The organism is Lysinibacillus sp. NPDC097231, from assembly GCF_044761885.1.
Lineage (GTDB): Bacteria > Bacillota > Bacilli > Bacillales_A > Planococcaceae > Lysinibacillus.
The window spans coordinates 1-57,671 of record NZ_JBIWDH010000014.1 but is presented as its reverse complement, the minus strand read 5'-3'; the positions used below and the strand labels follow the sequence as shown (position 1 = coordinate 57,671).

Genomic DNA, 57,671 nt, shown 5'->3' with positions numbered 1-57,671 from the left:
GTGAACAACAAAATAGCCCGTATTATAGAGGCTCTGAAACAGATGTATTGGCAAGATATTATGAAGCAGCAGTTGAATTTCACGCAGACGCTATTGTAAGAATTACATCTGATTGTCCTATCATTGATGTACATGTAGTTGATAAAGTAATTGGTTTTTTTCTAGAATTTGGTTATTTCGATTACGTCTCTAATACACTGGAGCGTACATATCCGCGAGGGTTAGATACTGAAATTTTTACGTTTGCAGCTTTAGAAAAAGCTTATAATGAAGCAACATTAGAAAGAGATCGTGAGCATGTAACTGCGTTTTTTTATACAAATCCTGATATTTTTAAAATTGCTAATGTGATTAATGATTTTGATTATAGCAATTTTCGCTGGACAGTAGATACAATAGAGGATTTAGATCTGATTAAAAATATAATCCAAGCATTATACGTTAAAAATCCTCGATTCACTTTACAAGACACAGTAAATGTGATGAAAGAAAATCCTGATTGGTTTCATATTAATGCTCATATTGAACAAAAGAAATTATAGGTGATAGTATGAACGTATTTATACGAGTAGATGCTTCATTCGAAATAGGCACAGGACATGTAATGCGTTGTTTAACTTTAGCTCATAGACTTGAAAAAGAAGGAAATACTATTGCATTTATTTGTAGAAGCGCAGAGGGTGACTGTATAGATTTAATAGAACAGCAAGGCTTCCATGTATTTAAATTGCCTATTAATGAAGGTTCTTTATGGACATATGTATCGGAACAATGGGAAATAGATGCTAAGGAAACTATTGACATAATACGAAAAAATTCTGTGGAAAAGTTAATTATCGACCACTACTCAATTGACATTAAATGGGAATTGATGGTACAGCCTTTTACAAAAAAAATAATGGTTATTGATGATTTGGCAAATCGCGAGCACGACTGCGATATTTTACTTGATCAAAATTTTTATATAAATATGGATAATAGGTATAAAGGTTTGGTCCCTTCTTCAACAAGAATGTTATTAGGGCCAAGATATGCTTTGTTACGAGAAGAATTTATCGAAGCTAAAAAGAATTTAAAAACATTTAATAGTAAGATAGAAAGATTATTTATTTTCTTTGGTGGTAGTGACCCAACAAATGAAACAGAGAAAATATTATATTCAATAATGCCCCTAATAGAAAAATATAATTTTGAGGTTGATGTTGTTGTAGGCAATTCAAATCAGAATAAAAAACGTATAAAAGATATTTCTTTTACACATAAAAATATTAATTTTTATTGTCAAATTAATAATATTGCTGAAATAATGGCTAAAGCTGATTTAGCTATTGGTGCAGGTGGAGCTACTACTTGGGAAAGAGTTTTTTTAGGACTACCTTCAATTGTCATTGCTGTTGCTAAGAATCAAGTAGAAGTTGCAAAAGCAGTGGCAAATAAGGGGGCGATTATTTATCTAGGTGTCTCTAATGAAGTAAATGGTAAGCAAGTTCTTAATAATCTTGAACTATTATATAGAGATTCTGATGAATTGTCTCGTATTAGAAAAAGTTGTATTAATTTAATATCATGAAGGGATGTAATACAGTGCTAAATGCATCACTTAGGGATATAGTTATAGATGATTTAGAAAAAATTTTAGCATGGCGCAACCAAGAACATATTAGATCTGTAATGTTTAACGATAACATTATTTTATGGCAACAACATATGAATTGGTTCAATGAATTAAAGAATAACAATAATAAACTTTCTAAAATCTTTAGTATTAAGAATGATGATTATGGTGTGATAAATATTAATAATATAGATGAATATTCCGATAGGTGTTATTGGGGTTTTTATATAGGAGAAAAAAAAGCACCAAAAAGTACAGGTTTATTATTAGGCTATACTTCTCTTGAATTTATTTTTAAAGAATTAAAATTTAGAAAACTTTGTGCGGAAGTTATTGAATCAAATAAAATCAGTTGTAATTTTCATGAAAAATTAGGGTTTAAATTAGATGGTACATTACGTAAACAAATAAAGCGAAATGAAAACTACGAAGATATTTATATTTATAGTTTATTTGCCGAAGAATGGGAAGAAAAGAGAATAGAATTGAACTTAGAGCTAGAGGAGCGATTTAAATGAAACAAATTGAGATAGAGAGTTTTGAAATTGGCTCACTTTCTAAACCATTCATTATTGCTGAAATGTCAGGGAATCATAATCAATCCCTAAATCGAGCTTTAGAAATAGTAGACGCTGCTGCTGCTTCAGGAGCTAACGCATTAAAGATTCAAACGTATACAGCAGATACGATGACCTTAAATCTAGATAATCCAGATTTCCAAATAAATGATAGTACAAGTCTATGGGATGGGCAAAATTTGTATAAATTATATCAGCAAGCTTACACTCCATGGGAATGGCATAAGCCAATTTTTGATCGTGCTAAAGAACTAGGTATGATTGCTTTTAGTACGCCGTTTGATGAAACAGCGGTTGATTTTTTGGAGGAGTTAGACGTACCACTCTATAAAATTGCCTCTTTTGAAAATACAGATTTACCACTTATAAAAAAAGTTGCGTCTACAGGAAAACCAATGATTGTATCGACTGGAATGGCGACATTGGCCGAATTAGATGAGCTGGTCCGTACGGCTAAGGAAGCAGGATGTAAAGACCTAGTGTTGTTAAAATGTACAAGTACGTATCCGGCAACACCTGAAAACACTAATATCTTAACAATACCACATATGAAGCAGTTGTTTGAAGATGTTCAAATCGGATTATCTGACCATACGTTGGGGATTGGGGTGGCTGTAGCAAGTGTTGCATTAGGTGCAACAGTCATTGAAAAACATTTTACATTAGATCGAGCTGATGGTGGAGTTGATGCAGCTTTTTCCATGGAGCCAAATGAAATGAAGAAACTTGTAGAAGAAACAGAGCGAGCTTGGTTGGCAATGGGGAAAGTTACTTATGGTCCTACAGAAAGGGAAAAAGCATCATTAAAATTCCGTCGCTCTATTTATGTATCTAATGATATAAAAAAAGGTGAAGAATTTACTAAAGATAATATTAAAATTGTTCGACCAGGTTACGGTCTGGAGCCAAAATTTTATAATCATCTTCTAAATAAAAAAGCTCAAAAAGACTTTTTTGCAGGTGAGCCTATAAAATTTGAAGATTTATAAATAGAGGAAGGAGTTTTAATAAAATTACTGAGCGTGTTGAATAGGGATATTGTATTATATTTCTGTTAATGGAGCATTTCGATGTGAGAATAATAATATTTAATTATTCTATATACTTTTTTTGATGGAGGAAAGATACTAGACTCTCTTAAAAGGTGAACTACACCCAAAATATTGAAAATCTAATAAAGAGGTGTAGCTTGTGATTTCCGATGAACAAAAATTAGCAGCTATTATAATGTTAAAATGCTTAATATTATTTGAAAAAGGTCGAGGGACTATATTATGGAAACTATTCAAAGTATAAAGATACCAGCACATTATAATATTTATACTGGTGCAAATGATCGCGATTTAAGAATTGATTTTGTTATCCCTACTCAAGGAGTGAACGAGAATACTGGCTTATTTATACTAGTTCCAGGTTTTGGAGCAAGCATTGAGTCAAAGGTATATAAAAAAATGCTTATAAATTTTGCGGATTTATATAACGTTGTAACACTCCAATGTGATTATTTCGGTCATCGTTTTATGCAAGGCGGTGAAAATTTAATTTTAAAGACACCTTTTTCAGAAATTGCACATCTCTTTTTAGAAGAAGAGATGCAACAAATTAAAGATGAACCTCAAAGACTGCTATCAATCTTATCGACAAAACAAGTAAATGTGTACGCACAAGAAAATTTAGATGAATCATTGGATGAATTTGCGGATCTATCATACATGCAAGCGATTGATATTATTACCGCAATAGAGGCAGTAAAAGTTTTATTAAAGGGAAATAAATTGACATTCAATGAAAAAAGGGTAATTGGATGGGGACAATCGCAAGGAGCATATTTACTGCATTTAGTGAATCGTCTAACACCACATTTACTGAGTTTAATTATAGATAACGCTGCTTGGATTCAACCGAGTTATTTAAATGATAAAAGAGTACTTGCTATGAAAATAAATAATTGTACTTTTAATGTAAGTTTCGAATATCTAGTTAGTAAACTAGCAATTGATCAGGAAGCTCTTTCATTAAAAACACTTTATAAGGAATTTGAAAATAATTCTTATATTAAATCTTTTATAGGGACTACAGATAATTTAGTATCTGAAAAAGAAAAAGAAGAAATTTTCCGATTTGTACCATATTGTGATTTTCACATTATTGATGAGACAAAAGTTGATGGTGAAATTTTTAAGTCAACGAATCATGGATTAGATGCAGATTTTATAAAGTTAGTTGGTTATATAATGTCAGAGGATATTTATCATATTAATAAAAAAGAGAAAGAAAGTAATTATCAGGTGAAACTTTCTCAGACTGTCATAACTGTAGACTATACAAATGAGCTTCCAATATTTAATTTTAAATGGTAATTTAATGGTAAATAATATAGTTGTTATTGTAAATATGAGGGATTTAAAATACCCATTCATTTTTTAAATCTCCCATATTTACAAAAAAGGTTCGAGCATTCTTTGCGAAGACTATTAAAAAGAAAAACAAAAGAGGATTGATATAAACGGACTTCCTTCAATTAATAAACAAGGCAAATGTAGTATTTAAAATTCGTATTAGAGTATGGGAGATATAAATTTGTTTATGACAAGAGTTTGTATAACGAAGCTAGATTAAGGTTTTCTATACTAAGGTTAATTTGATCAGACATATTTATTTTTTAATATATTTGATCACTAAGTACCTCATAAATTTACCTTTTCAATTTATTTCATCATGTCTCTCTTCTCTTTATAAAACTTAAAAAGACTAAGTCATTTTGTTTATCCAAAAACGTGAAACTTCACAAAATACTTCCGATAATACATATAAGAAATTCAAATGTTTAGGAGGTTAAAGATAATGCGTATTGTTACTCAGGGGCAATCAATCGATGCAATGAATGCTTCAAATAATGCGAAGACTGCGAATGTACAAGGTAATGTGGAGCTTAATAGTACAACTGAATCTATCCCACAAACGGTAACTGCTGTTGGGGAAGAGAGAGATATATCACCAGAAAAGCTGCAACAAGCAGTTGATGCAATTAATGACTTTCTAAAAACTAATTATAGTTCTTCAAAGTTTGTATATCATGAAGGTCTTGGAAAGTATTATGTAACTGTAGTGAATGAAAATACTAATGAAGTTGTTAAAGAGATCCCACCGAAGAAATTATTAGATGCTTTCTATGAGATGCAAAAAATGGTAGGAATGATTGTAGACGAAAAAATTTAAGAAATTTAGGAGGAAATAAAATGGTAACTAGAATTGGCGGTTTAGCTTCGGGTATGGACATTGATGGTATAGTTGCAAAATTAATGTCTGCAGAACGAGTACCACTATACAAATTACAACAAAAAAAGACAACATATGAATGGCAACGAGATGCTTATCGTAGCGTAAATACAAAAATAGATACATTTAGTAAATACTTATTCGATAATTTTTTAGTATCTAGTAATTTTGTAAAAAAATCTACTACAATATCTGGTGCTAATGCGGATAAAGTATCCATTACTGCTGGTACAGGTGCTTCAAGTTCTCTAAATATTCAAGGAGTTAAAGAACTTGCTACTGCAGCGACATCCGGTGCAAAAACAGTAGAACAGACAACTTATAGAAATGCTACAGCTACTGATAATGTAACGGATCTTGGAATTGCACAAGGAACAATCAAATTGATTGTTGATGGGGAAGAGAAATTCATTAATATTGATTCTAATACAAAAGTATCGACTAAAGGAGAGGCTTCTCCTAGTCAGCCAGGTTTAGTCGACCAACTAGTAGCGGCAGGTTTTGAAAAAGCGAGCTATGATGAAAAAACAGGGAGATTTTCACTAGGCTCTTTAGAGGGGAAAAAAGTAGATGTAGCCGATGTAGATAGCGCGGCATTTTTGAGAGACCAGTTAGGTTTCGCAACATCGTATACGTCTTCTGCCATAAAAATACAAGATCCTAATGATGCAAATAAAGAAATTTTAGCGAAATCTTCGACGACTTTAGGTGAATTAGGAGTTACTGGATCTAGTTTGACATTTTCTATTGGTGGAGAAGCATCTAAAACAGTAAACATTGATCCTGATAAAACTATAGCGGATTTAGTAGCTGATTTAAAAGCTGAAGGCTTAGATGCTTCATTTGATGCCAAAACAGGAAAATTAAATATTAAGGCAAAAGATGGTAAGACATTACAATTTGATAATGGAAGCCAAACAGATTTAGCTAAACTTGGTGTATCCCAAACTGTAGGTGGCTCCTCAAAAGCTTTTTCTCAAGTAGAGATTGCTACACATGGCGGAACTTCAGAAACACCTACATCGAGTACCTCACTACAACATTTAGGTTTATTAAATGATGGGAAATTTAAGATAAGTGCAGTGCAAGCTGATGGTACAATGAAGGATACTATTATTGAATTTAAAGCAACTGATACTATTGATTCTCTTATGAAAAGAATTAATTCTTCTGGTGCAGGCGTAACAGCTTTATTTTCCAACGGACAAATGTCTATCTCAGCTAATAATACAGGGACTAATAAAGCGAATGCGGATGCTGATATTCAATTGAAAAGTGTGAAAACGGTTAATGACGATCAATCTGAAAGTATCGATAATTCGGCCTTTACATTATTCAATAAACTTGGATTTGTTAGTAACACAGATGCTAATCCATCTGGAGAAGCAACAGTTAACTTATCTGGAACAGGAACAAATGCTAAATACAAAATTAATGATTTAGAAATGGAAAGTCAAACCAACACCTTAAATATCCAGGGCTATTCTATCAAGTTGACTGGTACATTTAATACTGATTATAGCTCTACTACAGCCGGTGTTTCAGTGTCAGCATCCCATGACATTGATTCGATGATGACAAAAATCAAAGAGTTTGTGACAACTTACAATGGATTAGTAACCGATTTAAATAACTCTTTAAAAGAGACTAAATATCGTGACTATGCTCCGCTAACAAGTGAGCAAAGAGAAGGAATGTCTGAAAGTGACATTAAGTTATGGGAAGAGAAAGCAAGAAGTGGTTTACTAAGAAATGATTCAATTTTAAGAGAAGGCTTATCTAAAATGCGAGCAAACTTCATGGGCGAAATAGGGGGATTAAGTGATAGTACAATTGACTCGTTATCAGAAATTGGGATAACAACGTCCTCCAAAGTTACTGATGGAGGTACATTAGTAATTGATGAGACTAAATTACGTGCCGCATTAGAAAAAGATCCAGAGCAAGTTGCGAAAATGTTTACGCAGATAGGTAAGGCCGAAGATACTGTCATTGATCCCGTTACTGGCCAATCAAAAACTGTTGATTCACGTGGAATAGTAAAACGTTTAAGAGATTCAATTGATAGTTTTAAATTACAGATTGAGAAAAAAGCTGGTCGTTCGACAATGACTGACAACCAATTTAATATTGGTAAAAGTATGATTGACTTAGATACTCGTATAAGTAGTATGCAAAAACGTTTGGTAAGTGTAGAACAACGTTATTGGAAACAATTCACAGCTATGGAGCAAGCGATCAATAAGGCTAATTCACAATCTAGTATGTTCATGCAAGGTTAAGGTTCTGGGTGGCTTCGAAATAGCAAGGTAGGAGAATGTTATGCAACTATTAGATCAACTTTTGCAGTTATCAGCTAATTTATTTAAGCATTTAGGTGATATTCCAAAAAGTGAAGAGCGCGACGAATATATCGACAATATTAATGATATGTTGGACAAGCGGGGGAAAATCATTGAAAACTTGATTAAGGAAGATTTTCATTTCGATGAACAAAACCGTATTCATCGTACATTGCTCGAATTAGATAATGGGATTAAAGAACGATTGGCTGCTGTCATGAACGCTGTAAAGCAGGATATGGCAAACCTCCAAAAAACGAAAAAAAGTGAAGAGCAATACTTCAATCCCTATGCGGATGTTCGTGTTATGGATGGGATGTATTACGACAAAAAGAATTAACAATTCCCTATTAGCTTTTCTTCGTAAAATGGTTTAAACTAGTAAAAAAGTAACCTTTCAAAGGAGTTGTCCTTTATTGGCAGCAAATTTAACAGCACAAAACGCGTACAAACAAAATAGTGTTACCACTGCTTCCCCTGGCGAGCTGACATTAATGCTTTATAATGGGTGTTTAAAATTCTTGCATAAGGCAAAAAATGCCGTGCAAGAAAAAAATGTAGAAGAAAAAAATACGAATCTTATAAAAGCACAGGCGATTATTAGTGAGCTTATGGCAACACTGAACATGGACATCGAAGTGTCAAAAAATATGTTTGCTCTCTATGAATATATGAATCATCGTTTAGTCGAGGCGAACATTAAAAACGATATTGCTAGCATTGAAGAAGTTGAGGGATTAGTGACGGAATTCCGTGATACATGGAAGGAAGTTATTCGCATTAATCGACAACAACAATTCGGTAACGGAAACAACGGGCAAATTTAGACAAATTAGAGGCCATCTATTAATGATGGTCTCTTTTCTTATATGCTTTGAACCTCTCATCTGTGTAGGTGGTTCTGGAAAGCTTTTAGCTATGGACAATAAAAAACTCCATTGAGAAAATGTTGTAGCGGTTAGAGTTGCCCTTGTTGACGTGGTTGGGGATGTCCTTGTTTGTCGAATGATCTTTGATGAGTTCCAGTGAAATTTTCGATGAATAGCTGTCGCATGCTAGGTTCGTATTTGAAAACTTCCATCCAAATTGAAAAATGACCAGTTGCAGCTGCTGTTTTGGCAATCTGCCTTTTTAAGGTAGCACTGCTAGGTGATTCTTTCAAATCAGTTAGTGATTCATAGGCTATATTCCATACATCATTTCTAGAAATCCAGCGTGTATCAGCAGGTGTAGGAGGGGGATTAGTACCAGGCTCCCTATCTAGCCCGAAAAGCCTAATTGTACTAATCGCCATATTTTTTAAAATAGCATTACTTGTTAGTTTCGAATGATAGGTAATTGCTGTACCGTATTGATAATGAAAAGCTAAAAATGTATTATCCGTATCTGGCCAAAGATAGCCACTTCTAGAAGCGTTATGATTACTTTTAACAGTATTGCAATATTTACAGGAAAGTAAAAAATTACGCCAGCTTATTTCTTTCCCCCCTCTATTTACAGGGATAACGTGCTCAATCTCTATCATGTTTTTTACAGGCATTTCACAATAAGAGCAGTACCATCCAATAGATGTAGATAAATCATTTCTAGCAGCGCGATAGTCGGTATAAGTTCGAGTATTTCTATTTCTATTTCTATTTACTGGTCTCATCTTTTTAATCCTTTCGTTTTTCTTCGACAATTAGTCTTTTTTGTTGAAGGAAAGCATAATAGGCAATATTGTCAGTATAAGGAAGACTTAGTTCATCAAGCTTTTGTTTGAGCAATTGTACTTGTTCGTTTGAGATGTTTGGTTTTTCTAATGTAGAAAGTACATGGAAGTATTCATTTGCTGCATCATACATCTCTTTTTTTCTCTTACTCCATTGGGGAAGAGGAATGCCTATTTGCTTTTCAAGAATAAAGATAACTGGTGAATACTTTCCTTAGTATCGCACCTCAAAGCTGAATAGGTAAAATTGGTGTAATAATGAAATAAAATTATTAGTCAAACGAGGCGTTGTAAATAACATTCTCCATATATTTGATGAATCTGGGAAACTAGATTAAAAACAATCCTATTCTTATAATGGTGCTTTTGGTATGCCATAAAGTAAAATGTATTGAATAATGGTTTTAAAAATTGATGAACACTTTAAATTTATTAAGAGGAGATAACATATGTCGAAAAAACAGATCAATCCAAAATTAATTTCTGCTTTAACAGGAAGAGAACTGGAATCTATTTCTCCGTCACCAATAAACAAAGATTTAGGCGGGAAATATGTAAAAACGATTATAGATCGGAAATCAAAGATTGAACCTATCTTTCAGAAAAATGAGATGATGATGCAATGTAAACGTTGCGGTCGAAAAGGAAAGTATGATATCGGCCCTGTTTTTATTGATATTCCTGAAAAAAGGGAAGATATAGATAATACGGTACGCCAAATGCCTGGCTATTTCAGGTGCACTCATTGTAATGCTGGGGGAGAATGGGAAGATTCTAACGAAGTACTCATGCTATCTATCATGACTTTACTGAATCCTGATGAGTTTAGTGATCTTTGTCAAATAGGAAAAATACAGCTCTTCGATGGCACATCTCATCAATATGCTACAGATGCAGAAGAACATTTGTTGCAAAAAATTGCGAAAGATCCGAATGATGGATTTATTTGGAATCGCTTAGGAAACCTTTATCAAAAAGGGGGGCGACCTGAATTAGCAATGGCTGCTTTTGAAAAATCAATCGAGGTTGACCCTAAACAAATGGAGTCTCACTTTTCGATTGGTACTCTTCTCGCTGAAGTTAAAGACAATCAACATGCTATGCATCATTTTCATCTGGTGATGTTAACCGCTGAAGATTATACGCAGATGGATGCTGAAAATTTAAGAGATTTACTATCAAATGGTCTCCTTGTAGCGTTTGATATTTTTATTCATTCTAATGGGAAAATTCCATTATTACCAACTAAGGATGTTTTACTCTCATCTGGAAAAGAGGTAGACGGAGAGACTTATACATTGGATTTCGAAATTTATCCTGATGACGTAACTTCATTTTATCCAATTGCAGAGTCATTTATGGGAAAACGAGTAAAAGAAATTCCAAAAAAGAAACGAGCAAAAACAGCAGAGTCACTTTTAAAGGGAAAATCGAAGTAATAAGTGCCAAGCACCTTATCTAAATATTCTAGAATGGCTTGCTTTCCTTTGATGAACTTGCAAAAAAAGGATTATGATGAAGCGCCAAACCTGTGCGGACTCATGTGGAACGTTCATACGGCATGCTAGGTGCGAATGTCCACCGTATTACATATTCGCTCGAATCTTTAGTTCAGTATAGATAGTCATAAATTAGGTCTTTCAACGGTAAAATATGTTACTTATTCCCTCTAGATGTAAAACATGCATCGTGTCATAATCAAGCTAACTACATGTTTAAAAAATACTGAGGTGGGAATATGATATTTAAGCGCCAAGAAGGTTTTCGATTTAAATTCGAAGAGCCAATAAAAATAACTTTTGCAATCTATGAGGATGGACGGGTTAATCATGCACAAACGGCAATGGCTGACTTGCTTGATATTAGTCCGCGCGGTTTGAAGATGTTTACTGAGGTGGATTTAGGTGTCAATCCTCCTCCTCTTGATTTACGTTTTGTACTTGATACTCATGAGGTACGAGCCTATGGGGAAATCATTTGGAGTCGCCCTTTTGGTAAAGGCAAGCACTACGGCGTGAATTTCAATAATCAAGAAGCTGTTGAAGATTTGATTGTCGAAGAGTTGAAATTGCGACGAAAAAAAGAAGCAGCAGAGGCGAAAAATACAGTGAAACTTAATCAGTGAGGTTTTTTTATCCCCACTGATTATTAGTCATCACCAATAGGGTTTTTACGGGCAGTTCATCTCCCAGTTAACTTCTTTGCTTTCGCTGCCGGTTAATGAGGGATAAAAATAATTCGTAAAATTTTTGTTAAAAAAAGAATTAATTTAGAGGAATTCCACACACTTGTGTAGAATAATAAAGTATAGCAGTTATAAAGGAGGAGTTTACATGTTAAACTTTAACATTCGTGGTGAAAATATTGAGGTAACTCCAGCTATTCGAGAGTATGTTGAGAACAAAGTCGAGAAAGTTGAACGTTATTTTAACGAAGATGTTAACGCCAACGCTAACGTAAATTTAAAGGTTTATAATGACAAGCAAACTAAAGTGGAAGTTACTATTCCAATGAAAAACTTAACTCTTCGTGCAGAAGAGCGTCATAATGATATGTATGCTGCGGTTGACCTAATCGTTGATAAATTAGAGCGTCAAATTCGCAAGCATAAAACAAAAGTAAACCGTAAATTCCGTGAGCGCGAAGGCACAGGCCTTTATTTTGCTACTACTCAAGCAGCTGTTGATGTTGCGACAGAGGAAGAGGAATATTCTATTGTTCGCACAAAGCAATTTGATTTAAAACCAATGGATCAAGAAGAAGCTGTCTTACAAATGAATATGCTAGGGCATGATTTCTATGTCTTTACAGACGCAGAATCAAACGGCACTAATATTGTCTACAAACGTAAAGATGGTAAATACGGCTTGATCGAAACAACTTAAACTTCATATGTACCAAAGGCTCTCGCATAGCGGGAGCCTTTTTTGTGGACATACTTAAGGAACTCCGACTATAAACGCACGTCCTCTAGTAATAATGCAACATGTTATGGCCTCATTAAAGCCTTTTTTCCTTGCTAGGGACTCTGTTTGCATGAAACTGTTATACAATGGTAAAATGAAAGTTGAGACTATATAGGAAGTGAAAAAATTCATGGCAAACCTATTAAATAAATTATTTGATTTCAATAAACGTGAGCTAAAAAAATTAGAAAAAATCGCTGACCAGGTTGAGGGATTCGCTTCTCAAATGGAACAGCTTTCAGATGATCAATTACAAGCGAAAACAGAAGAATTTAAAAAACGTTATGCCGACGGAGAGCAATTAGAGTCGATTCGTGCGGAAGCTTTTGCCGTTTGTCGGGAAGCGTCGAAGCGTGTGTTAGAGATGTACCCATTCCGCGTACAAATTATGGGTGCTGCTGCCTTAGATGAAGGTAATATTTCGGAAATGAAAACGGGTGAAGGTAAAACGTTAACGGCTACCATGTCTGTTTACCTGAATGCTATTACTGGTAAAGGTGTACATGTTGTGACAGTCAATGAATATTTAGCGAGTCGTGATGCTGAGGAAATGGGCTATTTGTATAATTTCTTAGGCTTAACGGTTGGTTTAAACTTGAACAGTCTGTCAAAAGAAGAAAAACGTGCTGCCTATGAGGCGGATATTACGTATAGTACAAACAATGAGCTAGGCTTTGACTATTTACGTGATAATATGGTGCTTTATAAAGAGGAACGTGTACAACGCCCATTGCATTATGCGGTTATCGATGAGGTGGACTCGATTTTAATTGATGAAGCGCGTACGCCATTAATTATTTCGGGTCAGGCTGGGAAATCAGCACAGCTTTATAAACAATCTAATGCATTTGTTCGTATGTTAAATGCAGAAACGGATTACACGTATGAAGAGTCAACAAAAGGTGTAACTTTAACAGATGCTGGTGTTGAAAAAGCGGAGAAGGCGTTCGGTGTTGATAACCTATTTGATTTAACGCATGTACGTTTAAACCATGCTATTAATCAATCGTTAAAGGCACATGTCAGTATGCATAATGATGTTGATTATGTTGTACAAGAGGGCGAAATTATTATTGTTGACGGCTTTACTGGTCGTTTAATGAAAGGTCGTCGCTACTCGGATGGTCTTCATCAGGCGATTGAGGCCAAAGAGGGCGTAGAGATTCAAAATGAATCGATGACGATGGCGACAATTACATTCCAAAACTACTTCCGTATGTATCAGAAGCTGGCAGGGATGACAGGTACAGCGAAAACAGAGGAAGAAGAATTCCGTAATATTTACAATATGAATGTTGTGGCGATTCCTACGAATAAGCCGATTGCTCGTGATGACCGTCCAGACTTAATTTTTGCTTCGATGGAAGGCAAATACAAAGCGGTAGCGGCAGATATTGCAGAGCGCCATAAAGCAGGACAACCTGTTCTTGTTGGTACTGTTGCCATTGAAACGTCAGAAATCATTTCGAATTTATTGGATAAACATAAAATTCCACATAATGTCTTAAATGCGAAAAACCATGAACGTGAAGCAGAAATTATTGCGAATGCTGGTATGAAGGGTGCAGTCACAATTGCCACGAACATGGCTGGTCGTGGTACGGACATTAAACCTGGTGAAGGTGTAATGGAACTTGGCGGTTTAGCAGTAATTGGTACGGAGCGTCATGAGTCTCGTCGTATCGATAATCAGCTTCGTGGTCGTTCTGGTCGTCAGGGGAATCCAGGGGTTACGCAATTCTATCTATCATTAGAAGATGAATTAATGCGTCGTTTTGGTTCTGATAATATGAAATCCATGATGATGCGACTAGGGATGGATGATTCACAACCGTTGCAATCAAAAGTTGTGTCGAGAGCAGTCGAATCAGCTCAAAAACGTGTAGAAGGAAATAACTTCGATGCACGTAAACGTTTATTACAATACGATGATGTGCTACGTCAGCAACGTGAGATTATTTATAAAGAGCGTTATGATGTACTTGAAACAGAAAATATGCGTGTGCTTGTTGAGTCTATGATTCAAGAAACAATCGATAATGTTGTTGGAATGTATACGCAAGGCGAGCGGAAGGATTGGCACCTAAAAGCAATTGAAGACTTTGTCTCTGCAAACCTGCTAGAAGAAGGTGCCCTGAAGGTAGCAGATTTCGAAGGTAAATCTGAAGAAGAAATTAACCAGTTGATTTCAGACGCTGTGCATACACGTTATGATGAAAAAGAGGCAGAGCTTACACCAGAGCGTATGCGTGAATTTGAAAAGGTTATTTTATTGCGTTCAATTGATACGAAGTGGATTGATCATATTGATGCAATGGATCAACTACGTCAAGGTATCCATCTTCGTGCGTATGGTCAAAATGACCCGCTTCGTGAATATCAACAAGAAGGCTTTGCTATGTTCGAGGATATGGTCGCTTCTATCCGTGAAGATGTAGCGAAATATGCGATGAAGGCAGAAATTCGTAGTAACCTAGAACGTGAGGAAGTTGCCAAGGGTCAAGCTGTTAATCCGAAAGAGGATGGTTCGCCAGCACCGAAAAAGCAACCAGTACGTAAGGCTGAAAATGTCGGACGTAATGATTTATGCCCATGTGGAAGCGGTAAGAAATTTAAAAACTGCCATGGCGCAGCTCAATAAAATACTATGAAAAAGATCATTTTAACCATAGCGTTAAATGGTCTTTTTTCTATTTCTGGAAAAGAAAAAGAAATAGAAAAAGTCTGAATTTATGGACAGTTGAAAATTATGGGTATACAATGTCTGTAAAGAATTAGGGAAATAACTCAAATAATAACTCTTTTTATCTTCATTCAGTAGGTGTCTAACGCTTACTGAAATAGAGGAACTCAATCTAAGAACGCCACGTCCTGTGGCAACGATTGAGTGACCAACATCTTGCTGTTGCTGTCGCTACGCTTTCGCACAGACAAAACCATTTTGCTGTCGCTACGCTTTCGCGCAAAAAACATCTGTTGGCCCAAAGCGTATGTCACGGATTTTCAAAGGAGGCCTGCACGAGGGCCGACACGATGTCGGTCATTTCGGTAAAGCCACAGGACGTGGCGTTTTTACCGATGTAGGTCAGTTAACCGTTGTCACAGTAAGTGACGGTTTTAGGTTAGCTTCCTACAAATGGCACAATCCAAAATCCGGACGCAATTACGCCAAGGCGAAATTTTTTTGTAAGTAGAAGTGATTATTTAATTCTATTAGATGGCTGTTAAATGCTACAGAGAATGTTTCACTCTAGATGCAATTAATATAACTGATCAATTTAAAGAAAAAGGGGGTATTCATGTTGAGATATAAAATTCCTTGAGCAAAAATACGTTGGAAGACACCTGTTTAGAATATACCGTTTATTTTTTAAGTATATTCCTTGTCGCTGCTGAAAAGAATCGAAAAATTCACAAGGAGGAATAGGGATGCATAAAAATGACATTATGAGTACTGAAACGATGCTGTATATGCCAGTGTATGATGCCTTTGGAAACTTGTGTACACGTGTAATAGAAAGGGATTGTCAATATATTTCAAGATTAGCGCCGACAAAATTAATGGACTTTAATCTACGTTATTTTGGTTCTAGTTTAAGAGGAGCCTTCGATGGATCAAAGATGATACTGGGGAAACTGAATAAAAATCCAATAGTTGTTCATGAGCAATGTGATATCGTATGGTTCCCAAGTAAGTCCCCGCTGCACCCAGCATGTATCTGGTTCGCTGTTCACCATATTGAGGACTATCAAGCTGTAGATAAACAGAGGACAATCCTCACATTTATGAATGGTAAGAAAATCATTGTGGATGTAAGTGTGAAAGCATTGGACTATCGAATTCAAAGTGCTTTTTTATTAAAGTATAAAATGGAAAAACGGACGAAGCATTTACTAGTTCAATATGATCGCGTTAGAGTGGCAAGCCGTTGTTCCATGTTTGAGGATGAAGCTTAAGGTAAATAATTGACACACTAATTCGTTATGTGATTTGTTAAAAAAGTATGTTTTCCGACATAAAAACGTTATAATAAAAAGATACGGGGCTTACAAAAAGTAGAGATTTAGGCATTCTGATTTCATATATTGATTTTGAACTTATAAAGGAATGTGTGAAGCTTACAGTTATTTTCAAGTTTGCCCCATTAATAATGTTCGGAGGATTAACCATGATTGAATTAGCAGATGTACGTAACGCGTTAGACACTTCAGCCAAAAAATTGGCGGATTTTAGGAGGTCTCTTTGACTTAGAAAACAAAGAGGCACGCATACAGGAATTAGATGAAATGATGCTGGAGCCAGGCTTCTGGGATGATCAACAAGGTGCACAAGTTGTCATCAATGAAGGTAACGGCTTAAAGGCAATTGTAAATGAATATAAAGATTTATTAGAAACACACGAGAACTTAGATATGACACTTGAGCTTTTGCGAGAAGAGCCCGATGAGGAATTACAAGGAGAACTAGGCAAAGAGCTAGTAGAATTTCAGCAAAAAATGGGTGATTTTGAGCTACAATTACTATTGAGTGGTCCATATGATCAAAACAATGCAATATTAGAGCTTCACCCAGGAGCAGGTGGTACGGAATCTCAGGATTGGGGGTCAATGCTCCTTCGTATGTACACACGTTGGGCAGAGAAACGTGGCTTTAAAGTGGAAACGGTTGACTATTTACCAGGCGATGAAGCTGGTATTAAATCAGTAACATTGTCCATCAAGGGTCATAATGCTTACGGTTATTTACAGGCAGAAAAAGGTGTTCACCGTTTAGTCCGTATTTCTCCATTTGACTCTTCTGGTCGCCGTCATACTTCATTCGTTTCTTGTGATGTTATGCCTGAATTCGATGACAATATCGAAATTGATATTCGTACAGAGGATTTAAAAATTGATACGTATCGTGCGACAGGTGCGGGTGGTCAGCATATTAATACAACAGATTCGGCTGTTCGTATTACGCATACTCCAACAGGGACTGTTGTGCAATGTCAGGCAGAGCGTTCGCAAATTAAAAACCGTGAAAAAGCAATGACGATGTTAAAAGGGAAATTATATCAATTGGAGCTTGATAAGCAGCAGGCTCAGCTAAATGAAATTCGTGGTGAACAGAAGGAAATTGGCTGGGGATCACAAATTCGCTCCTATGTCTTCCATCCATATTCAATGGTGAAGGATCATCGTACAAATGAAGAAACAGGTAATGTAGGAGCAGTGATGGATGGCGACTTAGATCCATTTATTAATGCATACTTACGTTCAAAAATTGGGTAAATGAAATGACCCCCTTAGAGGCACAATGAATTTGTGCTTCTGAGGGGGGTTTTTTAGTGCTAGCAATCTACATCAAAATGGTGGATGATACGGGGCGTCTTGACTAATCTGCTTACGTTCATTCATGTAATGCTTATATAGCATCGATGCATTGACAAATTGCTTACTAATCGAAGCATATTGAATGGGTAGTTCAATTTGTTTATCGTTTTTCAGCGTAACGACACAGCCCATTTCACTCGGAACAATATTGGAAATGGCATGAAGCCCAATCCAAATATTATGGATGGAGTTTGGCGAATAAGTTGGTAGAAAAATGCAAGGGAAACCATAATCATAAGCGACAACGATTGGAAGTTTGTGTTGATTGCCAAAAAAGCGTTTGGCGGAGTGTTTAGCTGCTTCATAGGTTGTTCCTAGTGATATACAAGATTTACGTAGAACATGCATAGGCTTGCGAGTCACGATAAGCTCATTATGTTTGTCGATAACCCGCGTGAAAACTTTGGAACCGTCCTGAATTGGCTGAAGTAAATAGGTGTTGAAAGACATTAAATATCCGTTTACATAGTTTGCTGACATATAAGTAGGGCCTCCTTTTTCTATTTATCATTTGCATTGTAAAACATAAAATTAAAATCTAAAAATATAGATAAAAAGTGAAATCTATGGATAATTCAAGCAAATGCCTAGGGAATTTGCTTAAAATTACACGAGATTAATAGTAGATCAACATGATCTTCAGTTCTTAAGCATTGCATTTTAATCTCAATTTTCATATAATTTAGAAAAGGATCGAGGTGAGATCGTTGGATAAATATTATTCGTATACAGATTTTCTAAAAGCCGTTGGTCAGTCGAAGAAAGTTGATGAGGCAGAGAAATTATTGAACGAGATTTATTTAGATTTATTTTTAAATCATATCCAGCGTATGCATCGTGAAGAGCAGCTCATGGTTCTGATAGATAGAGCACTCGATGAAAAAGATGAAAAGGCTTTTCATCTATACGCAGCTGAACTAGAAGCATTACACCAAGTAGCAAGTGAATAATATGACGAACCCGCTCTCAAGTTATTGGAGGGCGGGATTTTTTTGCTATGTTCTCTAAAAGATGGTGATAGGTGTTGACCCAAGGAATCCGTCTGTAGAGCCGACTATCTCAGAGACCTGAGCACGATCGAAGAGAAGAAGAGCGAAAATCACATGACCTGAGCGAAAACGGAGAAAAGCAGAGCGAAATATTCCCTGACCCGAGCGGAAATGGAGCAAAGCAGAGCGAAAATCCCCCTGACCTGAGCGAAAATAGAGAGAAGCAGAGCGAAAATCCCCATGACCTGAGCGAAAGTGGAGAGAAGCAGAGCGAAAATCCCCCTGATCCGAGCGAAAGTGGAGCAAAGCAGAGCGAAAATCCCCATGACCCGAGCGAAAATGGAAAAAAAGCAGAGCGTCCCCCCTCTGACCCGAGCAATCCCAAAGGACGCAACCCAAGTGAGCAATCCCTCATCAAATATCAAAAACCCCTGGGCTAATGCATTTACAACATCCCGTCTTAGTTAGCTAATATTTGGAAAGGATAGTCTATAGGTAGATCTTCCCCTTACCAACTGTAATATAATCATGTAAGGAATTTTCAGCTTTTTATTACTCTGAGTGTTGATTATGTGAATCGGCTTTATTTAGGTACTTTGGCACATATGTTCTGACGGAATCTATCTCATTTTAATAAATGATAAAATATTTACAAACATTCGTTCGTTAAATGTTCGAAATTTTACTACTGCTATGCTAAAATATATGTACAAATTGGAAGGAAAGGACGGGGACATGTGTGCAAACATTTGATTTACAAGCGCCATATAAGCCTAATGGGGATCAGCCACAGGCAATTGCGGAATTAGTGGAGGGTGTACATGCAGGTAAACGTCATCAAACATTGCTCGGTGCAACAGGAACTGGAAAAACGTATACGATTTCTAATGTCATTCAGCAAGTAAAAAAACCGACACTGATCATGGCACACAATAAAACATTAGCAGGTCAATTATATAGTGAATTTAAAGAGTTCTTCCCTAATAATGCAGTTGAATACTTTGTCAGCTACTATGATTACTTTCAGCCAGAGGCCTATGTTCCACAGACTGATACTTATATTGAAAAAGATTCAAGCATAAATGATGAAATTGATAAGTTACGTCACTCTGCAACATCTGCATTATTTGAGCGTGAGGATGTCATTATTATTGCATCCGTGTCCTGTATATATGGTCTAGGTTCTCCAGAAGAATATCGTGAAATGGTCGTGTCAGTGCGTACTGGCATGGAAATTGAACGTAATCAATTACTGCGAAAACTGGTGGATATACAGTACGAGCGTAATGATGTGAGTTTTACGCGTGGGACATTTAGGGTACGTGGAGATGTAGTGGAAATTTTCCCAGCATCCCGTGATGAACAGTGTATTCGTGTGGAGTTTTTCGGAGACGAGATTGATCGCATTCGTGAGGTGGATGCGCTAACTGGTGAAATTTTAGCGGATCGGGATCATGTAGCTATTTTCCCAGCATCCCACTTCGTTACGCGAGAAGAGAAAATGCGAATCGCCATTGAAAATATTGAAAAAGAGTTGGAGGAGCGGCTTGCTCTCCTACGTGCAGAAGATAAATTATTAGAGGCACAACGTTTAGAGCAGCGCACTCGCTATGATTTAGAAATGATGCGAGAAATGGGCTTTTGCTCAGGAATCGAAAACTATTCTCGTCATTTAACATTGCGTGAGGCAGGAGCAACACCATATACGTTACTAGATTATTTCCCTGATGACTTTTTACTTGTTGTCGATGAAAGTCATGTGACATTGCCTCAAGTTAGAGGAATGTACAATGGTGACCAGGCCCGTAAAGGTGTGCTAGTAGAACATGGCTTCCGTTTGCCATCAGCGTTAGATAATAGACCTTTACGTTTTGAAGAATATGAGAAACATATTCATCAAGCCATTTATGTATCAGCAACACCAGGCCCGTATGAGCTTGAGCATACTCCAGAAATGGTAGAGCAAATTATTCGTCCGACGGGGCTGCTTGATCCACTAATTGACGTTCGCCCAATTGAAGGACAAATAGATGATTTAATCGATGAAATTCACGAACGTATTGCTCAAAATGAACGGGTATTAGTTACAACGCTGACGAAAAAAATGTCAGAGGATTTAAGCGCCTATTTGAAAGAAATGGGCTTAAAGGTGGAATACTTACATTCAGAAATAAAGACGCTGGAGCGAATTGAAATTATTCGTGAGCTTCGCAAAGGTACTTATGATGTTCTTATTGGTATTAATCTATTGAGAGAAGGGCTAGATATTCCTGAAGTTTCCCTTGTGGCGATTTTGGATGCTGATAAGGAAGGGTTTTTACGTTCAGAGCGTTCACTCATTCAAACAATTGGTCGTGCCGCACGTAATGCCAATGGACATGTCATTATGTATGCAGATAATGTAACTGACTCGATGAAAAAGGCCATTGAAGAAACGAAACGTCGTCGTTCAATACAAATGGCGTATAACGAAGAACATGGAATTACACCGAAAACAATTGTCAAGAAAATACCTGATGTTATTCGTGCAACACAGGTGGCAGAGGAAGAAGAGTCCTATGTAACGAAGGCTACAAAAGGTAAAAAGCTAACAAAGGCAGAAAAAGAGCAATTACTTGCTTCACTAGAAGTAGAAATGAAGGAAGCAGCGAAAGCGCTAGATTTCGAACGTGCTGCTGAGCTGCGCGATACAATATTTGAATTGAAGGCAGAAGGGTGAATGGCTGTGAAAAATACTGAAATCGTCGTGCAGGGCGCACGCGCACATAATTTAAAAAATATCAATGTCACAATTCCACGTGATCAACTAGTAGTGTTAACAGGTTTATCAGGCTCAGGGAAATCATCATTAGCGTTTGATACGATTTATGCTGAGGGGCAACGTCGTTACGTAGAGTCACTTTCTGCCTATGCTCGTCAATTCCTTGGACAAATGGACAAACCAGATGTTGATGCGATTGAGGGGTTATCCCCTGCTATTTCAATCGATCAAAAAACGACGAGCCGTAACCCGCGTTCTACAGTTGGTACAGTTACAGAAATCTATGATTATTTACGGTTGTTATATGCGCGTATCGGTAAGCCTATTTGTCCTAATCATGGCATAGAAATTACTTCCCAAACGATTGAGCAAATGGTTGATCGTCTATTGTCTTATCCCGAAAGAACAAAAATGCAGTTGCTTGCACCAATGGTATCTGGTCGTAAAGGAACGCACGTAAAACTACTTGAGGATTTAAAAAAACAAGGCTTTGTTCGAGTGCGTATCGACGGTGAGCTACGTGATTTAGATGATGCCATTGATCTTGATAAAAACAAAAAGCATTCAATAGAAGTAGTCATCGATCGTGTTGTGATGAAGGAAGGTGTCGCGGCACGTCTTAGTGATTCCTTAGAGACAGCATTACGTTTGGCAGAGGGGCGTGTACTTGTCGATGTGATGGAGCATGAGGAATTATTATTTAGTGAGCATCATGCCTGTCCATTATGTGGATTTTCAATCGGTGAGCTAGAACCTCGTATGTTTTCATTTAACAGTCCATTTGGAGCTTGCCCAAGCTGTGATGGCTTAGGTTCTACTCAAGAGGTAGATCTTGATTTGGTAGTACCAGATTGGGATCGTAGTTTATTAGAGCATGCTATAGCACCGTGGGAACCTACAAGTTCACAATATTATCCGCAGTTATTAAAGGCGGTATGTGATCATTATGATATTCCGATGGATGTGCCTGTAAAGGATCTTCCGAAAGACAAGATGGATAAAATTTTATATGGTTCTGGTAAAGATAAAATCCACTTCCATTATGAAAATGAGTTTGGCAATGTACGAGATCAAATGATTGAATTTGAAGGTGTTGTGCGTAATGTGGAGCGTCGCTTTAAGGAGACAACTTCAGATTATGTTCGTGAACAAATGGAAAAATATATGGCGCAGCAAGCATGTCCGTCTTGTAAAGGTTACCGCTTAAAGCCTGAAACTTTAGCTGTGAAAATTGCAGATAAGCATATTGGTGAAGTAACACAGTATTCGATTCAAGAAGCTGATACATTTTTCAAAGAGCTGGATTTATCAGAAAAAGATATGCAAATTGCTCGACTAGTCTTAAGGGAAATTGAAGAACGACTTGGTTTCCTTGTTAATGTTGGATTAGATTATTTAACATTAAGTCGAGCTGCTGGGACACTTTCAGGGGGAGAAGCTCAACGAATTCGCCTTGCGACACAAATAGGATCGCGTTTAACGGGTGTGCTCTATATTTTAGATGAGCCATCTATCGGCTTGCATCAACGTGATAATGATCGCCTTATTAGTACATTGCAAAATATGCGTGATATAGGCAATACCCTTATTGTTGTTGAGCATGATGAAGATACAATGCTGGCGGCAGATTATCTTATTGATGTTGGCCCAGGTGCAGGTGTACATGGTGGCCAAATTGTAGCAGCAGGAACGCCACAGGAAGTAATGGATAATGACAAGTCTTTGACAGGGCAATATTTAAGTGGTAAGAAGTTCATTCCTCTACCAATCGAGCGACGCAAGCCGAATGGTCGCAAATTATCGATTAAGGGAGCTAAGGAAAATAATCTCCAAAATGTGAAGGTAGATGTACCACTTGGATTATTCGTTGCCGTAACTGGGGTTTCTGGATCAGGTAAATCAACGCTTATTAATGAAATTTTATATAAATCATTGGCTCAAAAGCTAAATCGTTCAAAAGTAAAGCCTGGCGAACATAAAGAAGTAACGGGAATTGAAGAGCTTGAAAAGGTTATTGATATTGACCAATCGCCAATCGGTCGAACACCTCGCTCTAATCCTGCTACGTATACAGGCGTTTTTGATGATATTCGAGACGTTTTTGCAGCAACTAATGAGGCAAAGGTACGTGGCTATAAAAAAGGTCGCTTTAGCTTCAACGTTAAGGGTGGTCGCTGTGAAGCTTGTCGCGGTGACGGTATTATAAAAATTGAAATGCATTTCCTACCAGATGTTTATGTACCATGTGAGGTTTGTCATGGAAAACGATATAACCGTGAAACGTTGGAAGTGAAGTATAAAGATAAAAGCATTGCGGATATTTTAGATATGACTATTGAAAATGCAGTGGTGTTCTTCGAAAATATTCCGAAAATCCAGCGTAAGCTACAAACAATCGTGGATGTAGGATTAGGCTATATGAAATTAGGACAACCTGCCACAACCTTATCTGGTGGTGAGGCACAGCGTGTAAAATTAGCCTCTGAATTACACCGCCGTTCAACAGGGAAATCATTCTATATTTTAGATGAGCCGACAACAGGCTTACATGCTGATGATATCGCTCGTTTACTCGTTGTGTTACAGCGCCTTGTAGAAAATGGTGATTCGGTGCTAGTTATCGAGCATAATTTAGATGTCATCAAAACTGCAGACTACATTATCGATTTAGGGCCAGAGGGCGGCGACAAAGGTGGTACTATTGTGGCGACAGGAACACCTGAAGAGGTCGTAGAGGTAAGTGGCTCTTATACAGGAAAATACTTAAAGCCAATATTGACAAGAGATCGTATGCGTATGGAGGCTGCTTTAGCAAAGGCTTCTCAATAAAGTGAAACGTAATCAGTGGGGTTTTTTCCCCACTGATTATTATTTAACCAAGGAATCTTGTACATATAAATAACTGCCCGTTATAATTGAATCCTTAAAGTTCGCTATTTATTTGCGAACTTTTTTATTTGCGCATGAACTATGGGGGCAAGTTCTTCCCCTTACCCGATTCTTTGGAAGGGGTATGTCTATAAAAATTAAAGTTGTGCGATAAAACGTGAAAGTGTTTCGATAAAATTCAAAAATTGTGCGATAAAACGTGAAAGTGTGTCGATAAATTCAAAAATTGGGCGATAAATTGTAAAAATGTTTCGATAAATTTCAAAAGTTGGATGACATTATGTTAAAACGTATGACATGTGGATAAGTTGATTGTAGCAACAATGAAGCGGTTCGACGCTCGCCCGCAGCGGAAATCGGCGTCTAAAAAGATAACCCAATATTTTCACTTTTTGGGTGAAACTTTTCACAAAATGAATCGTATAAATAGTATAACGAACTGAGGGAGGCTATTTAATTATGCAAAATGAACGTCAACGAATTTTAGAACTTGTGGAAAAGGGAACAATTTCAGCGCAAGAGGCGATTTTATTACTAGAAGCATTGGACCAACCTAGCAAGTCCACTCAACATGTTATGAATGATGTGTCAAATGAGAGCGAGCATTCCTCAACAGAAGAGTCATTATTTAAAGAAAATCCCAAAGATAAACAAAAAGAAAAAGACGATGATTTTACAAAATATTTTCAAGATGAAATGCGAGATTTTCGTAAAGATTTAACACAGATTGGTTCACTCTTTATGGATATGATGAATACAGCAGTGAAAAAAGTAAAAGAATTTGATGTATCATCTCCGTTTGGTGATAAAGTAGAGTTTACACATACGGAAGAAGTTGCAGCGGAAAATGTAGAAAATGTAATTGTTGAATTACCGAATGGCAATTTTTCATTAGAATCTACTGAAGGGGATAGTTTCCAAGTCCTTTGTAAGGTAAAGGCGCCACGTGTTAATGACAGTGAAGAGGAAACACGTACTCATTTCTTAGAACAGTTTGTTGTGAAGGAAGAAGAAGGCTCACTACGAATTTTAAATCAACAAAAGCTTGTACAAGTAAATGTCAAAGTACTCGTGCCAAAGGAAAAATTAGAAAAATTATCGGTTCGTTTAATGAACGGTAGTGTTTCTTTACAAGATACGGAGTTTGGGCAATTAAAAGTAAAAACATTAAATGGTGCTATTAAGGGCTCTAAGTTTAATTTTGGAAAAGCAGAAGTGGATTCTTCAAATGGGTCGATTGAATTAACAAATGTTCGTGGTAAAGATTTAGAAGCTGAAACATTAAATGGGCGTGTATATTTAGATGGCGCGTTGGATGAAGTCGAAGCGAAATCGGTCAATGGACATGTTGTTGTCACAACTTGCTCCACGAATTCATCAAAAATCAAAGCTCAAACAGTAGCAGGAGCTGTTGAATTGTATGTACCACGGACAATATCTTTAAGCGGAAAGATTGTGACGAATTTTGGTAAAGTCGATGTAGGGATTCAAGATGCTTCAAAAATTGAATCACAAGATCAATTCTTATCAAAAGTAGTACGTTTTGATAAAGAAGTAGAGGATGCTAATCGTCTATTTATCGAAGGTGAATCTAAAACAGGTTCAGTTTTAGTACGCTATACAACAACTGACGAGCAACATATTTAAGTGACAAAAGCATTCAGGCTATGCTAAACGGCGTAGCTTAAATGCTTTTTGTTGCTTTAACTTCTAGAAAACAGAAATCGACTTCCTATCAGCTGGGTCGATTTCTGTTTTCTTTAATTTCGAGTTTTATCGTGCACTAACTGGCAGTTCCAAACCGAAAGCTCGATTGGTGTAGATTTGACATTGGTAATGAAAGAACGAATTAGTAGGAACTGCCACGTATTGAAATGAAAATGTAATAAAAAAACAGAAATAGAGTGCTATAATAGAAAATGAAATACCTCTTACAAGGTAAGAGATTTAGGTGGTTTAAATATGATAGAAATGAAAAATGTGACAAAGAAGTACTCAAATGGCGTTGTTGCGACAAATGGTATTTCCGTTAACATAAAGCAAGGTGAATTTGTCTATGTTGTTGGTCCAAGTGGTGCTGGTAAATCAACATTCATTAAATTAATGTACCGCGAGGAAAGAGCAACATCAGGAGAAATCATTGTAAATGGCATAGATTTAGCAACATTAAAAAATAAGAAGGTACCTTTTTTGCGTCGACAACTTGGCGTTGTTTTCCAGGACTTCAAACTATTACCTCGTTTGAATGTTTATGAAAATGTGGCGTTTGCTTTAGAAGTAATTGAGGAGGATCCCGTAGAAATCCGTCGCCGAGTAATGGAAGTTTTAGAGCTTGTAGGGCTAAAACATAAAGCAAGAATGTTCCCAAATGAGCTTTCAGGGGGCGAACAGCAACGTGTTTCGATTGCACGTTCTATTGTCAATGTTCCGAAAGTCGTTATTGCAGACGAACCTACAGGGAATCTTGATCCTGAGACATCATGGGAAATCATGAACTTATTTGAAGAAATTAATGCAAGAGGTACAACAATTGTAATGGCAACCCATAACCGTGAAATTGTGAATACGATTCGTCGTCGAGTAATAGCGATTGAAGGCGGAATGATTGTCCGTGATGAGCACGGAGGTGAATACGGCTATGAAGTTTAGTACGGTAAAACGTCATTTCCGAGAAAGTGTAAAGTCGCTTGGTCGTAATAGCTGGATGACTATTGCCTCAGTAAGTGCGGTTACAGTTACATTGATTTTAGTAGGCGTTTTTGCGCTGATAATGATGAACTTAAATAAAGTAGCATCTGATTTAGAGAACGATGTTGAAATTAAAGTGTTAATTGATGAAACAGCTGATCAAGCTGCTGAAAAAGTGCTCATCGAAAAAATAAAGAAATTGCCAGATATCGCAGAGATGAAGTATTCGACAAAGGAAGATGAGTTAAATAAATTAGTAAAAGATTTTGGGGACGATTTTAAGCTATTTGAGCAAAGTAACCCATTACGTAATGTTATTTATGTGAAGGCTTCAAATCCGCAGCAAACAGCTACTGTCGCGAAGAAGATTGATAAATTTGAGTATACATATGATGTTATGTATGGAGAAGGTAAAGTAGAAAAGCTTTTCAACTTCTTAAATATTAGCCGTAATGTAGGTATAGTGCTTATTTTAGGATTATTATTTACTGCAATTTTCTTAATTTCTAACACAATTCGAATTACGATTATTGCACGTCGTGATGAAATAGAAATTATGAAACTTGTAGGTGCAACGAATTCATTCGTGCGTATTCCATTCTTATTAGAAGGAATGTGGCTCGGAATATTAGGATCTATTATTCCGATTGCGGTTGTCACAACCCTTTACCACAATATATATAAAATTATTGCGCCTCGATTAAAAGGCGAGCTTGTTCAAGTACTTGATTTCTCACCTCTTGTGTACCAAGTAAGCGGTCTACTATTACTCATTGGGGTACTAATCGGTATTTGGGGAAGTTTCATGTCAGTACGTAAGTTTTTAAAAATTTAGCTTTTGTTAATAAAAAATTAAGAGGATGTCAGGGAAAAAAATCTTCTGGCAAACCTAGAGTACTACTATATGTTGAAAGTACAAGGATTACCCTTATCTCTAATATGGTGTGCTTAACTGAAATTTAGAAATGAATGGTTCTACATCGAACGTTTGGGATGATTAATTGTAATAAAGGCAGACGCCTCCTTGGAACTGTCCTAGATGAGACTCTGAAACGAGCGTAGTAACAAGAACGAAGGCGAAAAACATCACGTCCTGTGATCATTTATCGGTCCGTTTGATAGGAGTGCCATGCCTTCGTTGACAAACCTCGTGTTGAACTCATTAGACACCCATAGAAACGTACAACCATCAACCCTAATAAGGTGATAGACTAAAATAAAAGTCGAAGGGGAGTTCAACAGGTGAAAAGTAAGACAAACAACACAATCAAAACACTTGCGGCAGTATCCGCACTATTCCTTTTTATCCAAACTCCATCAGCGTATGCAACTAATTTATCGGATTTAAAAGAAGAAAAAAAACAAGTCGAATCAAAGAAAAATGAATTAAATTCATCCATTAAAAATAAGACGAATGCAATTACTGCAAATCAAGATAAGCAACAACAACTATTAGATCAAATTCAAACATTAAACGCTGAAATCGACAAGACCAATGGTAATATTAAAAATGTTTTAGAAGATATTCGTTCAACAAATGAAGAAATTAAGTCTTTAGAGGATTCTATCACAGAGCTTCTGCACAAAATTGAAGAGCGTGATTTATTGTTACAGGAACGTGCCCGTGCTATTCAGGCAGGTGGATCCGTTAGTTATTTAGATGTACTACTTGGTTCTAATAGCTTCGTAGATTTTATCGATCGCTTCTCCGCTGTTAATGCATTACTCGAAGCAGATCGTCAAATTATCCGCGATCAAAAAGAGGACAAGCAAAAATTAGAGGAACAAAAGCAAGTTTTAGAAAGTAAACGCCAAAAGCTTGAAGAAAAGAAAGCTGAGCTTGACCGTTTAAAAGCATCGTTGGATGGACAGAAAGCAGAGAAAAATAAACTAGTAGATCAATTAGAAAAAGAGCAAGAAAAATTAAAATCAGAGAAAGTATTACTTGAAAAAGAATATTCCGAAGCTCTTGAAATTAGTGATGAATTACAGCAAAAAATCATTAATGAGCAAAATCGTTTAGCGGAGATTGCCCGTCAGCAAGAAGCGAAACGTAAGGCAGCTGCTGCCGCGGCAGCTAAAAATAATAATGGTGGTGGTGGATCATCAACTGTCAACGCACCACAATCAGATGGTACGTGGATTAAACCTACAAATGGTCGTCTAACATCACCATATGGTTGGCGTAATATTGGTGCAGGTCCAGAGTTCCACTACGGAGTCGATCTAGCCAACAGTACTGGTACGCCAATTTGGGCGGCTTCTGACGGTGTTGTATCCTATGCTGCACCACTTAGCTCATATGGGAATGTTGTTATCATTACACATTCTATCGACGGTCAAATCTATACGACGGTATATGCACACTTAAGTTCCTTCAACGTTAGTGTTGGTTCAGAAGTATCCCAAGGTCAGCAAATTGCTGCAATGGGCTCCACTGGACGTTCAACAGGACCGCACTTACACTTTGAAGTGCATAATGGCCCTTGGCGTGGACAAGCAGTTGGTAGTGTTAATCCATTGAAATATATTCCGTTGTAAAAAATATTAAAAGCTATACATTAGGATTCAGCTAATGTATAGCTTTTTTTAGTTAAGTCAGTCTGAGCCTGTAGAAATATAAGTGACGGATAGAAGAGACGAAGTGATGGATAGAACCAGCAAAGTGACGGATAGAAGAGACGAAATGACGGATAGAACCAACAAAGTAACGGATAGAACCGACGAAATGACCGATAGAACGTCATTAATGGAGCGGCAGTCATCGGAACTTTAGATAGGTACCTTGAACTTGGCACTGTTTTGGTAGATAATTGAAAAAGTTATTGGAAAATCCTTTCCTGTTGTGCCAAATTGGATATTCTTAAAATACCTCTGAGGGTATTTCAATTTATTTGCTCATAAAAAGGTTTATTCTTTTAATGTTTGGGAAGATTTTTTGAACACGATGTGAAAAGACAGTTCATATAAAGATTGTATGCTATGCTGTAGCTATCTTTTCTTATGGAGGATTTTATTAGGTGAATAATACGGAATGGTTCTCTATTCGGACATTAACACTACCAGCGGCAGCTGTCGCACTTCTTGTGGCATTTTTCATTGTATGGCTAGTTTTACGGGTGCAATATTCGAAGAAATGGTCGGGGGTATATGGAGATGCAATTTTTACTTTTATTCTTGTTTGGAAATTTAGCGTAATAGTAACTGATTTTAAAGCTGTTATCGCTCAACCGTTTGCACTGCTTTATTTTAATGGTGGTACAGTTGGTGTCTTTTTGGGAGTATTAGCGGTATTGTTACAGCTTTGGTGGAAACAGCCGAAATTGCAGTTTGACGCAACTGGAGTCATAGCCTGTAGCTGGGCAATCATTTTAACACAATCTATTTATCAATGGCTTATGGTGTTGTTAAATGATAATCCGGCCAATAGTGAAGTAATTACATTAGTTGTGCTAAGTGCATTAACAATTTTCATATTATGGAAGGTAACAGCTATCAATTATGCATTAATTTTATATACAATAGGGCTTATAATGGTTACTTATTTTCAGCCACTAGGTTTATGGCAAATGGCTGTAGGTGTTAGCATCATATTACTTATACTAGGTTTATCTATACAGGGTTTTGCAAAAAAATATGAAGCTAATAACTACTGATAAAATACTAAGTACCGGATTTTTGGGAGGTAAGCAATGAAGAAGAAAAATATTGGACTACTGATCGTCGTGTTGTTAGTGGCTGCGATGGTTGGTACATATGTTAAACAACAAATTGATAAGGATCGTGAAATCGAAACGGCTTCACTTGGAGAAGAGATGGACGACCGGGAGATTGGCTTGAAAAATGGAAATACGCCACCAGATTTTACGTTAACAAGCTTGGATGGTAAAAATGTAACATTGAGCGATCTTCGTGGAAAAAAAGTAGTGTTAAATTTCTGGGCGACATGGTGTCCACCTTGTAAGGCTGAAATGCCACATATGCAAAATTATTATGAACAATATGCTAAAAAAGATAATGTGGAAATCGTAGCTGTCAATTTAACATCGGCAGAACGTGATGTAACGGCTGACGCCAAAATTGATACGGTAATGACATTTAGAGATAGTTTCGAAATTACATTCCCAATTGTTCTTGATCCGGAAAATACTGCTGGCTCTGATTATCAAATACTCACAATTCCTACAACCTATTTTATTGATTCAAAAGGATATATTCAGCGTGCTATTAGAGGACCGATGGATGCTGAGATGTTAAAAAGCTATGTAGATGCTTTAGACTAAAAAGATAAAGTGAAATGTGGTGGATTTCCTCATTGCCTATTTATAGTTTTTGCTTTTCTTAAATCTTGAAGAGGGAATCTTGTAACTGATGCTTCCTTCGCTCCCAGTAAAGATAATTAAAAGAATCTGCTCGTTTCAGTTCGTAGAAACGAAGCAGATTTTTTATTTCCTCAACGTGTAAAAATGATAAATTCTCGCTATCCACAATAGAATCCTCGAGGAAAGAAGAAAAAAAGCGCGTGATGTAATCATAAATAGCTTCGAAACAAAAAGCATAGTATTCAACAATTTATTTTGAGGCTTAATCTTGTATGTTTGAAAAATAAACGTCATACAGTAAAAGAGACGGAGGAGGGAAGGTTTGCGCAAAATAATGGCTGGTGTCGGCGTACTTGCTAGTAGTCTATTGTTAGGTAGTGGAATTTATTTTGATTGGTTTAATTTAGGGGACAAAAAGGAGCCAGTCGTCACAGAGAACGGATCAATTAATGAAGCATTGAACTTAATTGAAGAAAAATCCGTATACGATACGAAAAAAGATGTACTGGTGGAGGGGGCACTTCGTGGTATGGCAGACGCTATTAAGGACCCTTACAGCACCTATTATTCAAAGGAAGAGGCGGAGCAACACCGACAAATGTTAGCTGAGGAAAGAGTGGGCATTGGTATTGAGTTAACCGAAAATAACGGGAAATTTATTGTGGTGTCTCCTGTCCGTTCGTCCCCAGCAGAAAAAGCAGGAATGCGCTCTCTCGATGAAATTGTACAAGTTGATGGCGTTCGAGTAGATGGTAAAACGATGAGTGAATTAATGCATTTAATTCAAGGAGAAAAGGGGACAAAAGTTACGATTGTCGTCTATCGTCCAAGTGAAGATAAGCATATTAAAATGACGATGGAACGTGCAGCAATATCTAATAAAACCGTATCAAGTGAAGTAGTGAAAGTAGAAAATACGTCAATAGGATATGTAGAAATCTCGCTCTTTGGTGAGAAAACGGCAAATGAATGGGTTGCTGAAACGAGTAAATTGCTACGCCAAGATATTGAAGGGATAGTTATTGATGTGCGAGATAATCCAGGTGGCTATTTACATAGCGTCGCAGCGCTACTGAGCACGGTATTAGAGGATGGCAAAGTATTTGCGTATATGCAAAATGCTGAAGGTGCTATGAAACCATTAAAAACAGAATCTAAAGGCTTTGAGGAAAAATATTTGCAGACCATGTACAAAATGCCAATCGTTATTTTACAGAATGAAGGCAGTGCATCGGCTAGTGAAGTACTTAGTGGTGCTTTAAAAAGCTGGGGACGTGCATCCCTCGTTGGTGTTAAAAGCTTTGGGAAGGGAACAGTACAAGAATCTTGGTCGTTATCAAATGGTGGAGAGCTTAAACTGTCTACAAATAAATGGCTGACACCAAAACGCGAATGGATTCATGGCCAAGGAATTGAGGCAAATTTAGACATTAAACAAAATGAATTATATGCTTTCCAAATGCATCCACTATCGGGTAAGTATAAAATTGGTGATATGAGTGAGGAAATTTCTTATACACAAAACGCGTTACAAAAACTAGGTTACAAAATTGATCGTTTAGACGGATATTTGGATGAAAAGACGGAAGAGGCTGTTAAGATTTATCGTGAGGACAAGAAATTGAAACAGGCAGAGGATAATATTTATATGGATACAACCTTCTTTAATAGCTTAAATGAAACACTGAAAGGGTATAAAGAAGACCGTCAAAATGATTTACAGTTCCAAATGGCGACAAGCTTTTTAATGCACAATATTGAACAATAAATCACATAATTTTGACTCGCAACATGCATCATTCTAAAACTATGACATCCGCTGAATAAAGATAATAAGAAGAATAGGAAGCTTTCTACTAGTTTGTACTACGCAAGAGTGTAGTCGTTTGATACAATAAATTCATAGTATTTAAGACAGAAACGGCGGGTGTTCGTATGGTTAGTGATATATTAATAGAAATTGTAACAGCGATTGGCCGCTTTTTACTCAACCCATTATTTTATATCGCAATAATATTTGCGATTTTATTAGGTTATATTCGTGTAAAACAAGAGCGAAAATTTTTTAATAGACGTATTATTTGGGGTTGGACAGAGCTAATTGGGCAATGGAAATATGGTTGGCTATATGCCCTTATCATCTCAGTAATAAGTGTTGGAGTAGGTTTAACAGTGCCTAAAGCTTTTCTAATAGTTTTAATAGCCATTTCAACGTTAGCACTATTACTGTTTTTCATGAACGCACTCTCACCCATCTATACAATGGGGCTAGCTACATTAGCGATATGGGCAATGTATCAATACGATTGGACATTTTCTTGGTGGAAGATTTCATTAGAAGGTGTGAATTTATTAGATAGCGCCATAGTAACCATTACCATTCTAACAGGTCTATGTGTGATTGCTGAGGGAATGCTAATTCGTCGAACGACAATGAAGGTAACAACACCTTCTGTCGAAAAAACGAAGCGAGGTATGCAGGCAATTGTCTATCGTTCAAGAAATGTATGGGTATTGCCGATTTTCTTTGTAATGCCTGGAGATATTATTTCTGCAGCATTGCCATATTGGCCGCAATTTACAATTGGCGAGAGTACCTTTGCGCTCGTACTATTTCCAATGGTTATAGGATTTTCGAAGCTTACTAGAAAAGAGTTACCAGCTTTGAAATTGCCGAAGATTGGGCGATCCGTATTAATACTTGGACAGCTTATTTTAATAGGTGGATTGTTAGCATTTTTTGAGCCATTCATCGGTTTTATAACACTGGCCATTGGTGCAGTGAGTCGTATCATTATTTCAATCTACTATGCGATGCAAGATAAAACAGAGATTTATGCAGTAGCACCGAGCTCAAAGGGTGCTATTATTGCGGCGGTGCTTCCAGATTCACCAGCTGAAAAAATGGGCTTACTTGCAGGGGAATGTATTCGTAAAGTAAATGGTCATGCCATTTTTACTGAAAATGAATTATATGAAGCTTTACAATTAAATGCTGCACAGTGTCGTCTTGAGGTGTTAGATCGTAACAATGAAATACGCTTAACACAACATGTTATATACAGTAATGATCATTACCGTATAGGATTATTACTAGCTGAGCCGAGGGATATATGATGGATGTTTTCGGGAAAGTGATGTTAGCGTTATTTTTACCAGCATTACTCGTGTTGTTGTTTACAAGAATTACGTATAATCGCTATGTTGCGTTAATCTTGGCGATTGGGCTTATTGCGGCATCTGTATATGCTGGTTATACTTCCCCGCCAATTATATTTGTTGTCGATGCTTTTTCGTTAACAGTAGGTTTTTGGTTAGCAAGTAAAATGAAAAAAATTAAAGGTTCTGTTTACTAACATAAAAGGTCAGTCCAAAGTGATCGTTTTCTCACTTTTCGGACTGACCTTTTTACATAAAAAATCGTACAGTTGCCATCATGATTACCCCTGCTACAACGGTAATGGATAAGCTCTTTGTCACTAGTGCAATAATAAGTGTTGGCACAAATGTAATAAACACAGGCCAATCGAGCGAAACGATTTTTCCACTCTCTGTATCTAATAAATTTTCAATAACAAGAGCACTCAAAATACAAACAGGGATAAAGCTTAGCCATTTCATTACAACGTCTGGTAGCTTCACAGTACGTACAAATATAAATGGGATAACACGTGGTAGCCAGGTTACAAGTGCACAGCCGATAATGAGCCATACCATAGAAGCTGTAGTCGTCATTTGTCTGTCACCACCCCTATTGTTGCTACAATAACTGTTGCAAGAAGAACGGCTACATGTGATGGTACGATATAAGAGAGACCATACATAATGACAATCATATAGCCGATTAACATTAGATAATGCATGATTTTATTTTTACCAACACTGCTAAGTTGGAGTACAAGAAGTGCAACAAACATTGCAATTAAAGCGAAATCTAAGCCCCATCTTTCTGGGTTTGCCACCCATTGACCTAAAAATGCGCCAGCTACGCATGAAAGAATCCAAAATGAGTAAGCAGTTATATTTAGCCCATCCATCCATTTACCATATAATTTACCTGTTTGCATTTGCTTTGTAACAGCTACACCAAATGTTTCATCCGTTAACAATGTGCCGAAGCCAACATTTCTGAGCATGGAATAGCGCGTAAAATGAGGAGCTATCGTTAAACTCATTAATAAATGACGTAAATTTACGACAAAAATGGTTACAATAATAGCAGAAGCAGGGCTATTTGTTAAAAGAAGTGCACAAAAGATAAATTGTGCAGAGCCTGCATAGATGAGTATAGTTAATAGAGCAATTTCGAGTACTGATAATCCCGAAGCGGAACCTACAACACCGAAAGCAAGTCCTATACTAATATAACCGAGTAAGGTAGGAACACAATCTTTTACGCCTTGTAAAAAGCTATTATTTGGCGTGTTTATGGCTTCATTTCGAAGTCCGGTTGTACTTGTCATAAATAGGTCATCCTTTCTTAAAAATTTCCATGTATACTAATGATGGAATAGTTTGAAAGTTCTTGGTGTTTATTAAAGTATACATATGTCTGATAAAATAAACAATAGAAATTGGTGAATAATAATGGAACAAATGAGCCGAAATTTAGCATTTCAATTAAAGAAGATTCGACAGCAACGTCATTTAAGTTTAGATGATGTTGCTAAGGCTACAGGAGTAAGTAAAGCGCAACTTGCCCAAATTGAAAAGGGGGAGGCGAATCCTACAGTATCGACGATTTGGAAAATTGCTGCAGGGATGCGCATCTCATTTTCTTCACTATTGCAACCACCTACTGCACATTTCATGAAATTTAGCAGTAAGGATGCGCCACATGTTGATGAAGATGAGGGGCGATATCGCGTGTATTCCATTATCCCTTATAATCCAGAGCGTGGCTGGGAATTGTATAAGGTTGAAATGGAGCCTGGTGCTTTTAGCAGGAGTGAAGCACACACAGAAGGGGTAGAAGAAACTGTGACCGTTATTCAGGGACAAGCCATTATTTCTGCTGGGGATATGCATGAATTACTAGATGAGGGGGATACACTAGTATTCTCAGGACATCAGCCCCATGAATATATAAATACTTCGGAAACGTTAACGATTTTGCATGTAATTTTGCAGTATAAATAGAGGTGTGGATTGTGAATGATTGGTTTACTGTAGAAAATATTGAACATATTGCGTCACAATATCGAGCGCTTGGCCCTGTCATGGGTCTACTGTTACCTTTTGTAGAAGCTTTTTTTCCATTTTTACCTTTGGTTGTGTTTGTTGTTGCTAATGCAAGTGCATTTGGCTTCTGGCTAGGTTTTTTACTGTCCTGGGTAGGCTCTTCAGCTGGTTCATATGCTGTATTTTTACTTGTCCGACATTTTGGCAAGCATCCAAAGCTACGATTTATAACAGGCAGTAAAAAGGTAGAGAAGCTGATAAAATGGGTGGATATGAATGGTATAAGTCCGCTATTTGTGTTACTTTGTTTTCCTTTTACACCTTCTGTACTTGTCAACATAGTAGCAGGGCTTTCTCATATTCATAAAAAGTTTTATTTAATTGTCTTAATGGCTGGTAAGTTCGTTATGATTTTAGGAATGAGTGTACTTGGCTATGATTTAAGGTCGTTACTAACAAGCCCTGTAAAACTGATTATAGCGGCTGTTGCGATTATTTTGCTTTGGTGGGTTGGCAAGCTTATAGAGAAACGATTGAATGCACGTGTAGAGCGGGATTTAAAACGAGTGCGAAAATTGACGAAAAATCCATAAGCATGGAAGTTGAATATACACATTTAGCCCCTTGTATCATGTAAAATGAGAGAAGGGGTTTTTATCTTTCATCTTTCACCCCAGGAAAGAGAGTTAATGCTCAGGAAGACCGGCAAAGTGCTCAGGTACACACAAAAAACGCTCAGGAAGCCTGGCAAAGTGCTCGGGTCCAAGCGAAAAACGCTCAGGAAGACTGGCAAAGTGCTCGGGTCCAAGCGAAAAACGCTCAGGAAGACTGGCAAAGTGCTCGGGTCCAAGCGAAAAACGCTCAGGAAGCCCGGCAAAGTGCTCAGGTTCAAGCGAAAAACGCTCAGGAAGACCGGCAAAGCGCTCGGGTCCAAGCGAAAAACGCTCAGGAAGACTGGCAAAGTGCTCGGGTCCAAGCGAAAAACGCTCAGGAAGCCCGGCAAAGTGCTCGGGTCCAAGCGAAAAACGCTCAGGAAGACCGGCAAAGTGCTCGGGTCCAAGCGAAAAACGCTCAGGAAGACTGGCAAAGTGCTCGGGTCCAAGCGAAAAACGCTCAGGAAGACCGGCAAAGTGCTCAGGTCCAAGCGAAAAACGCTCAGGAAGCCCTACATAACACTCTGGTGAAGGAACCTTACAAGCATTTCAAAAGTATGAAAATCATTTAAAACAACTAGGCCAAAATAATATACAAATTTGATTTATCATTTAACTTCTTTCAGCGGGTGTCCAAACATCCGCTGAAATAGATGAATTCAGGCTAAAAACTTCACTTCCTGTGAAAACACCTGAGTGACCAACATCATGTTGTTGCTGTCGCTACGCTTTCGCACAGACAAAACCCTATTGCTGCCACTGCGTTAACACTACGTTTTCGCACAGAAAACATTTATTGGCCCAAAGTCTCCGGCGGATGTCACGGAATCGGAAAGGAGTTCACACAGGATGTTAGCCTAAAATCATCGCATCCATGCGATAACGGCTAACTGACCTGCATCGGTAAAAACGCCACGGCCTGTGGCATTACCGAAATGACCGACATCGTGTCAGCCCTCGTGCAGGCCTAAGCACAAAGCCGATTCCAGACGCAATTATGCCGTGGCATAATTGATTAGATTTTTAACAGGAAGGGGAGACCGTACATGACATTGCGCATTGTATCAGGACGTTCAGGAACAGGAAAATCAACGTTTATTCATCATGAGATTGTCGAGCAACTAAAGTCAGAGCCGTTAGGTCATCCGATTTTTGTGATTGTGCCCGACCAAATGTCTTATTCAACGGAGTATGACCTAACGAATAAGCACGGCTTACAAGGTTTAATCCGTGCGCAGGTCATGACATTTAAACGATTAGCATGGCTAGTGTTACAAGAAACTGGTGGTATCGCAAGAAAAGAAGTAAATGGCTATGGCTACCGAATGCTCATCCGTAAACTTTTAGAGGAACAAAAAGGTGAATTTTCGTTATTTCGACAAGCGGCTGGGAAGCGAGGCTTTACCGAGGAAATTGAAACGTTATTAAGAGAATTTAGTCGGTATAGTGTTAATAGTTCAGTGTTAGCTGAAGTAACTGCGTCTTTGAATGCCATTGATGCACCTTATACTTTGCAAGCTAAGACGAATGATTTACAAGTAGTTTTACAAGCTTTGGAGGCACGACTTGGCACGACTTATGTCGATAGCGAGGGGTATTATCCAATCTTAACAGAACAACTAAAGCATTCCGAGACGATGAAGCAAGCGACGATTTATATAGATGGTTTTACAGCATTTACTGTAAGAGAATTAGAGCTTGTAAAAGAGTTATTAAAGGTGACGAAACAGGTAACGGTCGTTCTTCCCTTTGACCATATTGAAGAAATTTATGATGAACAGTCTCTATTTTATGAAGCTGCGATGACGAACCAACGTTTACATGATATTGCATATGAAGAGGGTGTTGAAGTCGATGCACCGTTGCATTTCTTCAATACTCATCGTTTTCAATCTGGTGATTTACATCATTTGGAAGCTCATTTTGCAGATATAGTGCCTCAAGAGAAAGAAACTTCAGGGGATGTTACGGTGTTTGAAGCATCTAATCGACGTGCAGAAATACACGCCATTGCCCGGGAAATAACAAAGCTGACAAGGCAGGAGGGCTATCGTTATCAGGATATAGTACTTCTCTATAGACAAGCAGAAGTCTATGATCCACTCATCACAACAATTTTCCAACAATATGAAATTCCTATTTTTACAAATTCGAAAAAGACGATGCTACATCACCCTTTAATTGAGCTTAGTCGTTCTGTTTTAGAGGTTATCACTACGAATTGGAAATACGAACCAGTTTTTCGTAGTGTGAAAACAGATTTGTTTTTCCCATTACATGCTGAGCTAAATGTTTGGAGAGAACGAGCTGATCGTTTAGAGAACTACTGTTTAGCGCAGGGCATCTATGGTGAGCGATGGTTTGAGGAAGCTCGATGGTTTTTCAAAAAGTATCGTGGTCTTGAATTCCATTCTAAGGTGCAAACCGATGAAGAACGTGCTATGCAGGCAGAAATTGAGGCCATTCGTGATGAAATTCGTCAGCCGCTAAAATTGTTACAGGACAAGCTGGAAGTAGCGACAACAGGCAGAGATGTAGCGACTGCGTTATACGAGCTGATTGAGGAATTAAAGGTTTATGACAAGCTTCAAGCAATGAAAGACCGTGAACTTGATCGAGGTGATGCATTAGCTGCAAGTGAGCATGAGCAAGCCTGGAAAGAATGGATTGCAGTTCTGGATCAGTTTGTGTATATGTTTGGTGAACAAGTGATGTCTGTAGAGGAAGCGGCAAAAATTTTAGATGAGGGCTTTGACACATTAGAATTTTCTCGTATCCCACCAACGTTAGATGAGGTTATGGTAGCGACGGTTGATTTAGCTCGTTTATCCAATATAAAAGTCGCTTTCGTCTTAGGAATGAATGATGGTGTTTATCCAACTCGTATGGAGTATGAGGGGTTACTATCAGATAACGAACGTGAATGGTTTAGTCAAATTGGCTATGAGCTTGCCCCAACATCTAAAAATCGTTTATTACAAGAGAATTTCTTGCTATATCGTGCTTTGACGACGCCATCTGATAAATTATATTTGTCCTATCCAACGGCAGATGAAGAGGGCAAGGCGTTATTGTCCTCACTTTATATAAAAAAAATTATTGGCAATGATAAAACGGTTGGGCTTCTGAGTGGTGTCAAGGTTGAACGTGTTGTGATTGATCCAATTGAGTTACTAGATGAAAATGCTTTACCGTATATACGTCACCCACGTACAGCTTTAGCACATTTAATGGTGCAAATGCGCCAAGCTGAGCATAGCCGTGAGCTTGCGCCAGAGTGGCTTGCTTTACAAAAATTTTATAAACAAGACCCTTATTGGGCATTAATTTTTGAACGAGTGACACATCCAATTACACATAAAAACGAAGCACAGCCATTAGAGAACTATATTACACAGGAATTATATGGACAAAAGCTAACCTCAAGTGTGTCTCGAATTGAAAAATACTTCCGTTGTCCATTTTCGCATTTTACAACGTATGGGCTGCGTCTAGAAGAACGGGCAGAGTACAGACTAGAAACATTCGCAATGGGCGATTTATTCCATGAAGCATTGAAATGGATTACAGAAGAGACACACCGTCAGCAGCTATCGTGGATTCGTTTAACAAAGCAGCAAATTAAACAATTAGCGCGACAGGCTGTTGAGCAAATTGTTCCAGTATTTTCACATCAAATCTTACTATCAAGCGCACGTTATCTCTATATACAACGTAAACTTACTCGTATTGTCGAGCGAACAATGACAGCACTCACACAGCATGCGAATGTTACGCATTTTAAGCCAATTGCTATCGAGGCATCTTTTGGACCTGGGCAACATGAGCAGCTACCACCACTTGAAATTGACTTAACAGGTGGTAAGAAAATGTTTATGCGAGGTCGTATTGACAGGGTAGATAGTGCGACAATTGATGATCGTTCATATTTACGGGTAGTGGACTATAAATCGTCAGCTCGTGATTTAGATTTGAATGAGGTTTATTACGGATTGTCATTGCAAGTACTAACTTATTTAGATGTGGCGATGGAAAATACCTCTCATTGGCTACCAGGTGAAGCGGAGCCAGCTGGGGTTCTTTATGTCCATGTCCATAATCCAATGCTCAAGATTGATAAGGACTTAAGCGACAGTGAAATTGAGGAAGATCGTTTAAAGCAATATAAAATGAAAGGCCTGCTATCAGAAAATGCAGAGGCCATTTTATCGATGGACGAGCAGTTGGAGGAATCTAGCGGGCATTCGAAGATAATTCCTGTCTATATGAAAAAAGACGGGACACCATCAGAATCTCAGTCACGTATTGTACCTGTTAATGATATGAAAAATCTACAGCATTTTGTACGACGCAAGCATCAAGAGGCTGGCAATGGAATTTTAGCAGGGGATACTTCAATCAGTCCTTATAAACTCAAAACAAAAACGGCATGTGACTATTGTCAATTTGTAGCAGTCTGTCAATTTGACCCATCGGATGGCAAGCAAAGCTATCGTCAGTTACAGCAAGCAAAGCCGAATGAAATCGTTGAGAAAATTCGGAAGGAGATGAAGTAAGTTGGTACAAAAAATACCTGAAAAGCCAGCAGAAGTCACATGGACTGATGATCAGTGGAAGGCAATTTATGCAAGTGGTCAGGATACGCTTGTATCGGCGGCGGCAGGCTCAGGTAAAACAGCAGTACTCATTAACCGCATGATTGAGAAAGTAGTTGCAAAAGACGACCCTATCAATGTGGATGAGTTACTTGTTGTAACCTTTACAAATGCGTCAGCTGCTGAGATGCGTCATCGTATGGCAGAGGCACTCGAAAAGGCAATCGTAGAAAATCCAACTTCCAATCATTTGCGACGCCAGTTAAGCCTTGTCAATAAAGCACAAATTTCAACACTGCACTCCTTCTGTTTAGCCATTGTTAAACAATACGCCTATATGCTAGATATTGATCCTGGTTTTCGTATCGCAAATGAAGCAGAGGTTGCTTTGTTAAGGGATGATATATTAGCAGCTGTATTAGAAGATGCTTATGACTCTGAGGATGAGAAACAGGTTCAAGCAATCTATCGTCTTGTTGATAGCTTTACATCGGATCGCGATGACCAGGCCATTGAAACTTTAATTAGTAAGCTTTATGATACGTCCCGTGTTCATGCAGAGCCTCAGAAATGGCTTCGAAGTTTACCAGAGACATACAATTTAGCAGAAGATGTTACGATTGATGATTTGGAGCTGTCGAAATATGTGAAGTTAACAGTTAAACATAGTCTTGAAGAATCGTTCGTGTTAATTTCTGAAATGCGTGCTATTACGTTGCAGCCTGAGGGACCTGCACCATATGCTGAAACAGCGGAAATGGATTTTGCAATGATTCAGGAAGGGATCCGTATAAGTCGTGAAGGAACGTGGCAAGAGCTCTTTGATTATTTTGCAACTGTAAAATGGTCAACTTTAAAGCGTGTTTCTAAGGATGCCTTAGTAGATATAGAGCTACAGGAGCTTGCCAAAAAAAAGCGAGAGGCAGCTAAAAAAATTGTCAATAAGCTTAAAGAGACTTATTTTGTTCGGACACCTGCACGTTTAATTGAAGAAATTCGACTAATGGCTCCGACGATTGCGACGCTAGTCGAATTGACAAGTGTTTTTAGTCAACAGTTCCGGGTAGCAAAATTAGAACGAGGCATAATTGATTTTTCGGATTTAGAACATTTTGCATTACAAATTTTAACAGTAGAAGTTGATGGCGAATTACAGTCATCCCCTGTTGCGTTAGATTTAAAGCAACGTTTTAAAGAAGTACTCGTAGACGAATACCAAGATACGAATATGCTACAAGAAACAATATTACAGCTTGTGAAAACAGGTGGTGAGCAAGATGGAAACCTGTTTATGGTTGGTGATGTAAAGCAAAGTATCTATCGCTTCCGTTTAGCAGAACCAAAGCTCTTTATGCGAAAATATAGTGAGTTTCTGGAAATCCCAGATATGACGGGGATGCGTATCGATTTAAACGCAAACTTCCGAAGTCGGAAAGAAGTGCTGAATGCGACAAACTATATCTTTGCACAAATTATGGGAGAGCGTGTTGGGGAAATTCTTTATGATGAAAATGCTTCATTAAAGCCAGCTGCACCGTATGATGACAAGGAAGTCCCAGTAGAACTAGTCGTGATGCATCCACCTCAAGAAGAAACGGCAGACGAAGAGGTTGAGGAAATTGCTAGTGAAGCTTCCGAACTTGAGGAATTAAAAAAATCACAGTATGAGGCACGTTTTATCATTGAGCGTATACGTCAGATGATGGAGGATGGGACAACTGTTTTCGATACAAAAACAAAGATGGAAAGGCCATTACAATATAGTGACATTGTGATTTTAATGCGTTCTATGACATGGTCGACTGATTTAGTGGAGGAATTTAAGCTTGCAGGAATCCCTCTTTATGCAGAGTCCTCTAAAGGGTATTTTGACGCTCTTGAGGTCATGATTATACTGAATGTATTGAAGGTTGTCGATAACCCATATCAGGACATTCCTTTAGCCTCTGTGCTACGTGCTCCATTTGTTGGCCTAACAGAAAATGAGCTAGCAAAAATTCGATTAGCCGATACAAAAGCGCCATTTTATGATGCATTAAAGCAATTCATTCGAAGTGAAGGGCATGGTGTGGAATCTACCACATTTGCGAAGCTTCAACGATTCATGCTAGCGTTTGAAAACTGGCGAGATTTAGCGCGACGTGGTTCATTATCGGATTTAATTTGGAAGATTTACTTAGACACACATTATTACGAAATGGTCGGGGCAATGCCAAATGGCAAACAGCGTCAGGCTAACCTTCGCATTTTACATGATCGTGCATTAATGTATGAAAAAACAGCTTTTCGAGGCCTGTTTCGCTTTTTACGCTTTATTGATCGTATGCGTACACGTGGGGATGATTTAGGTACGGCCAAATCGATTGGTGAAAAGGATGATGTCGTACGCCTTGTGACTATTCACTCTTCAAAAGGATTAGAGTATCCTGTTGTCTTTGTCGCAGGGATGGGACGACCATTTAATAAAATGGATTTCCACAACCCATATTTATTCGATCAAGATTTTGGACTTGCAGTGAAGGCAATTGATCCGGAAAATCGCATTACGTATACGTCCCTACCGTTTTTAGCGATGAAGGAGAAAAAGGAACTTGAAATGCGTGCAGAGGAGATGCGCGTATTATACGTGGCGATGACACGTGCGAAGGAGCGTCTTATTTTAGTAGGCTCTGTGAAAAATTGGGATAAGACGCTCGACAGCTGGCAGGATGTACAAAGTTTGCCGGAAGATGCCCCACTACAGGAGTATTTACGTGCAAGAGCAAATAGCTACTTTGATTGGGTTGGGCCAGCAGTTGCAAGACATGCGGATTTTGCATCCATTACTAGTGCATCTTATATGGCACCTGAACATATATCCCATTGGTGGGTAAGGGATATCGATACTAGTCATTATTCATACGACATGAAGGGAATAGATGATGAAGTGGGGCAATTGTTAGAAACACCTGAAGATGAAGCATTACTGTCAGAAATTACGACACGCTTTCAAGCTCAGTATCCATTTCAAAAATCAACGCAAAAACGCTCAAAAACATCTGTTAGTGAAATAAAGAGATTAGAAAATTTACAGCGTCAGGAAGAGCCTGAATACTATTTCTCTGTGCCATCTAAGCAGCAAACAACAACCATTGCGCCACGTCCAAGCTTTTTACAGGACAAACAGTTAACAGGTGCAGAAATTGGAACAGCTGTCCACACAGTAATGCAGCATGTACCTCAGAATGGCTTTACCACTGTACAGGAGGTTAAGGAATTTGTCGCTGATTTAGTGGCAAGGCAGCTACTGACAGAGTCTGAAGGCAAGCTTGTTCCATGGAAAAAAATATTGAATTTCTTTACAACAGATATTGGTCATCGTTTTAAAAAAGCAAAGCAAATACGTAGAGAAATGCCCTTTACGATTAGTAGGGTGGATGAGGATGGCGACACTCAAATTGTACAAGGGATTATTGATTGCTTATTTGAAGATGAATACGGTGAATGGGTTTTACTTGATTATAAGACAGATCGCATCCAATCACATTTTGCTGAAGAGCCAGCGCTTTCTAAGGAACTATTAGGGCGATATGGTGTGCAGCTCCGTGTTTATAGTGAGGCAATTGAATCAATCCTTCAAATCAAAGTGTGCAATAAAGTACTGTATTTATTCGATAATGAACGAGCTTTATATGCATAAATAAGCGCATGGTGTAAACAGGGGTGTCAGTCACTAATTTTGCAACCTCCCCATAGAGGTGACACCCTGTTTTCACTATAGCGTGATTAATATAGAGGAGGCTATTTTGTGGATTTAAAACCGACAATGTTGCAGGAACGTACCGCAACATTAGATATATTACGTGGTATCAGCTTACTAGGTATTCTACTTGTAAATATGTTTGCCTTTTATTCGCCGCTACCATATATTGACTTGGCATCATGGTTTACAACACCGTCAGATATAGTATGGTATCAAAATTTAGATATTTATGTACAAAGTAGCTTTTATCCATTGTTTGCTATGCTATTCGGCTATGGACTCGCTATGCAATGGCAGAAAGCACAAAGTCGTGAACAAAATTTTTATACGATAGGACTAAGAAGACTTTCAGTATTATTTGTTTTTGGTATTCTACATGCTGTGCTAATTTGGTGGGGCGACATTTTAATGATGTATGCATTTTGTGGCGTTTTTTTACTGTTATTTCTTCGTCTGCGTCCTATTTGGTTATTGTCAATCGGTATTATTATTAATGGGGTCATGCAAGCTTTTATGCTACTTGTAGTAGGCTTTATTAATTTTAATACGGGGGTAGATGAGTATTTAGATATTACGTCAGTAGAAAAAGCTATAACGGCTTATGGTACGGGAAATTGGGTCGATGCCTTTATGCAACGATTAACCGATTTATCAGTTCAGGCTGGAATAGGTATGTGGTTTGTGTCATTATTTACAATTTTACCGTTTATGTTATTTGGTGCAGCGGCTTCTAAATGGCGTTTAGTGGAACGAGCTAAGGAGTTAAAATGGGTATGGCTGACACTAACGATAGCTGGATTGACTATTGGTATTTTTGTAAAGAGCTTGCCTATCATGCTTACGCGTACTTATTTATTTGACTATTTAAAAGTATACATAGGCGGTCCGATTTTATCGGTTGGCTATATAGGGCTGATTGTTTTACTTTGTTTGATTCCAATTGTAACAAAGCTATTTAGCCCTTTTGCAAAAATCGGGCGCATGTCTTTAACGATGTATATACTTCAATCTATAATTGGAACATGTCTATTTTATCGATTTGGATTTGGCTGGTATGGGAAAGTAAGTGTTTCAACAGGCGTGTTAATTGCAGTAGGTATTATTGTTGTGCAAATGATTGTGGCAGAAATTTGGTTAACAAAGTGGAAGCAAGGTCCTTTAGAAGCTATCTGGCGTAAATTAACTTATAAGGTGAAAACTAAAGTAGGTTAATGGTTCTTTCAATGTGCCGGCAACATATAGTTAATAAACACGTCTTGTATAATAAGGATAATTTATCGCGATTTAATAGGAATCAAAATTGTTATCGCAAAAGTAAGGCAATTTCTATAATTTTGTTGTATTATGTAAAAAAAAGAAGGAGCTCTTAAAATCATGAAAATTTTATCGTTTAAATTAGGTGGACATGTAAGCTTTGGACCAAAAGTAAAAAAAGAAGAAGCGGTATGGGATGTACTCGCTATTCAAAATGAACTTCAAGTTCTCCCTTCTTTTTCAAGTTCAATCGTGGATGGCATAGCTTTAGGCTTTGATTTTGTTGAACAGATTCGTAAATTAGTAGAAGCCGCTGAAAAATCAGATCGCGCTAATAGCTTCAAACGTGAATTTACAGTGATTGAATGGTTATCACCAATTCCACGTACACCAAAAAATATTATGTGTATTGGGAAAAACTATGATGAGCATGCTAAAGAAATGGGTGCAGAGGCAGCCCCAACTGAATTAATGGTATTTACAAAATCTCCAACTGCTATTGCTGCTGATGGCCAAACAATCTCTATTCATGCAGATCTTTCATCTAAAATGGATTATGAGGGTGAATTAGCAGTTGTTATCGGTAAACGTGGTAAAAACATACCGAAAAACTTAGCATATGATTATGTATTTGGTTACACAATTGCCAATGATATTACGGCTCGTGATTTACAAGAAAAACACAAACAATTCTTCTTAGGAAAAAGTTTGGAAGGAACTTGTCCACTTGGACCATACCTTGTGACAAAAGATGAAATTCCGAATCCACAAGATTTAACAGTAGTCACAAAAGTGAACGATGAAGTACGTCAAAATGGCTCAACAAAAGATATGATGTTCTCTGTAGAATCATTAGTATCTATTTTATCTCAGCATGTGACATTAGAGCCAGGTGATGTTATATTAACAGGTACTCCAGCTGGTGTTGGTAAAGGCATGAACCCACCACAATTCTTAAAAGCAGGCGATACTGTGAAAGTGTCCATTCAAGGAATTGGTACATTAGTGAATCATTTTGAATAATTTTTTATAATCCGTGTGGGTCTATGCCCCGCGGATTTTTTTAAGTAAATTATGTGAACACTATTGTAATGTTTGAAACCCTTTCCAGCACATGATAGGATAGAGTTTGATAGAAAAAAGAATATGAGGTGGGACAATTATGAGTTTTTTAACTAGCCAAACGCATTTGCATATTACTACTTGGGTAGTTGCTATCGTAATCTTTTTAATTGCAGCATTAATGGGCAAGCAATCAAAAGGCTTACATATGACGTTACGTTTATTCTACATTTTAATTATCATTACTGGTGGGGCACTATTCTTCAAATACCAAGCTGGAGATCCAATGCTATATGGTCTGAAATTCTTATTCGGTATTCTAGTAATTGGCATGATGGAAATGGTCTTAGTACGTCAGAAGAAAAATAAACCAACAGGCTTATTTTGGATTTTATTTGCGGTATTCCTATTTATCACAATGTTCCTAGGATTTAAGCTACCATTAAACATTAACTTTTTAGCATAATTTTTGGTAAAAGTCGTGAAGTTTTCGCTTCTCGACTTTTATTTTTTGTAAGATGGTTATATAAAAGTGCTCGGGTAAGGAGGAGAACTGCTCAGGTAGGCCGAAGAATCGCTCAGGTAAGGAGGAGAACCGCTCAGGTAGGCCGAAGAATCGCTCGGGTAAGGGAGAGAACTGCTCAGCTCGGCCTTTAAATAATATCCAAAGGAGAAGTTGACACCTTTTTGCCGTAATTCATTTTGCATTTACGGAAAATATTTTGAAATGATAGCGGCGTGACTGATTTATTTGGTAAAATGACGATGGATTGGTTTGAAAGAGAGGGAATAAAAGTGAAATTCAAAAAGTGGATAAGTGCAACAGCTGCATCGCTTTTACTAGCAACTTCATTGGTAAGTGCTACACCAGTTGCACATGCAGATGAAGTGTCAACAAGAACGATTGCAGAAGAAAGCATCTATGATTTACTCGTTGACCGTTTCTTTAATGGTTCGGGCACTAACGATTTTGATACAAATACGCAAGACCCTACGAAATTTGCAGGAGGCGATTTTGCAGGGCTACAGGATAAACTGAAATTTATCGGAGAAATGGGCTATACAATCGTTTCCATTGGGTCAGTTTTTGCCACAGAGAAATATGATGGCTCTATGCCAACCAGCTACTCTACTATTGAGCGTCATTTTGGAACATCTGAAGAGTTTCAAAGTGTCGTGGAGGCCTATAAAGCCAAAAATATGTCGATCATGGTTGATTTTCCACTCAATAATGTAAGTCCAAATCATGAGTGGGCAAAAGATCCAGCCAAAAAAGATTGGATTACTTCAAACAATAATGGACAAGTACAGTGGGACTTAGCAAACAAAGACGTACAACAAGCACTAATTAAATCAGCAACAGACTTTGTTTCTACATATAATATTGGTGGGGTTCGATTAACTAATATTGCTGATGCAGATACTACATTCATCAATGAGATGATAGCCGCATTAAAAGATACGCAAAAATCGCTCTATGTGATTTCAAATGAAGAAAGTGATGCCAATTTTGATGCAAGCTTCTCGCTAGCAACAGCAGAAATTTACCGTAATCTCTTTAAAAATGTTGATATGGATTCTTCTAAGCTAATGGAGCCTTTTACAGGTGAAAAACCAACGCAGATTATGGTTGATTCGCTAGAAACGCATCGTTTTACATTTGATTCTGCAACTGAAAATATGTTCCCACCAACACGTTTAAAAATGGCGATGGGTGCTCTATTTATGTTGCCAGGAATTCCAGTGGTGCAATATGGTTCAGAAATTGCAATGAACGGGGAAACAAAGCCAGAGACACATCAAATCTACAACTTTAAAACAGATACAGAACTAATCGACTATATTAAAAATGTCCAATCTTTACGTAATCAATCTGCTACTTTACGTAAAGGTGACTTTGAAATTATCACAAATGAAAATGGCCTGCTTGTTTTTACACGTACTTCCGATGAAGAAAAATGGGTTATCATGGTTAACAATACTAGTAAAACACAACGCGTGGATTTAACAACAGCTCAGCTAGGCGAAGGTAAAATGCTCAATGGTATTTTACATGAAGAAAAAGTTCGTATTAATGATAAAGATGTTTATCCAGTAATATTAGATCGTGAAATGGTAGAGATCTATCAAGTTAGAAATGATGAAGGATTAAATGTTCCTTATATGGTAGCACTAGGATTGGTATGGGTAATATTCATAGGATTCGTAGCTATTATTATTAAACGAGGTAAAGCACGACGTCAGGAGCAAGACGACGTTCTAAAATAGAAATAGTAACCCCCTCTACACACTTTTCATGTAGAGGGGGTTTTGTGTTAGGCTTGATAGCTTTTATTCGTGAAGAAGATGGCAATTGTGCCTGGTCCTACATGGGAACCAATAGCTGAACCAATCATGGTTACTTGAACTTCTTTTGGTGAAAATCTTTCCTCTATGAAAGCTTTTACTTGATTTGCAAAGTCTAGATCATCACTATGGCTAATGCCAACTACTTTTTCAGTGAAATTACCGCCTCGTTCCTGCATCAAATCTAACATGCGAGCGATGGCTTTTTTGCGTCCACGTGATTTTTCAATTGGCACTAGCTTGCCTTCCTCTACATTTAAAATAGGTTTAATGCTTAGGAGCCCTCCAAGAAATGCGCTTGCTTTGGATACACGCCCACCTTTAGCGAGGTAATCTAAATCCTCAACTGTAAATAAGTGCTCTACTTGCGGGGCAAAGGAAGTTATTTTTGTTTCCATTTCCTCCAACGATGCACCTACATTTCGAAGTCGAACTGCTTCCTCAATGACTAGGCCGTGACCTAATGAAGCACACTTAGAATCGATTATAGCTAATTTTAGTGATGGATATTGCTCTTGTACTTGATTGCGAATCATGAGAGCAGTATTATAAGTACCTGATAATTCTGATGAAAAGGCAATATAGATACCTTCCTCTTCATTTTTTGCTAGACTTTCAAAATGCTTGAGAAAAAGTTCAGGTGACACTTGTGATGTTTTCGGGCGAGCACCTTGACGAATAGCATCGTAAATTTCTTTAGAATCAATTGAAATAACATCATCATATTCATTGTTGTTCAATTGCACTCGTAATGGTATAAGTACGATATCATTTTCTTCGTAGTATGACTTCGGTAAATCACATCCACTATCAGTAAAAATCTTCATCATTTTGTCCCCCTAATTCTTTTCACTCTATATGAGAAGTTTTTCAAATATCTATACTACAGAATAGGAGAGCGAGTGTCGAGCCTTCTTTCAGGATAGACATCTTCCAACCTATGTTTAGAGTACAATATAGTATAGATACATCATCATATTGAGTTTAATTGCAACTTAGTGTAATCATTTAGATTGATGAGCCTACTTCATTAGTTGCTAGATATTTTTAGCTTTATTCAGTCAGTACTCATCTATAGTTGACATCAAGTTAAAGAGTACTACTGAATAAAGTTAAACCATGGAAATGGATTGATAATTTGAACTTACTACTTAATTATGATAATTTCAAGCGTTCGATGAGTATTTTAGCAATGCCATCGTCATTATTAGTAGTTGTAATTTCATTGGCAATATTTTTTAATTCAGAAATACCGTTACCCATTGCTACACCAAGTCCAGCATATTCAATCATTTCTAAATCATTATCTTCATCACCGAATGCAATAATACGATCTCGTGGAATACCTAAATCCTTTGCTACATGAGCAATACCCACAGCTTTATTTAAGCCACGACGAACAATTTCGATAATGTGAAGTGGCGCACCCCAGCGACGATGTTCAATAACTTCGGCATGGACAGCCTGCAAATGATTTCGAATAATCATTGAATTTACATCATTTGCTTGAATCAATAGGCTCGTTGGGTTATCTAATAAATGGGTGTAGAGATCGCCAAGAGTAATCTTTGGATTACCCATATTAAAAATATTTAATATCCGTTCATCCTCTGTATGCACGTAAATGTCGTCCTTCACCTCAGCAATAATATTTTCGTATTCATAGCTATTGATGGAATCGACGACATCATGTACAACGCCTAAATCGATTGGTGTGTGCATAGTCTGCCATGCGGCATTTTTGGGATGGTGAACGTAAGCACCATTAAAGTTTACTATGGGTGTTGTAAGACCAAGTTCATGATAATATATATCACTTGCACGATAAGGACGACCTGTAGCAATCATAACTTGATGCCCTTGTTCTTTTGCCTGCAATAATGTTTTTTTAGTTTTTGCTGAAATTTGTTGTTGATCCGTTAATAACGTGCCATCTAAATCTAAAACAATTAAATGCGGTTTCATAGCTCGTTGCCCCTTTCCTATAGTTTGAATAGTATCGCTTTGTAATCCATTCGTCAAAATTTTGTCACATTGAAAAAAGTTTGCTAACATAAAGATATACAAAAGTTGGGAGTGACAAAAAATGATTGTTAATCAAGAAGTCTGGGGAAATATTCCTTTATTACATATACATACAGATAATATGAATGAAGAAACCCCGGTAGTGATATTCTTACACGGCTTTATGAGTGCGAAGGAACATAACTTACATTATGCATATCAATTAGTTGATAAAGGGGTGCGCGTCCTATTACCAGATGCAAAATTACATGGTGACCGAAGTGAAGGCCTAACAGAGATGCAAATGAACTTACATTTTTGGGATATTGTTTTAAATTCTATTCAAGAAGTAGAACAATTATATAATGAATTAAAGAATAAAAAATTATTAGCGAGTGATAAAATTGGCATTGCTGGTACATCAATGGGTGGAATAGTGACATCAGGTTGCTTAAAGCATTATGAATGGATACAAACTGCAGCAATATGTATGGGTGCACCTGGTTTTATCAAATTAGCTGAATATCAATTGCAGCAATTCGCTAAAAGTGGTATCAATTGGGCAATGTCTGAAGAAGAAATACAGCATACAAAAGAGCTTCTAGCCAAATATGATGTCAGTCTAACTCCAGAAAAATTTGCTGGGCGACCAGTTTTTTTCTGGCATGGTGAATTAGATAAAACTGTACCTTTTAATGAAACGTATAATTTTTATTTAACATTACGGGAATACTATGTAGCAAATCCAGAAAGCCTAAAATTTTTAGCCAACAGAAATGCGGGACATGCTGTACCACGTGATGGTATGTTAGCGGCAACAGAATGGCTTGCACAGCATTTGGCATAATATGATGCATCTGCTATGATTAAGTTAACACTATGATGGGAGGAGAAATAAACTGATGGATCAAGATATGAAAGACAGCATGTTAGGTGCGTTAGAAAATGTAATTGACCCTGAGCTTGGTATTGATATTGTCAACTTAGGTTTAGTATATGATGTAGAGTTAGATGAAGAAGGTGTAGCAACGGTTACAATGACACTTACTTCTATGGGCTGCCCGCTTGGACCTGTTATTGTGGATCAAGTAAATACTGCAATGGGTGAGCTGCCAGAGGTAAAAAGTACAAATGTCAACATAGTATGGAATCCACCTTGGTCAAAAGACAAAATGTCACGCTATGCAAAGATGGCATTGGGCGTACGATAAAAAAAATCTACATCTTGTCTATGAAAAGTTATCTAAAGCAAGTTAAAAAATCCCCGCTTATAATGGTAAGCGGGGATTTCTTGTATAACGAATTAATCAATACGACATATTTGTAATGGACAATTCTCACAGGCAATCTCATCCTTTAAAAATTGTAAATCAAGAATTGTTATATAACCTTTTTCGAAAGATAAAACATTGTGCTTCTTTAAGTCATTAAGCATGCGATTGATCATCTCTCTACTAGTTGCACATAAATTTGCAATTTCTGTATTTGTGAGGGGGAGATCAATAAAAATAGTGCCATTTTCTAAAGGCTTACCATAAGTATTCGAAAGACGGATTAGTGTTGAAAATAAAGCACCCTTTTTACCATTTAAAACTAAATCACGCAAACGACTTTGATGTTTCAAATTTTCTGTTTGTAGCCACTTCATATATTCCACCATTAAATTAGGTTGCTCCACTAATAAAAGTTCCAAAGATTTACGGCTTAGAACATACAAAGAAGAAGGTTCTAATACCTTTGCAGTCACGGAATGATACGTAAGGCTACAAAATAAGGAGCCCTCTCCAATAATACTATCGGGACCACAAATTCGAATTGTTAGTTCCTTACCGCTCTCGGTTTCCTGACTTATCGAAATAGCTCCTGATTTTATATAATATATTTCTTTCGCACGTTCACCCTCTAAAAAAATCTTATTATCCTTATTCACTTTTATAAAAACACCATTCTTTTGAAAAAGATTGTGAAATTTCTCTTGCATATTATCCATTAAAACCATACTTCCAACACATCGCTTTCTTTTTGTAATATGTGGCTGTTATTACAAAAGGATGGTGAATATTTAGATACTAAAACTTAGAAACATACCTATTATAACGTAAATTTCCAGTTTTAGGTGAGAAAATTTTAGTGCTAATTCTTTGCTAGGGCTTGTCGTTTGATGTAAAATAAAGTTAGTCAAAAAAGGTCAAACAATTAAAAAGAAACCAGTATGGCAAGATATATTCCGCCAAACATTATTGAAAAGGAGTGCTTAACATGCAATTTCAACAAACAGATAACAAAAAACCATTAGAGCAATTTGGACGAAATTTAATTGAAGAAGTTAAAAACGGCAAAATGGACCCAGTTATCGGTCGTGATGAAGAAATTCGTAATGTTATTCGTATTTTAACACGTAAAACGAAAAATAACCCTGTCTTAATAGGTGAACCAGGTGTCGGTAAAACAGCAATTGTAGAAGGATTAGCTCAACGTATTGTAAAAGGTGATGTACCTGAAGGATTAAAAGAATGTGTATTGTATGAGCTTGATATGAGTGCTTTAATTGCAGGTGCTAGTTACCGCGGTCAATTTGAAGAGCGATTAAAAGGCGTTCTAAAAGAAGTGAAGGAATCGGAAGGGCGTATCATTTTATTTATTGATGAAATTCATACAATTGTAGGTGCAGGTAAAACGGATGGTGCAATGGATGCTGGGAATATGTTAAAACCAATGCTTGCACGAGGCGAGCTTCATTGTATCGGTGCTACAACACTAGATGAGTATCGAATGTACATTGAAAAAGATCCTGCTTTAGAGCGCCGTTTCCAACAAGTACTTGTGCGCGAGCCTTCGATAGAAGATACGGTTTCCATTTTACGTGGCTTAAAGGAGCGCTTCGAATTACATCACGCTGTACGTATTCATGATCGTGCCATTGTAGCTGCGGCAGAGCTTTCTAATCGCTATATTACAGAGCGCTTCCTACCAGATAAAGCAATAGATTTGATCGATGAAGCGTGTGCGATGATCCGAACAGAAATTGATTCCATGCCACAGGAATTAGATGCAGTAACTCGCCGCATCATGCAGTTAGAAATTGAGGAACAGGCACTGCGTAAAGAAAAGGACGAGGCAAGTAAAAAGCGTCTAGAGCAACTGCATCAGGAATTATCAAAGCTAAAAGAATCTTCCGAAGGCATGCGTAAACAATGGGAAGCAGAAAAAGAAGCATTGCACGGAATTCAGAAAAAACGTGAAACCCTTGACAAATACCGTCGTGACTTAGATGAAGCAGAAAGTAAATATGATTTAAATAAAGCAGCAGAGCTACGTCATGGGAAAATCCCTACTCTTGAAAAAGAAATTCAAGAAATGGAGAAACACCTAGAGAATGGCACAGAATCGCGAATTTTACGTGAAGAGGTGACAGCCGATGAAATTGCATCGATTGTTTCTCGTTGGACAGGAATACCGGTGACAAAGTTAGTAGAAGGTGAGCGCGAAAAATTATTGCGACTAAAAGATACACTGCATGAACGGGTTGTTGGGCAGGATAATGCTGTACAACTTGTCACAGAAGCAGTATGGCGTGCTCGGGCTGGTATTAAAGATCCTCATCGACCAATTGGTAGCTTTTTATTCCTAGGACCAACAGGTGTTGGTAAAACAGAACTCGCAAAGGCATTAGCTGCACAGCTGTTTGATTCTGAGGATCATTTCATTCGTATTGATATGAGTGAGTATATGGAGAAACATAGCGTATCACGTCTTGTAGGGGCTCCTCCAGGCTATGTTGGCTATGAGGAAGGAGGGCAATTAACAGAAGCGGTTCGCCGTAATCCATATTCAGTTGTATTACTAGATGAAATAGAAAAGGCTCACCCAGATGTTGCAAATATTTTACTGCAAATTTTAGATGATGGTCGCATTACTGATAGCCAAGGACGGACGGTCAACTTTTCAAACACAGTTGTGATTTTAACTTCTAACATTGGCTCCAGCTATTTAATGGAAGCAAAAGAGGGCGATGCTTCAGTTGAGGATCTAGTAATGACTGCACTGCGCCAGCATTTTAAACCAGAGCTGTTAAATCGAATGGATGATATTATTATGTTCCATGCACTATCAGATCAGCATTTCACAGCAATTGCTTGGAAATATGTTGAACAGCTTGTAAAACGAGTTGCAGAGCAGGAAATTACTTTAGAAATAGAGCAAGAAGTCATTGATTGGGTTGTTAGTCATGGGGCTGATGCTCAGTTCGGTGCGAGACCATTAAAACGCTTCGTGCAACGTCATATCGAAACTGCAGTTGCTAAAGAATTACTACGAGGCGATATATTACCAGGAGAAACGTTACACATTAGAATGCGAGATGGTCAATGTGTCGTTGAAAAATAAAGTGAAACGTATCCCCACTCATTGTTAGTTGAAACGGGCAGTTGATCTCCCACGCTTCACTATATATTATGAATAGGGACTTCTCTATTGAATGAAGATAAATTACTGCCCGTTAATGCGGGATAAAAAGAAAAACCCTGTTTCGCATGATGCGGAACAGGGCTTTCTAGTTGAATTAATGATGGTCTGCAGCTTCTGGAGTTGGCTCGTTTGGAAGAATTGCACCAATAATGAAAATAAGAATTGAGAATACAACTGAAACAATTGCACCTGTTTGGAAATTAAAATCTGCCCCAAGTACAGAACTTACTACGTAGTTTAACATTGAAACTAGTAGGAAAGACCATATGAATGTTACGATATATTGCATTAATTTCACCTCAACCGAACTTTTTTATATCATAAAGTTTTACTACATATATTATCATATCATAACATAAATCAAAAAAAAAAGAACCTTTTCTGATAAACATGGCGAATTTGTCACAACAAAGATTTGAGCAGAAGTCTTTTGAGGATTGTTCTACTTGAATAATGTGGGAAGTGATTATTTGGGTGACTACTTCGCTCAAAAGTGTGAAGGAGTTGCTCAATAAAGTGCATGCCCCGCTCAAAAGAGAGGAGAAGCCGCTCAATAAAGTGACTACGCCGCTCAAAAGTGTGGAGAAGCCGCTCAATAAAGTGCATGCCCCGCTCAAAAGAGGGGAGAAGCCGCTCAATAAAGTGACTACGCCGCTCAAAAGTGTGGAAAGCCGCTCAATAAAGTGCATGCGCCGCTCAAAAGTGTGGAGAAGCCGCTCAATAAAGTGCATGCCCCGCTCAAAAGTGTGGAGAAGCTGGTCTTCTGTCAAGAAAGTGGACATAAAAAAGTGAGAGCTTCAAAGCTACCGCACTGCGTTTGGTGGGCAATGGAAGTCAATTGTTCAAAGAGC

Annotated in this window: 50 protein-coding genes (1 of these 50 running past the window's edge); 41 read left to right on the top strand and 9 right to left on the bottom strand. The window is 37.6% G+C overall.

Annotation, left to right across the window (positions count from 1 at the left end; genetic code table 11):
• From ACIQXF_RS10510 to fliS, 9 genes are all read left to right on the top strand, one after another.
• Nucleotides 1–542: the 3' portion of a cytidylyltransferase domain-containing protein gene (locus ACIQXF_RS10510; RefSeq protein WP_402782574.1), read on the top strand. The gene continues 187 nt to the left of window position 1, outside the view; the window shows 542 of its 729 coding nt (coding positions 188–729); the start codon falls outside the window, past its left edge; it ends in the stop codon at nucleotides 540–542.
• Nucleotides 543–550: 8 nt separating this feature from the next.
• On the top strand, nucleotides 551–1,570 hold the full coding sequence (gene pseG, locus ACIQXF_RS10505; protein ID WP_402782572.1) for a UDP-2,4-diacetamido-2,4,6-trideoxy-beta-L-altropyranose hydrolase: 1,020 nt from the start codon (nucleotides 551–553) through the stop codon (nucleotides 1,568–1,570).
• Nucleotides 1,571–1,584: 14 nt separating this feature from the next.
• Nucleotides 1,585–2,133, top strand: a complete 549-nt coding sequence (pseH, locus tag ACIQXF_RS10500; protein WP_402782570.1) for a UDP-4-amino-4,6-dideoxy-N-acetyl-beta-L-altrosamine N-acetyltransferase — start codon at nucleotides 1,585–1,587, stop codon at nucleotides 2,131–2,133.
• Nucleotides 2,130–3,182 (top strand): pseudaminic acid synthase, encoded by a 1,053-nt coding sequence (pseI, locus tag ACIQXF_RS10495; RefSeq protein WP_402782568.1) that lies wholly within the window; start codon nucleotides 2,130–2,132, stop codon nucleotides 3,180–3,182. Before pseH ends, pseI begins: the two co-directional genes overlap by 4 nt.
• Nucleotides 3,183–3,467: 285 nt before the next feature.
• Nucleotides 3,468–4,553 carry a DUF2920 family protein gene (locus tag ACIQXF_RS10490; RefSeq protein ID WP_402782566.1) on the top strand — a complete coding sequence of 362 codons (1,086 nt, stop codon included), beginning with the start codon at nucleotides 3,468–3,470 and terminating at the stop codon, nucleotides 4,551–4,553.
• Nucleotides 4,554–5,037: 484 nt separating this feature from the next.
• A complete protein-coding gene (locus ACIQXF_RS10485; protein WP_402782564.1) occupies nucleotides 5,038–5,412 on the top strand; it encodes a flagellar protein FlaG in 375 nt (124 codons plus the stop codon).
• Nucleotides 5,413–5,432: 20 nt separating this feature from the next.
• Entirely contained in the window at nucleotides 5,433–7,754 is a 2,322-nt protein-coding gene (gene fliD, locus ACIQXF_RS10480; RefSeq protein WP_402782562.1) for a flagellar filament capping protein FliD, read from the top strand.
• Nucleotides 7,755–7,794: 40 nt separating this feature from the next.
• A complete protein-coding gene (locus ACIQXF_RS10475) occupies nucleotides 7,795–8,154 on the top strand; it encodes a flagellar protein FliT (protein WP_402782560.1) in 360 nt (119 codons plus the stop codon).
• 76 nt (nucleotides 8,155–8,230) lie between these two features.
• On the top strand, nucleotides 8,231–8,641 hold the full coding sequence (gene fliS, locus ACIQXF_RS10470) for a flagellar export chaperone FliS (RefSeq protein WP_402782558.1): 411 nt from the start codon (nucleotides 8,231–8,233) through the stop codon (nucleotides 8,639–8,641).
• 131 nt (nucleotides 8,642–8,772) lie between these two features.
• Here the strand turns inward: fliS and ACIQXF_RS10465 are convergent, their stop codons facing one another.
• Complete coding sequence (locus ACIQXF_RS10465; RefSeq protein WP_402782556.1) at nucleotides 8,773–9,465, bottom strand: HNH endonuclease; 693 nt, start codon at nucleotides 9,463–9,465, stop codon at nucleotides 8,773–8,775.
• A gap of 4 nt (nucleotides 9,466–9,469) precedes the next feature.
• Nucleotides 9,470–9,658: a hypothetical protein gene (locus ACIQXF_RS10460; RefSeq protein ID WP_402782554.1), complete on the bottom strand. Its 189-nt coding sequence runs from the start codon at nucleotides 9,656–9,658 to the stop codon at nucleotides 9,470–9,472.
• A 316-nt stretch (nucleotides 9,659–9,974) separates the two neighbouring features.
• Here ACIQXF_RS10460 and ACIQXF_RS10455 point away from each other — a divergent pair, with 316 nt between their 5' ends.
• From ACIQXF_RS10455 to prfB, 6 genes are all read left to right on the top strand, one after another.
• On the top strand, nucleotides 9,975–10,964 hold the full coding sequence (locus tag ACIQXF_RS10455; protein ID WP_402782552.1) for a tetratricopeptide repeat protein: 990 nt from the start codon (nucleotides 9,975–9,977) through the stop codon (nucleotides 10,962–10,964).
• A 299-nt stretch (nucleotides 10,965–11,263) separates the two neighbouring features.
• Nucleotides 11,264–11,650 (top strand): PilZ domain-containing protein, encoded by a 387-nt coding sequence (locus ACIQXF_RS10450; protein ID WP_402782550.1) that lies wholly within the window; start codon nucleotides 11,264–11,266, stop codon nucleotides 11,648–11,650.
• A 208-nt stretch (nucleotides 11,651–11,858) separates the two neighbouring features.
• The gene (gene hpf, locus ACIQXF_RS10445; RefSeq protein ID WP_402782548.1) at nucleotides 11,859–12,410 is read left to right on the top strand and encodes a ribosome hibernation-promoting factor, HPF/YfiA family; all 552 of its coding nucleotides are present in this window, start codon (nucleotides 11,859–11,861) and stop codon (nucleotides 12,408–12,410) included.
• 211 nt (nucleotides 12,411–12,621) lie between these two features.
• On the top strand, nucleotides 12,622–15,132 hold the full coding sequence (gene secA / locus ACIQXF_RS10440; RefSeq protein ID WP_402782546.1) for a preprotein translocase subunit SecA: 2,511 nt from the start codon (nucleotides 12,622–12,624) through the stop codon (nucleotides 15,130–15,132).
• A gap of 788 nt (nucleotides 15,133–15,920) precedes the next feature.
• Entirely contained in the window at nucleotides 15,921–16,448 is a 528-nt protein-coding gene (locus tag ACIQXF_RS10435; protein WP_402782544.1) for a competence protein ComK, read from the top strand.
• 212 nt (nucleotides 16,449–16,660) lie between these two features.
• Nucleotides 16,661–17,765, top strand: a protein-coding gene (prfB, locus tag ACIQXF_RS10430; RefSeq protein ID WP_402782541.1) for a peptide chain release factor 2 whose coding sequence is annotated in 2 segments (ribosomal slippage) — nucleotides 16,661–16,735 and nucleotides 16,737–17,765 — 1,104 coding nt in all. Because the reading frame shifts where the segments join, the coding sequence is not laid out codon by codon here.
• Between the two features lie 72 nt (nucleotides 17,766–17,837).
• Here the strand turns inward: prfB and ACIQXF_RS10425 are convergent.
• Nucleotides 17,838–18,347: a competence protein ComK gene (locus ACIQXF_RS10425; RefSeq protein ID WP_402782538.1), complete on the bottom strand. Its 510-nt coding sequence runs from the start codon at nucleotides 18,345–18,347 to the stop codon at nucleotides 17,838–17,840.
• A 227-nt stretch (nucleotides 18,348–18,574) separates the two neighbouring features.
• Here ACIQXF_RS10425 and ACIQXF_RS10420 point away from each other — a divergent pair, with 227 nt between their 5' ends.
• The 13 genes from ACIQXF_RS10420 to ACIQXF_RS10360 all read left to right on the top strand — a co-directional run bounded on the left by ACIQXF_RS10420 (nucleotide 18,575) and on the right by ACIQXF_RS10360 (nucleotide 34,872).
• Nucleotides 18,575–18,817, top strand: coding sequence for an IDEAL domain-containing protein (locus ACIQXF_RS10420; RefSeq protein ID WP_402782535.1), 243 nt, complete (start codon nucleotides 18,575–18,577; stop codon nucleotides 18,815–18,817).
• Nucleotides 18,818–19,595: 778 nt separating this feature from the next.
• Nucleotides 19,596–21,575, top strand: coding sequence for an excinuclease ABC subunit UvrB (gene uvrB, locus ACIQXF_RS10415; RefSeq protein WP_402782532.1), 1,980 nt, complete (start codon nucleotides 19,596–19,598; stop codon nucleotides 21,573–21,575).
• Nucleotides 21,576–21,581: 6 nt separating this feature from the next.
• A complete protein-coding gene (gene uvrA / locus ACIQXF_RS10410) occupies nucleotides 21,582–24,446 on the top strand; it encodes an excinuclease ABC subunit UvrA (protein WP_402782529.1) in 2,865 nt (954 codons plus the stop codon).
• Nucleotides 24,447–24,965: 519 nt separating this feature from the next.
• Nucleotides 24,966–26,153, top strand: a complete 1,188-nt coding sequence (locus tag ACIQXF_RS10405; RefSeq protein WP_402782526.1) for a DUF4097 family beta strand repeat-containing protein — start codon at nucleotides 24,966–24,968, stop codon at nucleotides 26,151–26,153.
• 315 nt (nucleotides 26,154–26,468) lie between these two features.
• Nucleotides 26,469–27,155, top strand: a complete 687-nt coding sequence (gene ftsE / locus ACIQXF_RS10400) for a cell division ATP-binding protein FtsE (protein ID WP_402782523.1) — start codon at nucleotides 26,469–26,471, stop codon at nucleotides 27,153–27,155.
• Nucleotides 27,145–28,029, top strand: coding sequence for a permease-like cell division protein FtsX (gene ftsX, locus ACIQXF_RS10395; protein ID WP_402782520.1), 885 nt, complete (start codon nucleotides 27,145–27,147; stop codon nucleotides 28,027–28,029). The genes ftsE and ftsX overlap by 11 nt, the downstream gene beginning before the upstream one ends.
• 407 nt (nucleotides 28,030–28,436) lie before the next feature.
• Nucleotides 28,437–29,735 (top strand): murein hydrolase activator EnvC family protein, encoded by a 1,299-nt coding sequence (locus tag ACIQXF_RS10390; protein ID WP_402782517.1) that lies wholly within the window; start codon nucleotides 28,437–28,439, stop codon nucleotides 29,733–29,735.
• Nucleotides 29,736–29,841: 106 nt separating this feature from the next.
• A complete protein-coding gene (locus ACIQXF_RS10385) occupies nucleotides 29,842–29,970 on the top strand; it encodes a hypothetical protein (RefSeq protein WP_402782514.1) in 129 nt (42 codons plus the stop codon).
• A gap of 244 nt (nucleotides 29,971–30,214) precedes the next feature.
• Nucleotides 30,215–30,850: a hypothetical protein gene (locus ACIQXF_RS10380; protein WP_402782511.1), complete on the top strand. Its 636-nt coding sequence runs from the start codon at nucleotides 30,215–30,217 to the stop codon at nucleotides 30,848–30,850.
• 36 nt (nucleotides 30,851–30,886) lie between these two features.
• A complete protein-coding gene (locus ACIQXF_RS10375) occupies nucleotides 30,887–31,477 on the top strand; it encodes a peroxiredoxin family protein (protein WP_402782508.1) in 591 nt (196 codons plus the stop codon).
• A 361-nt stretch (nucleotides 31,478–31,838) separates the two neighbouring features.
• Nucleotides 31,839–33,284: a S41 family peptidase gene (locus tag ACIQXF_RS10370; RefSeq protein ID WP_402782505.1), complete on the top strand. Its 1,446-nt coding sequence runs from the start codon at nucleotides 31,839–31,841 to the stop codon at nucleotides 33,282–33,284.
• Between the two features lie 167 nt (nucleotides 33,285–33,451).
• Entirely contained in the window at nucleotides 33,452–34,633 is a 1,182-nt protein-coding gene (locus tag ACIQXF_RS10365; protein WP_402782502.1) for a PDZ domain-containing protein, read from the top strand.
• On the top strand, nucleotides 34,633–34,872 hold the full coding sequence (locus ACIQXF_RS10360; protein WP_402782660.1) for a DUF2198 family protein: 240 nt from the start codon (nucleotides 34,633–34,635) through the stop codon (nucleotides 34,870–34,872). Before ACIQXF_RS10365 ends, ACIQXF_RS10360 begins: the two co-directional genes overlap by 1 nt.
• 52 nt (nucleotides 34,873–34,924) lie before the next feature.
• On the opposite strand, the gene ACIQXF_RS10355 is transcribed toward ACIQXF_RS10360, so the two are convergent.
• The gene (locus ACIQXF_RS10355; RefSeq protein ID WP_402782499.1) at nucleotides 34,925–35,251 is read right to left on the bottom strand and encodes an AzlD domain-containing protein; all 327 of its coding nucleotides are present in this window, start codon (nucleotides 35,249–35,251) and stop codon (nucleotides 34,925–34,927) included.
• Nucleotides 35,248–35,979, bottom strand: coding sequence for an AzlC family ABC transporter permease (locus ACIQXF_RS10350; protein ID WP_402782496.1), 732 nt, complete (start codon nucleotides 35,977–35,979; stop codon nucleotides 35,248–35,250). Before ACIQXF_RS10350 ends, ACIQXF_RS10355 begins: the two co-directional genes overlap by 4 nt.
• Nucleotides 35,980–36,103: 124 nt before the next feature.
• Between ACIQXF_RS10350 and ACIQXF_RS10345 the strand changes: the two genes are divergently transcribed.
• The 9 genes from ACIQXF_RS10345 to ACIQXF_RS10305 all read left to right on the top strand — a co-directional run bounded on the left by ACIQXF_RS10345 (nucleotide 36,104) and on the right by ACIQXF_RS10305 (nucleotide 50,271).
• Nucleotides 36,104–36,655: a helix-turn-helix domain-containing protein gene (locus ACIQXF_RS10345; RefSeq protein WP_402782493.1), complete on the top strand. Its 552-nt coding sequence runs from the start codon at nucleotides 36,104–36,106 to the stop codon at nucleotides 36,653–36,655.
• A gap of 11 nt (nucleotides 36,656–36,666) precedes the next feature.
• Nucleotides 36,667–37,290, top strand: a complete 624-nt coding sequence (locus tag ACIQXF_RS10340; protein WP_402782490.1) for a TVP38/TMEM64 family protein — start codon at nucleotides 36,667–36,669, stop codon at nucleotides 37,288–37,290.
• Nucleotides 37,291–37,335: 45 nt separating this feature from the next.
• Nucleotides 37,336–37,881 (top strand): hypothetical protein, encoded by a 546-nt coding sequence (locus ACIQXF_RS10335; protein WP_402782487.1) that lies wholly within the window; start codon nucleotides 37,336–37,338, stop codon nucleotides 37,879–37,881.
• A 515-nt stretch (nucleotides 37,882–38,396) separates the two neighbouring features.
• Nucleotides 38,397–41,906, top strand: coding sequence for a helicase-exonuclease AddAB subunit AddB (gene addB / locus ACIQXF_RS10330; RefSeq protein ID WP_402782484.1), 3,510 nt, complete (start codon nucleotides 38,397–38,399; stop codon nucleotides 41,904–41,906).
• A 1-nt stretch (nucleotide 41,907) separates the two neighbouring features.
• A complete protein-coding gene (gene addA / locus ACIQXF_RS10325) occupies nucleotides 41,908–45,624 on the top strand; it encodes a helicase-exonuclease AddAB subunit AddA (protein WP_402782481.1) in 3,717 nt (1,238 codons plus the stop codon).
• A 108-nt stretch (nucleotides 45,625–45,732) separates the two neighbouring features.
• Entirely contained in the window at nucleotides 45,733–46,899 is a 1,167-nt protein-coding gene (locus ACIQXF_RS10320) for a DUF418 domain-containing protein (protein WP_402782478.1), read from the top strand.
• Nucleotides 46,900–47,061: 162 nt separating this feature from the next.
• Nucleotides 47,062–47,964, top strand: coding sequence for a fumarylacetoacetate hydrolase family protein (locus ACIQXF_RS10315; RefSeq protein ID WP_402782475.1), 903 nt, complete (start codon nucleotides 47,062–47,064; stop codon nucleotides 47,962–47,964).
• Between the two features lie 139 nt (nucleotides 47,965–48,103).
• Nucleotides 48,104–48,469, top strand: a complete 366-nt coding sequence (locus tag ACIQXF_RS10310; RefSeq protein WP_402782472.1) for a YisL family protein — start codon at nucleotides 48,104–48,106, stop codon at nucleotides 48,467–48,469.
• Nucleotides 48,470–48,741: 272 nt separating this feature from the next.
• Nucleotides 48,742–50,271, top strand: coding sequence for an alpha-amylase family glycosyl hydrolase (locus ACIQXF_RS10305; RefSeq protein WP_402782469.1), 1,530 nt, complete (start codon nucleotides 48,742–48,744; stop codon nucleotides 50,269–50,271).
• A 47-nt stretch (nucleotides 50,272–50,318) separates the two neighbouring features.
• Here ACIQXF_RS10305 and ACIQXF_RS10300 read toward each other — a convergent pair whose 3' ends face one another.
• Entirely contained in the window at nucleotides 50,319–51,176 is an 858-nt protein-coding gene (locus tag ACIQXF_RS10300; protein ID WP_402782658.1) for a DegV family protein, read from the bottom strand.
• 328 nt (nucleotides 51,177–51,504) lie between these two features.
• Nucleotides 51,505–52,314, bottom strand: a complete 810-nt coding sequence (locus ACIQXF_RS10295; RefSeq protein WP_402782466.1) for a Cof-type HAD-IIB family hydrolase — start codon at nucleotides 52,312–52,314, stop codon at nucleotides 51,505–51,507.
• A 121-nt stretch (nucleotides 52,315–52,435) separates the two neighbouring features.
• On the opposite strand from ACIQXF_RS10295, the gene ACIQXF_RS10290 reads away from it, so the two are divergent.
• Nucleotides 52,436–53,200: a prolyl oligopeptidase family serine peptidase gene (locus ACIQXF_RS10290; protein ID WP_402782463.1), complete on the top strand. Its 765-nt coding sequence runs from the start codon at nucleotides 52,436–52,438 to the stop codon at nucleotides 53,198–53,200.
• Between the two features lie 55 nt (nucleotides 53,201–53,255).
• Nucleotides 53,256–53,564 carry a metal-sulfur cluster assembly factor gene (locus tag ACIQXF_RS10285; RefSeq protein WP_402782460.1) on the top strand — a complete coding sequence of 103 codons (309 nt, stop codon included), beginning with the start codon at nucleotides 53,256–53,258 and terminating at the stop codon, nucleotides 53,562–53,564.
• 92 nt (nucleotides 53,565–53,656) lie between these two features.
• Here ACIQXF_RS10285 and ACIQXF_RS10280 read toward each other — a convergent pair whose 3' ends face one another.
• Complete coding sequence (locus ACIQXF_RS10280; protein WP_402782457.1) at nucleotides 53,657–54,343, bottom strand: Crp/Fnr family transcriptional regulator; 687 nt, start codon at nucleotides 54,341–54,343, stop codon at nucleotides 53,657–53,659.
• A gap of 269 nt (nucleotides 54,344–54,612) precedes the next feature.
• Between ACIQXF_RS10280 and ACIQXF_RS10275 the strand changes: the two genes are divergently transcribed.
• A complete protein-coding gene (locus tag ACIQXF_RS10275) occupies nucleotides 54,613–56,739 on the top strand; it encodes an ATP-dependent Clp protease ATP-binding subunit (protein WP_402782454.1) in 2,127 nt (708 codons plus the stop codon).
• A gap of 175 nt (nucleotides 56,740–56,914) precedes the next feature.
• Here ACIQXF_RS10275 and ACIQXF_RS10270 read toward each other — a convergent pair whose 3' ends face one another.
• The gene (locus ACIQXF_RS10270; RefSeq protein WP_402782451.1) at nucleotides 56,915–57,109 is read right to left on the bottom strand and encodes a YjzD family protein; all 195 of its coding nucleotides are present in this window, start codon (nucleotides 57,107–57,109) and stop codon (nucleotides 56,915–56,917) included.
• 164 nt (nucleotides 57,110–57,273) lie between these two features.
• On the opposite strand from ACIQXF_RS10270, the gene ACIQXF_RS10265 reads away from it, so the two are divergent.
• Nucleotides 57,274–57,612: a hypothetical protein gene (locus ACIQXF_RS10265; protein WP_402782448.1), complete on the top strand. Its 339-nt coding sequence runs from the start codon at nucleotides 57,274–57,276 to the stop codon at nucleotides 57,610–57,612.
• Nucleotides 57,613–57,671: the final 59 nt, after the last annotated feature.

Coding starts and splice junctions, on each gene's coding strand:
- ACIQXF_RS10475 (WP_402782560.1), top strand. CDS start 7,795: ATGCAACTATTAGATCAACTTTTGCAGTTATCAGCTAATTTATTTAAG.
- ACIQXF_RS10265 (WP_402782448.1), top strand. CDS start 57,274: ATGTGGGAAGTGATTATTTGGGTGACTACTTCGCTCAAAAGTGTGAAG.
- ACIQXF_RS10375 (WP_402782508.1), top strand. CDS start 30,887: ATGAAGAAGAAAAATATTGGACTACTGATCGTCGTGTTGTTAGTGGCT.
- ACIQXF_RS10425 (WP_402782538.1), bottom strand. CDS start 18,347: ATGTCAGCAAACTATGTAAACGGATATTTAATGTCTTTCAACACCTAT.
- ACIQXF_RS10300 (WP_402782658.1), bottom strand. CDS start 51,176: ATGAAGATTTTTACTGATAGTGGATGTGATTTACCGAAGTCATACTAC.
- ftsE (WP_402782523.1), top strand. CDS start 26,469: ATGATAGAAATGAAAAATGTGACAAAGAAGTACTCAAATGGCGTTGTT.
- ACIQXF_RS10345 (WP_402782493.1), top strand. CDS start 36,104: ATGGAACAAATGAGCCGAAATTTAGCATTTCAATTAAAGAAGATTCGA.
- ACIQXF_RS10270 (WP_402782451.1), bottom strand. CDS start 57,109: ATGCAATATATCGTAACATTCATATGGTCTTTCCTACTAGTTTCAATG.
- ACIQXF_RS10335 (WP_402782487.1), top strand. CDS start 37,336: ATGAGAGAAGGGGTTTTTATCTTTCATCTTTCACCCCAGGAAAGAGAG.
- ACIQXF_RS10455 (WP_402782552.1), top strand. CDS start 9,975: ATGTCGAAAAAACAGATCAATCCAAAATTAATTTCTGCTTTAACAGGA.
- ACIQXF_RS10460 (WP_402782554.1), bottom strand. CDS start 9,658: ATGTATGATGCAGCAAATGAATACTTCCATGTACTTTCTACATTAGAA.
- ACIQXF_RS10405 (WP_402782526.1), top strand. CDS start 24,966: ATGCAAAATGAACGTCAACGAATTTTAGAACTTGTGGAAAAGGGAACA.
- ACIQXF_RS10350 (WP_402782496.1), bottom strand. CDS start 35,979: ATGACAAGTACAACCGGACTTCGAAATGAAGCCATAAACACGCCAAAT.
- ACIQXF_RS10310 (WP_402782472.1), top strand. CDS start 48,104: ATGAGTTTTTTAACTAGCCAAACGCATTTGCATATTACTACTTGGGTA.
- ACIQXF_RS10490 (WP_402782566.1), top strand. CDS start 3,468: ATGGAAACTATTCAAAGTATAAAGATACCAGCACATTATAATATTTAT.
- ACIQXF_RS10485 (WP_402782564.1), top strand. CDS start 5,038: ATGCGTATTGTTACTCAGGGGCAATCAATCGATGCAATGAATGCTTCA.
- ACIQXF_RS10355 (WP_402782499.1), bottom strand. CDS start 35,251: ATGACGACTACAGCTTCTATGGTATGGCTCATTATCGGCTGTGCACTT.
- pseI (WP_402782568.1), top strand. CDS start 2,130: ATGAAACAAATTGAGATAGAGAGTTTTGAAATTGGCTCACTTTCTAAA.
- ACIQXF_RS10365 (WP_402782502.1), top strand. CDS start 33,452: ATGGTTAGTGATATATTAATAGAAATTGTAACAGCGATTGGCCGCTTT.
- ACIQXF_RS10435 (WP_402782544.1), top strand. CDS start 15,921: ATGCATAAAAATGACATTATGAGTACTGAAACGATGCTGTATATGCCA.
- ACIQXF_RS10315 (WP_402782475.1), top strand. CDS start 47,062: ATGAAAATTTTATCGTTTAAATTAGGTGGACATGTAAGCTTTGGACCA.
- pseG (WP_402782572.1), top strand. CDS start 551: ATGAACGTATTTATACGAGTAGATGCTTCATTCGAAATAGGCACAGGA.
- ftsX (WP_402782520.1), top strand. CDS start 27,145: ATGAAGTTTAGTACGGTAAAACGTCATTTCCGAGAAAGTGTAAAGTCG.
- ACIQXF_RS10295 (WP_402782466.1), bottom strand. CDS start 52,314: ATGAAACCGCATTTAATTGTTTTAGATTTAGATGGCACGTTATTAACG.
- addB (WP_402782484.1), top strand. CDS start 38,397: ATGACATTGCGCATTGTATCAGGACGTTCAGGAACAGGAAAATCAACG.
- ACIQXF_RS10290 (WP_402782463.1), top strand. CDS start 52,436: ATGATTGTTAATCAAGAAGTCTGGGGAAATATTCCTTTATTACATATA.
- fliD (WP_402782562.1), top strand. CDS start 5,433: ATGGTAACTAGAATTGGCGGTTTAGCTTCGGGTATGGACATTGATGGT.
- secA (WP_402782546.1), top strand. CDS start 12,622: ATGGCAAACCTATTAAATAAATTATTTGATTTCAATAAACGTGAGCTA.
- ACIQXF_RS10275 (WP_402782454.1), top strand. CDS start 54,613: ATGCAATTTCAACAAACAGATAACAAAAAACCATTAGAGCAATTTGGA.
- ACIQXF_RS10385 (WP_402782514.1), top strand. CDS start 29,842: ATGGATAGAACCAGCAAAGTGACGGATAGAAGAGACGAAATGACGGAT.
- ACIQXF_RS10285 (WP_402782460.1), top strand. CDS start 53,256: ATGGATCAAGATATGAAAGACAGCATGTTAGGTGCGTTAGAAAATGTA.
- hpf (WP_402782548.1), top strand. CDS start 11,859: ATGTTAAACTTTAACATTCGTGGTGAAAATATTGAGGTAACTCCAGCT.
- ACIQXF_RS10450 (WP_402782550.1), top strand. CDS start 11,264: ATGATATTTAAGCGCCAAGAAGGTTTTCGATTTAAATTCGAAGAGCCA.
- ACIQXF_RS10280 (WP_402782457.1), bottom strand. CDS start 54,343: ATGGATAATATGCAAGAGAAATTTCACAATCTTTTTCAAAAGAATGGT.
- ACIQXF_RS10360 (WP_402782660.1), top strand. CDS start 34,633: ATGGATGTTTTCGGGAAAGTGATGTTAGCGTTATTTTTACCAGCATTA.
- ACIQXF_RS10465 (WP_402782556.1), bottom strand. CDS start 9,465: ATGAGACCAGTAAATAGAAATAGAAATAGAAATACTCGAACTTATACC.